Source organism: Nocardiopsis sp. NPDC006139 (assembly GCF_040614155.1).
Taxonomy (GTDB): domain Bacteria; phylum Actinomycetota; class Actinomycetes; order Streptosporangiales; family Streptosporangiaceae; genus Nocardiopsis; species Nocardiopsis changdeensis.
On the sequence record NZ_JBEXTT010000021.1, the window covers coordinates 56,118 to 109,767 of the forward strand.

The following is a 53,650-nucleotide window of genomic DNA, read 5'->3' on the forward strand; positions in this document are numbered from 1 at the left end:
AACAGGGCACGGTGGGAGAGACCAGGGGCACCGTGATCCGATGTTTCCCATCCGTAGATTTGGTGTGGGCTCGAGGCCCATGGGTTTTCGTGGCTTGCGAGGTGGGGTGATTGCTCGGTGGTTGCTCCGGTGCGGGGGGACGGGGTGGTTTCCGGTGGTGCCGGGTGGTCTTGCGTGGTGTCGGGGCGGCGGAGGAGTCATCGGGGCATAGCGGGGCGTGTCGGCACGGCAGGAGCGGACTTTTAATCCGTGGGTTCAGGGTTCGAGCCCCTGGGGGCTTACCCACAAAACCCCAGTTCAGAGCCTCGGTTTCGGTCCCCGATCCGGGGTTTTCCCGTCCCCGGCGCCCGCCGTTCGCTCCGAACACGCTCCGCTGTCTTCGCCGTGTCTCCCACCCCGCCGAGCGACCCGGAGCGACACCCCCGTCCGGTGCCTTCCGACCCGGGTGATCCGGGAGCTCTCGCCCCGCTCTTCCGGGAAGCCGTTGGTCGGCGCTGACTTCCAGCGGATACCTGGGCTTTGGCTTGTCACCGTAGGGCAGAGGTGTCGCATCCGGTTCGCTGAGATCAGCCCAGGAGACCGGGGCCGCCCTCCGGTCGGCTTCGACCTGGTCGTGGTCGAAGGTGTCCCGTGGCGGGCCGGTCAGCCGGTGAAGGGTTCCAGTGCGAAGCGCCCGACCGCCACGAAGGCGGCCAGGGCGAGGTAGCCCCCGTCCACCAGCGCGGCCTTGATCTCGCCGCGGCGGACCCGCAGGATCACGGCGCCGGCCATGACCAGTGCCAGGCCGCTGGCCGCCAGAGGCACCAGTATCGGCGCGATGCCGAGCAATGCGGGCAGGGTCAGGCCCGCGGCACCGATGACCTCGAGTGCTCCGATGGCCTTGAGGGTGCCGGGCTTGAAGTCGAGGACCCAGCGTGCGGCGTCGGTCATGGCGGCCATCTTCTCCCGTGGGACGAACAGCTTCCCGAAGCCGGAGAACAGGTAGACAGCGGTAAGCAGGCCGGTGATGATCCACAGTGCGATGTTCATGGGTGTCGTCCTTGGTCGATGTCCGGGGTGGCGGACCCGGGGGCGTCCCGGATCCGCCTGAGCACCTGGGGGAGGGTCCGCGTCAGCCGAACTGACCGGGCTGGTAGTCGCCGCCGGGCGTGCGGGTGATCACGTTCAGCCGGTTGAAGGCGTTGATCAGGCAGATCTGGGCGACCAGGGCCATGAGCTGGTCCTCGTCGAAGTGCTCGGCCGCGTTGGCCCACGCCTGGTCGGTGACGCCGCTGGTGTCGGCGAGGCGGGTGCCCTGCTCGGTGAGTTCCAGCGCCGCCCGCTCGGCCTCGGTGTAGACCGTCGTCTCCCGCCACGCCCCGACCAGGTTGATCCGCACGGTGCTCTCACCGGCGGCCGCGAGGTCCTTGGTGTGCATGTCGAGGCAGCCGCCGCAGCCGTTGATCTGACTGGCGCGGATGTTCACGAGCTCCCGCACGGTGTTCGGCAGCCCGGAGTCGGTGACGATCCTGCCCGCCGAGATGATGTGCTTCGCGACCTTGGCCCCGACCTCGTTGACCATGGGGTTGATCCGGGTTTCCATCGTGGTCCCCTTCGTCTTCGGATGCTTGCACCACTACGACGAAGCTCCCCGCCAAGACGTAACAGCCCCGGAGTCCGACGTGCGCTACTCGGGTCGCTCGGGCAGGCCCATGGCGTCGAGGCGCTTGCGGTCGCTCACGGTCAGGAGCTCGACGATCCGGCCGTCGACCACGGTGCACGCCACCACGCCGAGCACCTTGCCCTTCGCACCCCAGGCCACGAACCCGGGCTCGCCGTTGATCAGGACCGGGAGCGCCGAGGTCATCGACCGGATGCCCCGCAGAACCGGCTCGGCCACCTCGGCCGCCCCGACCGTGGTCATCACGCCCTGCGGGTGGTAGGTGCGCCAGGTCACCTTCGGGTCGAGCAGCCGCACGAGCCCTTCGAAGTCTCCGTTCCGTGCCGCGGCAAGAAAAGCGTCGACCACTGCGCGCTGCCGTCGCGGCTCCTCCTCCGGCAGCGACGCGCCCTGTACCTTCCGGCGGGCCCGGCTGGTGAGCATCTTGGTCGCGTCGGTGGACCGGCCGATGATCTCGCCGATCTCGGCGAAGGGCACCGCGAACATGTCGTGCAGGACGAACGCCAGCCGCTCGGTGGGGGTGAGGGTGTCGAGCACCACCAGCAGCGCCAGCCCGACCGATTCGGAGAGCATCGCGTCGTCCTCGGGTGCCGCCCCGTCGTCCACGGCCACCACCAGCTCGGGCAGCCGGTCCTCGTACGACAGCACGGCCCGGGTCCTGCGCGAACGCAGCACATCGAGGCAGACCCGGCCGACCACGGTGGTCAGCCAGCCGGCCAGGTTGTCGATGGCCGCCGAGTCCTGCCGCGACAGCCGGATCCACGCCTCCTGCACCGCGTCCTCGGCGTCGACTCGCGACCCGAGCATCCGGTGAGCGACCGCCACCAGGCGCTCGCGCTGGCCTTCGAAGGCTGCCGCCAGTACTTCGTTCGGACCTGATCCGGTCATGTCGTTACCTTCCGTTCGCGCATTCCGTCATGGTCATGACGAACCCGCAGGCGCCGAGGTAACCGTTCGGCGTGCAGCCCGATGGAAGCACAGCGGTGGTGACGAGTGATCAACAGGTGTCACCGCTGCCCCAGCCCTCGTCCGAGGTACCGGGGCCGGCTCTCGCGCAGCACGCTGAGCCGCCACCGCCGTCCGCTCGTGCGGGTGTTCGACGATGACCACCACGAAATATCCACCGCAGCCGATCTCACGGAGCCCCATCACCGCCACAGGCGGGTAACAGCCGACCCGTGCCGTCCTTGCGGAGACGAACCCCCGGCAGACGAAGGCGGCTGCCGGCACATCCGCTCCCACCATCTGCTTCCATGGCTGCTACTCGATGGGCGAAGACCTCTGTGGGGCGGTTGCTCGGTGGTTGCTCCGGTGCCGGGGCGGGGGCGCCGGTGGTGTCGGAGTTGCGGAGCAGCGGGGGAGTTATCTGGGCATAGTGGGGCGTGTCGGCGCGACAGGAGCGGACTTTTGATCCGTGAGTGAGGGGTCGAGTCCCTGGGGTCGTACCCCTTTCCACCTGGGCGTTCCTCTTCTGGGAGGGGCGCCTTTCGTTGTTTCCAGGGGCGGGGAGCCCGTGGGGAGTCCCGGAGTGCGGGGCTGCTTCGGGTTGGCCGGGACGGCGGCGTGGCCGGGGTCAGAAGCGGAAGGTCTCCACGAAGCCCGGGAGAAGGGCGGCGTCGCCCTCCACGCGCACGCTGCCGTCGGCCAGTGCCTGCTCCGGGGTCCTGGCGCCGGTCATCATGGCGTGGATCCCCTGTTCGGAGACCCTCTCGATGACGAGGTCCGGGGACGGGTGCGGCCCGATGGCGGCGGTCAGGACCCCTTCGGTGATCTGTAGGCGGATGGTGAAGTCGCCCATGCGGACCTCGTAGCCGACGGTGCCCTTCCCCGCGGCTTCCGGCCGGTAGGTGGTGCGGAAGGCCATGGCCACCGACTCGGCGGTGACGACCTCGCCGGCGCGGGGCCCGGTCATCGTGGAGGCGCCCCAGCGGCCGAGCGCGATCAGCGCCGGTTCGAGCTCGCGCCCGTAGTCGGTGAGCTCGTAGACGACGGCGCGCTCGGGGTGGGGCAGTGCGCGGCGGGTGACCACGTCCGCCTCCTCGAGCTGTTTGAGGCGCGCCGACAGGATGTTGGTCGGGATGGACGGCAGGCCTTTGCGCAGGTCGGTGTAGCGCTGGGGCCCCGACAGCAGGTTGCGGACGATCAGCAGCGTCCAGCGTTCGCCGACCGTCTCCAGCGCGCGGGCCAGGCCGCAGAACTGTCCGTAGCTACGAATCGCCATGCCTCACACTCTACATCGAACTTCGCTTGACAAAGCGTGCTTGCAAAAGACAAGCTTGCTTTCGTGCTCGACCGGACGGTCGGTCCACAGGGAGTTGTGAGGAGTTGGGCGCATGGCGGCGCGCAAGATCGCGGCAGGGCTGTTCGTCTCGTTGGACGGCGTGGTGGAGGCGCCCGAGACGTGGCACTTCCCCTACCTGAGCGCGGAGATGCAGGCGGCGGTGGGCGGGATGTACGCCGAGGCCGACACCCTGCTGCTGGGGAGGGCCACCTACGAGGCCTTCGCCGCCGTGTGGCCGCACCAGAGCGGGGAGATGGCCGAGGCGATCAACGGCATCCGCAAGCTGGTGGCCTCCACCACCCTCACCGAGGTCGACTGGGCGGGCGCGGAACTCATCGGGGGCGACGTGCTCACCGCGGTGAAGGAGCTCGCGGAGCGGCCCGGCGGCACGGTCACGGTGGCGGGGAGCATCAGCCTGGTGCGCGCCCTGCTCGGGGCCGACCTCCTGGACGAGCTGCGCCTGCTGGTCCACCCCCTGGTGGTCGGCACCGGACGGCGCCTCTTCCCCGAGGGCACCGACCCCGTGTCCTTGGACCTCATCCGGTCGGCCGTCCTGCCCAACGGCGTGCTCGACCTGACCTACCGTCCCGCCTGACCCGCCCCCCAGCCGAGAACCCAGAAGGAAGACACCGATGAACGACGTCCAGACCCAGGGCCGGACCGGCACCCTCCAGGTCCCCGGCGCGAGCCTGCACTACGAGGTCCAAGGGACCGGGCCGCTGCTGCTGATGATCCCCGGCGCGCCCGCCGACGCCGGAGCGCTGGCCGGGCTGGCGGCCTGCCTGGCCGACCGCTACACCGTCGTCACCTATGACCAGCGCGGCCTGTCGCGCAGCACCCTCACCGGACCGCCCGCCGACACGGACGTCACGGTCTTCGGCGAGGACGCCCACCGCCTGATCACCGATCTGGGCGACGGTCCGGCCTACGTGCTGGGCAACAGCGGCGGCGCGCTCACCGCCCTGGAGTTGGCCGCCCGCCACCCCGAACAGGTCCGCGCCCTGGTGGTGCACGAGCCGCCGCTCCCCGAGCTGCTGCCCGACCGCGACCACTGGCGGACGGTGTTCCGGCACGTGCACGAGACCTACCTCGCCCACGGCGCGGGTGCGGCGATGGGCGAGTTCATCACCACCGTGGACGGCCCCGACAGCGCACCTCCCGCGATGCCCGACCCCTCGCAGATGCCGCCCGAGGCGCTGGAGATGATGGGCCGCATCCAGGGGAACCTCGACCACTTCCTGTCCCACGTCCTGCTGCCGGTGCTGCGCTTCACCCCCGACGTCGCTGCGCTGCGCTCCGGCCCGGTCCCCGTCACCGTCGGCATCGGGAAGGCCTCGGGCGAGGGCGTCCCCGTCCTCTCCTCGCGGGTGCTGGCCGAACGGCTCGGCGTCGAGCCGCTCGGCTTCCCCGGCGACCACCAGGGTCTGGCGACCGATGCCCCCGCCTGCGCGGAGCTCGTCCACGCGGCCCTGGCCTGACCCTCACCGGGCGGGGGCCGGTCGCGGCGGTCCCCCGCCGGTCGACGCGGGCCGGCCCTCCCCGGCGGTCGTCGGGGGCCGGCCTCAGGCCTCGTCGCGGTCCGCCGCGGCGGCCCAGTCGCGGATGTGGGGGTCGGGGTGGGCCCGGGCGGTCGCGCGTGTGCTCTCCAGGAGTCCGTGCAGGCGGGGCGGGTACGCCGTGCGGGAGGCGGGCAGGTCCAGCAGGACGCGGTGGCGCATCCGCAGGTCGGCGGTCTCGGCGAACAGCCGCATCGAGACCTCCAGCCAGGAGTGCTTGATATCCCGCGTCTCGTCCAGGGCGGGATCTCGTACGCCGTCGGGCCCGTACGCGGGGGAACGGTCCGCGCGCAGGGGAACGTGGGCGCTGTACCAGGCCCGCACGGCGCCCGCCCGCTCGGTGTCCGTGCCGAACCGCAGGTGGTCGACCAGCGCCGCCATCACACGGCGGCGTCCGAAGGCGTAGACGGCCGGTTCCACGAACCAGCGGCAGAAGCTGGGGGCCGGGTCGTACACGGCCGCCGCCATCAGCGGGGCGAACAGCTCCTCGGGCAGGCCCGCCCGTTCGAGCAGGGGCTTGCGCACCCTGTGTGCGAGGCGGCGGGCGTGCCGGTGGTCGGGCTCGCCGGGGACGTCCTCGTCTTCGACGCCCAGCAGCCGGGCCACTTCCGCCGCGCAGGTCAGGAATGAGCGCGGTTCCGCGCCGGTCTCGTCGTCTTCGGCCATGACGGCATTCTGGACCGGCCGCGCCGGCGGGTACAGGGCGGTCGGCGGCCGTACCCGGAGACCCGCGGAGCCGGTCCGCGGCCGAAGGGCCCGGTCACAGGCCGATGGCCGACTTGGGGCCCATGTAGGAGCCCGCCCCGGGGAACCCGACCTCGACCAGCCGCACGAACCGCTCACTGAAGCCCAGCCCGGCCAGGTCGCCGGTTCCCACGAATGCCACGCCCCGAATGGGCCGGGTGTCCAGACCCTCGGCGACCTCCCCGAGCGTGCCCCCGACGCGCCGTACCTCGAAGGTCATGTGGACGACGTGCAGGTCCCTGCCGGGGACGATGTGGTCGCACACGTACAGGAGCCGGTCCACCTCGACCTCCAGACCGGTCTCCTCGCGCATCTCGCGGACCAGGGCGTCCCGTAGCGGCTCGCCCTCCTCGACCCGCCCTCCGGGCAGGCTCCAGCGGCGCGGGCCGTCGGTGTCCTGGTCCAGGACGAGCACCTTCCCATCCTCTACCAGGAGGCCCGTCACCCGTATGTCCATGCCCGGACCCTAGCCGGGGAAGGGACTCCGTGAGGGGGCGCCAGGAGACCCTGTACTCCCGGAACGGCGGCCGGGCCGGAGTATCCTGCTCCGCGCGTACCGCACCCGTCCGATCGTGCGGTGGGACTCCGGGGACTCCCGGGGCGCCGCGGTGTCGGGGGTCCGTGTGATCCCGGTCCGCCCACCGGAACCGCCTGGAGGAGAACGTGTCCCACTACCGGCTCATCGTGGCCCTGCCGGAGCCGCCCGACATCTCGGCGGGTACCGCCCTGGGCGACGCGCTCCTACGGGACCTGCCGCCCCTGCTGGGGGAACCCGACTACGCCGGGGGAGACGCGGACCCGGCCGGCCGCTGGTGGGACTGGTGGATGGTCGGGGGCCGGTTCGAGAACGGGTTCCTGTGCACCGACCCCGACCACTCCCTGGTCCTGCCCGCCGAGGACGGCGATCCCCGCATGGTGACGGCGGCCCCCGTGTCCCTGCTCGACCTCGACGCGCAGCGGGACGCGCGGGCCCGGGAGGCGGTCGACCGGTGGGACCGCGCCAACGGCATCCTCCGGCACCGCCCCGAGACCGAGACGCTCTCCGCGTTCGTCCTGCGGGGCAGGGAACGGGCCGAACGGGCGTGCCCCGGGTCGACGGCCGCGCACGTCCGGACGCCGGAGTGGAGGATCGCCGAGGCCGAGCGGTCGGCCGCCCTGAAGGCCTACCACGCCCAGGACGCCGTCCGGGAGCTCAGGGAGGCCGGGCTCACGCACTTCCTCGGCTGTGCGGTCGACCACTACTCCGCTCCCCGGGAGGAGTTCGTGGAGGAGGCGCGTTGGAGCGCGGTACCGGGGTGGGCCCTCATCGACACGGGCGGGGCCTGGCACGGCATGGAGCACCTGTCCGACGCCGGCGACGACGAGGCGCGGCGGGCCCTGCGTGAGCATCTGCGCCACATGAACACGCTCTTGGACGCCCTGCCCGGTGACGCCTACCTGGTCACGGTCGACCTCCACGCGTGACGGGCCGGGGGAGCGGCCATCCGCTCCGGGAGGGGCACGGCGGGACGGGCGCCGACCAGGGCCTGTCCCGAGACAGATCCAGGGGCGGGCCGGGGGATGGTAGGCCGGGGGAGGAGCCGGCGTTCCGGGGCGGACCGGGGGCCTCGCCCCCGGCGCCGCCGCCCTCCGCCGGGGTGGAGGGGGCGCACCGCCCGCTGCGGCACGGCGTCCTCCGCGTCCGCGGGCGCGCTAGCGTTGCCCGCTACGGGGCCGACGCCGAAAAGGCGACTCTGACGTTAGAGTAGAAATAAGGACGAGGAGCACAGCGATGCCCGAAGCGGGTCACATGCAGATCGGCGAGGTCGCCGAGCGGACGGGCCTGTCCCTGCGGACCATCCGCTACTACGGGGAGGTCGGCCTGGTCGAGCCCTCGGCCCGCTCCCGCGGCGGCTTCCGCCTCTACACCCAGGAGGACGTCGACCGGCTGAACCTCATCAAGCGGATGAAGCCGCTGGAGTTCAGCCTCGACGAGACCCGCGACCTGCTGGAGACCCTGGACCGGCTGAACGCGGCCGAGACGGAGCAGGGCGAGCGCGAGGCCCTGAGCGAGCGGCTCGACGCCTTCGAGGCCGCCATCACCGCCCGCTGCGAGGCGCTGCGCGGCCAGTTGGCCATGGCCGAGGAGTTCGCCGGGAGGCTGCGCGAGCAGCGGGAGCGGAGCGGCGCGGCCAGGTGAGGACGCGGCCGCGGGGCAACGGTGCCCGCTGCCGTCCGGGACGGGTGCCGGGGGCGCGGCGCTCGCCCGCGCCGTGCCGACGGCCCGGTGTGCCCGGCGGGGGTTCCCGCTGTGACGGTCGCCTCAGTCGCTCTACGTGACTCGAACCCTAACGTAAGGGTAAGTTTGGTCCAGGCCGTTCGCCGCGCCTGAACGCGGGACGGCCGACCGCTTCCCGACCTGCCTCAGGGGCACGGTCGGGTCTGCGGCGACGAGCCCTGCCCGGGGCGCCACGAGCGCCGGACCGGGCCGGGAACCCGAGCCTTCCGCGGCCGTGCGAGCCGCGGACGCACCGGCCCGCGCCGTCGCCGAACACCTGACCCGAACACCGCGGTCCTCGCTGTGGGCTGCCCGAAACCTGATGGGTTCCATGAATCCGCCCGTGAAGAAACCCCGGTCGCTGAAGTCCCGCATCCCGGCCGCCGCGCAGCTGCGCGCGGACGTGCTCGCCGGGCTCGTCGTCGCCCTGGCGCTGATCCCCGAGGCCATCGCGTTCTCCCTCATCGCGGGGGTCGACCCCCGCGTGGGCCTGTACGCGTCCTTCGTGATGGCGGTCTCGATCGCCTTCCTGGGCGGCCGCCCGGCGATGATCTCCGCCGCCACCGGCGCCATGGCCCTGGTCGCCGCGCCCCTGTCCATCGAGTACGGCGTCGACCACCTGATCGCCGCCACCCTGCTGGCCGGGCTGATCCAGATCGGCCTGGGCCTGGCCGGGGTCGCCAAGCTGATGCGGTTCGTGCCGCCCAGTGTGATGACCGGGTTCATCAACGCCCTGGCCATCCTCATCTTCCTGTCCCAGATGCCCTACCTGGCCGACTTCGACATCCCCGTCTACGTGATGGTCGCCGTCGGCCTGGGCATTATCTTCGGCCTGCCCTACCTGACCAAGGCCGTGCCCGCGCCGCTGGTCGCGATCGTCGTGCTCACCGTCGCCACGATCACCATGGGGATCTCCACCCGGACCGTGGGCGACGAGGGCGAGCTGCCCGACTCCCTCCCCGTCCCGCTGATCCCGGACGTGCCCCTCTCCCTGGACACCCTGGTCCTCATCGCGCCCTACTCCCTCACCCTGGCCCTGGTCGGGCTGATGGAGTCGCTGATGACCGCCAAGGTCGTCGACGACCGCACCGAGACCTCCTCGGACCACGGCCGGGAGGCCCGCGGCCAGGGCATGGCCAACATCCTCGTCGGCCTGTTCGGCGGCATGGCCGGCTGCGCGATGATCGGGCAGACCATGATCAACGTCTCCTCCGGCGCGCGCACCCGCGTCTCCACCTTCCTGGCGGGCGTGTTCCTGATGGTCCTGTGCGTGGGGCTGGGCGACATCGTCGGACTGATCCCCATGGCCGCACTGGTCGCGGTGATGATCTTCGTGTCCGCGGTGACCTTCGACTGGCACAGCATCGCCCCGGCCACGCTCAAGCGCATGCCCTGGAGCGAGACCCTGGTCATGGTCATCACGGTGGCCGTCGTCGTGGCCACCCACAACCTCGCGCTGGGTGTGATCGCCGGGGTCGTGGTGTCGATGGTGCTCTTCGCCGGCAAGGCCGCGATGCAGGCCGACGTCACCAGCGTCCTGGACCCCGACGGCGGCACCCGGGTGTACTCCGTCAGCGGCGAGGTGTTCTTCGCCTCCAGCGGCGAGCTGGTCAACCGGTTCGACTACACCGAGCAGGGCCTGGACAGGGTGGTGGTGGACATGTCCGCCGCCCATGTGTGGGACTCCTCCGCCGTCGCGGCCCTGGACCGCGTCCGCGAGCACTTCCGCGGGCACGGGGTCGAGGTCGAGGTCACCGGCCTCAACGAGTCCAGCAGCAGGCTGCACCGGGAGCTGTCGGGCACCCTGACCGGCGGGCACTGACACGCCGCGCGGACCGGGCGGGGGTCGTCGGGGTTCCGGCGGCCCCCGCCGTTCCGTGTCCTCGGGGCGGTGGTACGCCGGTGACCGCCGGGGCGGGGCCGCCTGCCGGCGGCGCGGGCGCGGCGGGGTCACGGCGTGAGCGAGCGCAGGGCCTCCAGGGTCTCGGACCATTCCCCGATGCAGCGGCTCAGCGCCTCGCGGTCGGTCGCCCCCACCGCCCTCTTCTGCTCGCGCACGTCGATCACCCGGTCCAGCCAGCACTGTTTCTCGTGCTCGTCACGGGCCCCGTCGTGCAGGGCGACGTAGCGTCCGGCGAGTTCGTCGCCCACGGCGAGGAACGTCCTCTGCAGCAGTACGAGGTCGGCACTGTGGCGATGGACCAACGGGGGGTCACGTCCCATCGTGTCGGGAGGGCTCCGGCGACGGTGGCGGCCGACCCCTCCGGCCGGAACGGGCGTGTCCCACCCGGGGGAGGAGGAAGGGCGACAGGGCACCAGAATACTACTCTTACGTAAGAGTAGGTAGGGGTTCCCGGGATGTGCGTACGTGACGTGCGGGCCGGAACGAGGCGGCCGGTGCGGAGGGCTGCTCGACGCGCGGTCCGGGGGCGGCCGACCCCTTGCGGGGGCAACGATCGGGGGGCGGTGCGGGTGCCCGTTCCAGGGAGTCGGCCCGTGCGTGGGCGGCGCCGACGGGCCGGTCCGCCCTGGAGCGGTTGCGCGGCCGCTACGCCGCCGCGTTCGGCGCCGCGGCACCGGTGCCGTCGGCCGCGCGGGGCCGGTCGGAGGCCGCCGGGGAGGGCCCGGTGCCCGGCGGCCGTATTCACGGAGACGGCCGTGCGGTCTCCGTGGAAGCGGAATGGCCGGAAGCCGTTCTTTTCGCCTTCGGTGTCCGGGATCCCGGAACTTTTGCCCGGTGTCCAGGATCACCCTGTTCTCGAGAGAACAGGAGGCGGAAGTGGAACCACTGGGCCCCGAGGATCCGCGGGAGATCAACGAGTACCGTCTACTCGCCCGGCTCGGTGAGGGAGGCATGGGCGCGGTCTACCTCTCCCGAACGCGGGGCGGCCAACCGGTCGCCGTCAAGGTCATCCGCGGGGCCCTGGGAAGGGACCCCGAATTCCGCAGACGTTTCGAGCAGGAGGTGTGGGCCGCGCGGAAAGTGCGCGGTTATCACCTGATCGCCGTTCTGGACCACGACGTTTCCGGGAAGACCCCCTGGCTGGCCTCGGAGTTCGTCGCCGGGACGTCCCTTTTCGAAACACTCCGCTCGCACGGGCCGCTGCCGCTACCGGACGTGTTCCACCTGGTGGGCTGCACTGCTCGGGCGCTCCAGGCGATCCACCTGGCCGGGGTCGTGCACCGGGACCTCAAACCCGGCAACATCATGCTGGCCTCGGACGGGCCCAAGGTCATCGACTTCGGCATCGCGAAGGCCGCCGACGCCACCCAGCTGAGCAGCGGGGTCATCGGCACTCCGCAGTACATGTCCCCCGAGCACGCCCGGGGCGAGCGGGTCGGGCCGGAGAGCGACTTCTTCTCCCTCGGACTGATCGCCGCCGTCGCCGCGACGGGCCGCCACCCCTACGGCGAGGGCGGCGGGATGACCGTCAGCACCCGCATCGCCAACACCGACATGCGCCCCCCGGACCTGAGCGGCTACCCCGTCGAACTCCTGCCCCTGCTCCAGCGCTGCCTGACCGCGGACCCCTCCGCGCGGGCCGGAGCGGAGGAGCTGGCGGCGCTGTGCCTCCACCGTTCGGGGCGCGACCCCGGGGACCACGCCGGGTGGCTGCCCGAGCCGGTGCTCCGCGAGGTCGAACGCCGGCAGGCGGAGGCGGAGGACCCGCCACCGCCGCTGGACGACCCCACCGTCGACACCGGCCCCCGGGCCTCCCGCCCCTCCGGGCCGGCCGATCCGACGGTGGGCCCGGCCGCCGACCCGGCCGTGGCCGGGCACGGGGCGGGGTCCCCCACCGGTCCCACCGCCCAGGTCCCCCCGAGCGGCGCACCGCCCGGCCCCCACGACACCTCGGGCTCCTACGGCACCGCCGGTCCCCGCGGTACCTCCGGCTCCCACCGTGCCCCCGGTCCCCATGGCACCACCGGCCCCCACGACACCTCGGGCTCCTACGGCACCACGGGCTCCCATGGCACCTCGGGCTCCTACGACGCCACCGGTTCCTATGGCACCACCGGTCCCCACGGCACCTCCGGAGCCCCCGGCACACCCGGGGCGCCCGGCACACCCGGAGCCCCCGGTGCTCCGGGGGCCCGCCCGGGGTACGGGGCGCCCCCGGCCTCCGGGAACACCGGTGCCTTCGCACCCCGCCCCGCCCCGGCAGCCCCGGCCGCGTCCCCGTCGGGTCGTGTCGCGGTCCCCCTGGCCGCCCTCGGCGCGGCCGTCGCCCTCCTCCTCGGCTTCCTGCTGGTCCGGCCCCTGCTGAACGGTCCGGGCGGTGGCACGGGGGAGGACCCCGGAGCGGTGGCCGCCTCCGGGGGGAACGAGGCGGACGACACCGGCTCCTCCGGGCCGACCGCGCCGGAGACCGGGCCGGAGCCGGGGTACGAAGTGCTCGTCGAGGCGCAGCCGCTGACCATCCGGCCCGGGACCGAGAACTCCGGGGTCGACCTCGATGTCCCGCAGGTCGACACCACCGACGTGGATCACGACCGCGACGAGATCGTCGTCCGTCCCGGGCTCAGCGGGGACCGGTGGGAGTTCAACACCACCTTCGGGGTCTCCGCCGACACCACCCCCGAGGGCTGCCTGGCGTCCTCGCGGACCAACGCCCTCCCCGAGCAGGTCGACGGCGAGGACTTCGCGGCGACCCTTGCGGAGGGCTCGGCGCTGTGCACCGTGACCGGCGAGGGTGGGCTCGCCATGTACGAGATCACCGACCTGGTCGACGTCGGCGACGGGTACTACGAGATGCCCGAGGTCCAGGGGACCTTCACCCTCTGGAGCATGCCGTGAACCTCGACGACATCGAGGCGCACCTCGCCCCCTCCCCGGACGGGGCCGACGCCCTCGTGGACCTGTCCAACGTGGTGCGCAACGACCGCTTCGGCGGACCGCACCCCCGCTCGCTCGACCGCCTGGGCATGGTGATCGAGGCGCTGGCCCGGCGCACCAGCGACCGGCGGGTGCGCGTCCACGCCCTGGCCGACCGCAGCCTGCGTCACATGCCCCGGGAGTACCCCTCCCCGCGGGAGCCGCGGCTGCTGGCGGACTGGATCGACCGCGGGGCGGTGGTCGAGCTCCCCGATGTGGACGGGCCGCTGCTGGAACTGGCCGAGGTGACCGGTCTGCCGGTGGTCTCCGACGACGGGTTCGCGGACTTCCGGGAACTGCACCCGTGGATCCAGGGGGACACCGAGCACTTCCTGGGCGTGCGCCCCCGGGCCGGGGGCGGTGTCTCGGTGAAGCGGCGGAACATGGGGGTGCGCAGCCCCGCCGAGATCTCCCGCAAGGTCGAGGAGTCCGACCTCAAGGCCCACCGGCTGCTCCAGGGGCGCGAGCGCGCCCCCATGGTCCACGTGCTCAAACGGTCCTGGCGCTGCCCCAGGCGCGACTGCTCCCTGTACGACCGGAACAGGGGCTCCCGGGTGCGGCTGCCGCTGATGCGCGGCCTGCGGCCGGTGTGCGAGGCGCACCGCGTGGAACTGGTCGACGACGGTCCCCGGCCGCCCATCGTCCAGCTGAAGCTGATGGTCGACGGCGCCTGCGTGCAGCGCTTCACCCTGGAGCAGGACACCGTCGTCACGGTGGGGCGCGCTCCCGGGGAGGGCGGCCTCGCCCTGTACGGGCACCTGCCGGGTGGCCTGCTGGCCCGGGTCAGCAGGTCGCACCTGGAGGCGACGGTGCGGGACGGCACCGTCCTGGTGCGCAATCTCAGCGGCAACGGGACCCGGGTCCGGCGGCACGGCTCCCCGGACTGGAGCCCGGTGAGCGACGTCCGCGCCACCGGGCTGGACATCAACGACGTGGTCGAGCTGGTCCCCTCGGTCACCCTGACCCGCAGCGCCCGGAAGTACCCGCCGGAGCTGGCCCGCGCCTGGCAGGCGGCCGCGGGGCGGGTGCCCCGGGACGTCCAGGAGGAGACGGTCATAGAGAAGGGGTAGGCAGGGGGCGGTGGCCGACCCCCGAGGCGGGCGGGTCGCCGCCGGAACCGGCCGGGGCCGGCCTACGGGCGGTCTTCGACCAGGCGTGCGCGGGTCTCCTCGCAGCGCACCCCGGAACAGGCCCGGGGCGCCGTCACCGCGGCGGCCCCGGGCCGGATCCTGCTCAGGGGGTGGGGTCGTACTGCTCGCCGGTCATCGGGTTGGTGGCCAGCCCCGTGGCCGGGTCGTAGTCGACGTCCATGCCCAGGTCCGGGTCGTGCAGCAGCCCGGTCTCGGGGTTGCGCGGCAGCCCGGAGGCGGGGTCGATCTCCCAGCCGGTCACCGGGTCGGTCTGCGGGGTCCCCTCCTGCCCGGCGACGCCCTCGGACGGGTCGGCGGAGGGCTCCGGGGAGGGCGCGGCGGGGGACTCCTCCGACGGCGGGGTCCCGGTCTCCTCCTGCTGCTCCTCCTGCCGGGGGGCCTGCTCCTCGGCGACGACCTCGCTGCGCCCCGCCTGGGACTCCGCGCCGCCCTGCGGGTCGAGCACACCCCAGCTCACCAGGGCCAGGATGACGATGCCCAGGCCCACGCGGTAGTAGACGAACGGCATGTAGCTGTGCGTGGAGATGAACTTCATCAGCCAGGCGATCACCACGAACCCGACCACGCCCGCGATGACCGTGCCCACGATCGTGGCGCCCCATCCGGCGTACTCGCTGTCGCCGATGTCGGTCAGCTTGTACAGGCCCGCGCCGAACACGGCGGGCAGGGCCAGCAGGAAGGCGTACTCGGCCGCGTCCTTGCGGTTGAAGCCCATCAGCATCCCACCGGTGATGGTGCCGCCGGAGCGGGAGACGCCGGGGATCAGGGCCAGGGCCTGGAAGAGGCCGAAGCCCAGGCCGCGCGGGATGTTGAGGTCCTCCAGCGTGCGGTGCTTGCGGGAGTAGTGGTCCGCCAGGCCCAGGAAGACGCCGAAGATGATGAGGTTGAGCGCGACCAGGCGCAGGTCCCGGAAGACGCTGTCGATCTGGTCCTCCAGCAGCAGCCCCAGCACCACGATCGGGATCGAGCCGAGGATGACGTACCAGCCCATGCGGGCGTTGACGTCGCCGCGCAGGCGGCGGTCGAACAGCGACCTGGTCCAGGTGGACAGGATCGCCCAGATCCGCTGGCGGAAGTAGATGACGACGGCCAGTTCGGTCCCGATCTGGCTGACGGCGGTGAAGGCGGCTCCGGGGTCGGGCCAGCCGAAGAAGGCGGACACCACGCGCAGGTGCCCGCTGGAGGAGATCGGGAGGAACTCGGTCAGGCCTTGGACCAGGCCTAGGACGATGGCTTCGAGAATGGACACGGCAGGGTCTGCTCCGGGTTGTCGCGGTGGCGTCGCCGGGTGGGAAACCAGGGGGCGGCCCGGGCACACCGGGACGTGTCCCCGGGGAAGGAACGGAAGCGGGAGCGGTTCCGGGGGATCGGGGCCGTTCGCGTCCGCGGCGGACCGGGTTCGGCGGGCGAGAACCCGGATCCCTGGTCAGAGGCAAGAATAGTGTGCTCCGGAAGGGTTATCGGACACGGGGCGTGGTGAGCACGGGCACTGTCCGTTTCACGGTGTCCGGCGGGCGGGCGGATCGGAACGCCGCCCGGGGCGGGAGGACCGGGCCGCCGGGTCCGGTCCCGGGGTGCCGGCCCGGACGAGGCCGTGCTCGTAGGCCGCGATGACGAGCTGGGCCCGGTCGCGCGCGTGCAGCTTGGCGAGCAGGTGCCCGATGTGGGTCTTGACGGTGCCGATGGAGATGGTCAGGGCCGCGGCGATGTCCTGGTTGGACAGGCCGCGCCCCACCAGGGTCAGCACCTCCGTCTCGCGCGCGGTGAGCACCCGCGGCCCCTGCCCGGCCGGGGGTGCGGGCCGGTCCACGTAGTGGGCGACGAGCCGGGTGAGGATGTCCGGGGCGAACAGCGACTCGCCCGCGTGGGTGCGCGCGACCGCCTCGACCAGCCGGGCCGGTTCGGCGTCCTTGAGCAGGAACCCGCTGGCCCCCGCGCCCAGCGCGGCGCGGACGTACTCGTCCAGCTCGAACATGCTGAGCACGAGGACACGGGTGGCGGCCAGGTCCGGGTGGCCGGTGATGCGCCGGGTCGCCTCGATGCCGTCGCCGCCCGGCATGCGGATGTCCATCAGCACGATGTCCGGGCGCAGCTCCACCGCCCGCTCGAACGCGCCCTCCCCCGTGTCGGCCTCGCCGACGACGCCGAGCCCGGGGGCACCGTCGATGATCAGCCGGAGGCTGTGGCGGATGAGCGGCTGATCGTCGGCGACCAGCACGCGGACCGGGCCGCCGTCCGCCCGCCCGCCGTCCGCCCGCCCGCCGTTCCCCGGGCCGCCGTTCCCCGGGCCGTCGGCCAGTGGTCCGCCGGTCATCGGGCCTCCCCGTCCGGAACGGTCGCGGTGAGCCGGAACCCGCCCCCGGTGCGCTCGGCGCGCACCGTGCCGCCGAGCAGGGCGACGCGTTCGCGCAGGCCGGTGATGCCCCGGCCGGTCCCCGGGTGGGGCCGCCAGTCGGGGGCGGGGCCGTCGTCCTCGACCGCGACCACGACCGCGCCGCCCCGGCGGAGCACGGTGACACGGGCGGGTACGGGCCCCGCGTGGCGGGCGGTGTTGGCCAGCCCCTCGCGGACCACCGCGCACACGGTGAGCTGCGCGCCCGCCGACACCTCCCCGGTCCCGCCCAGGTCCAGGACGGCGGCGACCCCGCCGCGGCGCGCCGACTCGACGATGGCGGGCAGGTCGCGCAGGGTCTCGGCCGGGCGCAGCCGGGCCGGCTCGGCCTCCTCGCCCGGGGTCCGCAGCACGGTGAGCATGCGGCGCAGCTCGGTCGTGGCCTCCCGGCCCGCCCGCTCGATGTCGGCCAGCGCCCGTACGCGCTCCGCCTCGCCCTCCGGGCCGGCCGCGGTGCGCGCCGCCGCGGCGCGGACGGTGATCAGCCCGAGCCCGTGGGAGGCCAGGTCGTGCAGGTCGCGGGCGATGCGCAGGCGCTCGGCCTGGGCGGCGCGCTCGGCCGCCCACAGGGTCAGCGCGTCCTCGTGGGCGCGCCGCCGCCGACGGGAGTGCAGCACGGCCCAGACGACGACCGACACGGCGGAGGCGGCGATGGCGCACACCCCGGCCAGCGCCAGGACGCGGGGCTCCGCGCCGGTGGAGGCCAGCGCGAGGGCGAGCAGGGCCAGGGCGGCGGACGCGACGACGCCGGCGCGGGAGCGCAGCACGGGGCGGTCCGCCACCGCCTCCTGTGTCCGTTCCATCCGGCCGAGTCTAGGTTCCGCGGCCGCCGCCGCACATCCGACCACGGTCGGAGCGACCCGGGGAGGAGCCGGGGCGCACAAGACCCGCCCCCGGTCCGATGGCGGGGTCCGGCGCGGCCGCTGGAATGGCGGGCATGATCACGATCGAACAGCTCACCAAGCGCCGGGGCCGACGCCCCGTCCTGGACGGGGTCGGGTTCGAGGCCCGCCCCGGCCGGGTGACGGCGTTCCTCGGGCCCAACGGCGCGGGCAAGTCCTCCACCCTCCGCATCCTGCTCGGCCTGGACCGCGCCGACGGGGGCACGGCCCTGGTCGGGGGCCGCCCCTACCGGAGCCTGCGTGATCCGCTGCGCACGGTCGGCTCGATGCTCGACGGCTCGGGCGCGCACCGCTCCCGCACGGCCCGGGCCCACCTGGCGTGGGTCGCGCGCAGCAACGGCATCCCCCGGCGCCGGGTCGGCGAGGTGCTGGAACAGGTCGGGCTGGCGGACTCCGGGCGGGTGCGGGTGGGCCGGTACTCCCTGGGCATGGGCCAGCGCCTGGGCCTGGCCACCGCGCTGTTGGGCGAGCCGGAGGCGCTGGTGCTGGACGAGCCGGTCAACGGCCTGGACCCGGAGGGCATCCGGTGGATGCGCGGCCTGCTGCGCGGCCATGCCGGGGCCGGGGGCACGGTGCTGCTGTCCAGCCACCTGATGGGGGAGGTCGCCGGGATCGCCGACGACCTCGTGGTCATCGCCGGGGGCCGGATCGCCGCGCGGGGGACGCTGGACGAGGTCACCGCCGGCCACCCGAGCCTGGAGGACGCCTTCTTCGCCCTCACGGGGGCCACGGGTGCGGGGGAGGCCGGGAGATGAGGTCCGCGGGCATCCTCGGCGCCGAGCTGCGCAAGGCCGCCTCCCTGCCCGCGACAGGGGTGGCCGTGCTGGTGGCGCTGCTGGGCTCGGCCCTGATCACGCTGCTCAACGCCCTCTCCGCCCGGTCCGGCGCGGAGGGCCTGACGTCGCCGTTCGAGGTCGGCTACGCGGCCGTTCCGCTGGGCACCGTCGGCGCGGTCGTGCTCGGTGTGGTCGTCGTCAGCAGCGAGTACACCTCGAACAGCCCCGACGCGGGCGGCGGCCGCCAGATCACCGCGACGCTGGCCGCGGTCCCCTCCCGGCTGCGCCTGCTCCTGGCCAAGGCCCTGACCGTGGTCCTGGCGGTCGCCGCGACCGCCGCGGTCACCATCCCCGCGAGCGTCGGCGTCGCCCGCCTCGTCATCGGCGGCGCCGCAGCCGAGACCGTCACCCCGGAGGAGATGCTGCACCGCTTCCTCGGGGCGACGCTCTACTGGGTGCTCACGGGGCTGATCGCCTTCGCGATCACGGTGCTGACCCGCAGCGGGGTCGTCCCGCTCATCGTCCTCATCGTGAACAGCTCCCTGGTCTCGTTCTCGCTGCTGCTCACGCGCCTGACACCGCTCGCGCACTGGCTGCCCGACATGGCGGGGCGCCGCCTCTTCGGCGGGCTGGGCACGGTCGAGGGCGGGCTGGACGCGGTGCCCGGGGCGCTCGTGATGGCGGCCTGGACGCTGGGGCTGCTGGCGGTGGCCGCCGCGGTGTTCTCCCGGCGGGACGCGTGAGCGCGGCCGTGCGCGGGGCGGCGCACCCGCGGGTACACGCTCCGGCGTCACCGGTGGCGCGCCTGTACGGGGTCACCGCCGCCGAGCTCGCCAAACTGGCCACCCTGCCCGCCGCCGTGGCGTCGGCCGTCGCCACGGTCCTGGTGGGGGCGGTGATCACCGCGGCCCTGGCGGCGTACGCCGCCGACCAGGGGAGCGCGGGCTCCCCGGTGGCCGCGGTGGTCCAGGCGGTCCCGTACGTGCAGGCGGGCCTGGTCCTGGTCGGGGTCTGGGCCGCCGCCCACGAGTACGCGGGGGCGCAGATCCGGACGTCCCTGGTGGCGGTCCCGGGCCGCGGGCTGCTGCTGGCGGGCAAGACCGCGGCGGCGCTGGCCGCGGTGACGCTCACCGCCGCGGCGACCGTCGGCGCGGGCACGGCGGCGGCCGCGGTGACCGGCCGCCTGCTCGGCGCGGGGCCCGTCTGGGAGAGCGCCGACCCGCGCACCGCCCTGGGCGCGGCGGCCCACCTGGCACTGCTGGGCCTGCTCTCCCACACCGTCGCGCTGCTGCTGCGGCACCTGGTCCCGGCGCTGGTCGGGATGCTGTCCCTGGTCCTGATCGCCTCCCCGCTGCTGGGCGGGCTCACCGAGCACGCCCGCTGGCTGCCGGACCGGGCGGGGGCGCTGCTGTTCGACCCGGCCGACACCGTGCTCACCGGGGCCACGGGCGCGCTCGTGCTGCTGGGGTGGATCGCGCTGGCCGGCTGCGCCGCCGCGGTCCGGTTCGCGCGCAGCGACCCCTGACCGCGGGGGCGGCGCTACCTCCGGTCGTCGCCGTCCCCGCGCCCATCCGCCGCCGGCGCCTCGTCGGGGCGGAGGGCGCCGAGGATGAGCGAGAGCCCGAACGCGAAGTCCTCGTCGGGGTCGTAGTCCTCGGCCAGGGCCTGGGCCGCGATGACCTCGGCCAGGTGCGGGTGGGACTCGGCCAGGGGGCCGTCCAGGATGCCGCCCGCGACCTCGGCCAGGCTCTCGCGGTCGGTGAAGGGCAGGCTCAGCTCCTGCATGACGAACCCGTACACGTAGCTGTCGATCAGGGACACCGCGCGCACGGCCAGGCCCACGGAGAAGCCCTGGGAGCGCAGGACGCCCAGGACGGTGTCGTGGTGGCGCAGCGTCGCGGGGCCGGGGTCGGTGCGGGAGTCCAGCAGGCCCACCGCCCAGGGGTGGCGGCGCAGCGCGGCGCGGGCGGAGGCGGCGCGGTCGCGCACGGCGGACCGCCAGTCCGAGGCCGGGGCGGGGAGGTCGATCTCGGCGAACACCGCGTCGACCATCCCGTCGAGGAGGGCCTCGCGGTTGGCCACGTGGTTGTAGAGCGACATCGCCTCGACGCCCAGCCGGCCGGCGACGGCCCGCATGGTGACCCCGGCCCCGCCCTTCTCGTCGGCCAGGGCGGTCGCGGCGGCGATGACGCGCTCCCGGCTCAGCCGGGGGTGCCTGGGGCGTCCGCGTTCGGCCAATGTGCCTCCTCGGGCCTTGCCAAAACTTACGGGGTAAGTCTAACGTTACTTACACCGTAAGTCAGTGCAGTGGTGCGAGGGGAGCAGGGCCATGCGGAAGGTGTGCGTCATCGGGGCCTCGGGCAAGCTCGGGCGGTACATGGTCGGGCACGCCCTGGACCGGGGGTACGAGGTCGTGGGCGTCTGCCGCGAGCGCAGCGTCCCCAAGCTCGCGGACTTCGCCGACCGGATCACCGTCGTCCCCGGGGACACGAACGACCGGGAGGTGGTCCGGCGGGCGGTCGCCGGATGCGACGGGGTGCTGACCGTGCTGGTGCCCTGGGGTGTCCGGCAGTACTCGTCGGGCACGGCGCAGGCGGTGCTCGACTTCGCCGAACCCGGCGCGCGGCTGGTCTTCTCCTGCGGCTGGCACGTCGCCCGGGACGGGCGGGACCGCTACACCCGGCGGTTCCGGGCGACCGTCCGCGTGGTCACCGTGCTGGCCCGCCTGCTGCGCGCCGTGGAGGTCGACGACCAGGTGGAGGCCGCCCGCCGGATCTTCGCCAGCGACCGGCGGTGGACCCTGGTCCGGGGGAGCGACCTGGAGGAGGGCGAGAGCCAGGGGCTGCCGGTGTGGAGCCGCCACGTGGGCGACCCGGTGCTCGCGAGCAACCTGACCCGGCGGGTGGACTTCGCCCTGTTCATGGTGGCGGCGCTCACCGACGACACGCTGGTCGGCGAGGCCCCGGCCATCGTGGGGCGGCTGACCCCCAGCGCCCTGGCGCACGCGGCCGACGGCGGCTCCCCGGCCGGGCACGGGGCCCCGTAGGCCCGGCGCCGGCGCACACGGAGACGACACCATGGCCGACCACGCACCCGCGCCCCGTTCCGGCGGACGCGCTCCCGCCCCCGACCTCGCCCGCGGGGTCATGCTCCTGCCCATCGCCCTGGCCAACGTGCCGTGGTTCCTCTACGGGGCGGCGACCTCCGGCGTCGGCGCCCACCGCACGGTCGCCACCGGGGCCGACGCCCTGTGGCAGACCGTCGCGATCGTCGCGGTCGACGGGCGGAGCTATCCGCTCTTCGCCTTCCTCTTCGGCTACGGCCTGTGGCAGCTCTACGCCCGCCGGCGGGGGAGGGCGCCGGACGGCGCCCCGGCGCTCCGCCTGCTCCGGTCGCGCCACCTCTGGATGATCGCCTTCGGCGCGGTCCACGCCGCGCTGCTCTGGTCCGGGGACGTCCTGGGCGCCTACGGCCTCGTCGGCCTGGTCGTGACCGGGCTGTTCCTGCGCCGCGCGAGCGGGACCCTCGTGGCGTGGGCCGCGGGGCTCGCCTGCCTGCTGGGCCTCGCCGCGGCGGCAGCCTTGGTGGCGGCCGCCGTCACGGCCCACGGACCGGGCCCGTCGCCGGGGGCGGTGCCGCAGCTCGCCGGGATCACGCCGTACGCCGCGTCGGTCCTGCCGCGGCTGGGGATGTGGGCCGTCGTGACCGTGGGGCAGGGGCTGCTCGGACTCGTGGTGCCGATCGCGGTCCTGGTCGCGATCGTCTGCGCCCGGCACCGGGTGCTGGAGGAGCCGGGGGCGCACCGGCCGCTGCTGGTGCGCACGGCGGTCCTCGGCATCGCGGTGGGGTGGGCCGGGGCCGTCCCGTCCGCCCTGGTCCACCACGGCGTGTGGGACCTCCCCGAGTGGGCGCCGGTCATGCTCAACGGGTTCACCGGGCTGTTCGCCGGACTCGGCTACGCGGCGCTGATCGCCCTCGTCGCGGCGCGGGTCACGGCCTCCCGCGAGCCCGGCCCGCTCGTGTCCGCGCTGACGGCCACGGGCCGCAGGTCCCTGTCCTGCTACCTGTTCCAGTCCGCGGTCTTCGCGCCCGTGCTGTGCGCCTGGGGGCTGGGGCTCGGCGGCGTCCTCACGCAGTGGCAGGCCGCCCTGCTGGCGGTCGCGACCTGGCTGGTGTCGGTGGCCCTGGCGGCGGCCCTGGAACGGGCGGGACGGCACGGCCCCGCCGAGAGGCTGCTGCGGACCCTCGCCCGTGGGCGCGCGCCCTCGGCCCCGGCGGAGCCGGCGGGGTCCGCGGGGCCGGGGTGAGGCCGCCGGTCACCCCCGGGATTCGAGGCGGCCCAGCGGGGACCCCTCCAGGGCCGCGCACTCCCGCTTCCAGGACTCGTGCTCGACGCCGAGCGCGTCGCGCAGGTAGGCCGTGGTCAGGCGCTGTAGCAGCGCCACCCGCTCCGGGGACTCGTCGGTCGTCTCCGCCGCGCCGTACCCCGACACCCCGCCCAGGGAGTGGTGCGCGCCGGACAGTGTCAGCAGGCTCTTGCGCCCCGGGCTCAGGTGGTAGGCGTCGGTCCACCAGTCCGGCCCCCGCACGGAGAGTTGTGAGTGGTCGTCGTCCCCGGCCACGACCAGGGCGGGGGCCGCCATCCCGGCGAAGTCCGGGTTCATGAACGGGAAGTGCTCGGCGGCGAACGGTGTGAGGTCGACCCCGCCGCGCCCGGCCGCCGCGAGCAGTACGCCCGCCCCGACCCGCGGGTCGGCCAGGTCCCCGCCGGGCACGCCGTCGGCGTCCAGCACCCGCGCGCCCAGCAGGGTCCCGGCCGTCTGGGCTCCCCAGGAGTGGCCCGCGACGGCGACGCGGCCGCGGTCCGACCGCCCGGCCAGGCCGGGGACGGCGGCCTCCAGGGCGTCGAGGCCGTCCAGGACCCGGACGAGGTCGTCCACGCGGATGCGCCAGATCTCGGGGGTGCGGGGGTCGTCGGGGGCGAGTCCCAGCCTCCGGGAGTCGAGGTGGGTGGGCCGGACCACGACGAACCCGTTCGCGGCCCAGTGGTCGGCCAGCGGCGCGTAGCCGTCCATGGACTCCCCGAACCCGTGCGAGAAGACGACGACCGGCAGGGGGCCGCCGCCCGTGGCGGGGGCGGAGACGCGGACGTGCAGGTCCGTGCCGCGCCCGGGGGCGGGGAGGACGACGGGTCCGACGGAGATGACCGGGGTGGGGCCGCTCATGGTGATTCCCTTCGGCGGGCACGGCGGAGAGGCCCCCGTCCGTGCCACAATGAACAAGCGGAACGTTGCTCCGGTTGAATATGCGGAACAGTGCTCCGTTTAACAAGGCCGTGCGGAGAAGGGGTGGAGAACAGTGGCGGACCGGGAACAGGGCGGCGGCGGAGCGCCGCGCAGGCGGGCCGACGCCCGGCGCAACGAGCAGGTCCTGCTGGACGCCGCGGCCGCCGTCTTCGTCGAGTCCGGCGTCGACGCCCCCGTGCGCGCGATCGCCGCCCGCGCGGGCGTCGGCATGGGCACCGTCTACCGCCACTTCCCGACCCGCGCCGACCTGGTCACCGCCGTCTACCGCCACCAGATCGAGGCCTGCGCCGAGGCCGGCCCCCGGCTGCTGGCCACCGCCGACACCCCCCACGACGCGCTGGTGGAGTGGGTGGGGCTCTTCGTGGGGTTCCTGGTCACCAAACACGGCCTCGCCGCCGCCATGCAGGGCGACAGCGCCGGGTTCCAGGCCCTGCACGCCTCCTTCCTGGACCGGCTCGTGCCCGTCTGCGAGGAGATCCTCCGCGCGGCGGCCGACGCCGGGCAGCTCACCGCCGGGATCGGCGCCTACGAGCTGATGCGCGCCATCGGCAACCTCTGCGCCGGCGCCGAGACCGACCCCGACTACGACGCCGAGCGCATGGTCGGGGTCCTCCTGGCAGGGCTCCGCGCCCCCCGCGGGGACTGACCGCCGCGGCGGACACGCCTCCCGGGCGGTCCGGGGCGCCCGGCGCGGGTATCAGGGTTCGACGGGGCCCGTCCGCACGGGGCGGGTCCCGGGAGCACGAAGGGGGCGCCATGGGGATCGAGCGCAGCGACCCGGGTACCGCGGGCATCACGCGTGTCCGGCGCGGGCGCGGCTTCCGCTACTACGGCCCCGGGGGCGAGCCGGTGACCGACGAGGCGCTGGTGCGGCGGATCAAGGGGCTCGTCGTGCCGCCCGGCTGGAACGACGTGTGGATCTGCCCCTCCCCGGACGGCCATATCCAGGCGTGCGGCACCGACGACGCCGGGCGGCGCCAGTACATCTACCACCCGGAATGGCGGCGCAGGCGCGAGGAGGCCAAGTACGACGACATGCTGGGCCTCGCCGAAGCGCTGCCCCGGATCAGGCGGACGGCGGACCGCCACCTGGACCTGCGCGGCCTGGTGCGCGAACGCGTCCTGGCCGCGGCGGTCCGGCTGGTCGACCTCGGACTCCTGCGGGCCGGAGGGGACGAGTACGCCGCCCGCAACGACTCCTACGGGGTGGCCACCCTGCTGCGCGAGCACGTGCACCGCACCCGCGGCACGGCCGTGTTCGAGTTCCCCGCCAAGGCGGGCCGGTGCCGGAGGTTCGAGTGCTCCGAACCCGGGGTGGTCCGCGTGGTCGCCTCGCTCCAGCGCGCCCGCTCCCCGGGCCAGGACCTCTTCGCCTACCGCGTGGAGGGCGGCTGGCACGACGTGGCCGACGGCGACCTCAACGCCTACCTGCGCGAGATCACCGGGGAGGACCACACCGTCAAGGAGTTCCGCACCTGGCACGCCACGGTCCTGGCCGCCGTCGGCGTCGCGGTGGCGCGCCCCGCCGGCGACGGAGGGGTGTCCGACGGGCTGCGGGCCCACGTGGTGCGCGAGGTGGCCCACCGCCTCGGCAACACCGAGGCGGTGGCCCGCGACTCCTACATCGACCCCAGGGTCTTCCGCCTGGGCGAGCGCGGCGTGACGGTCGCGGACGCGCTGCCCGAACTGGGGGAGGGGGTCCGCACCGGGGAGCTCGCCACCCAGGGGGGAGTGGAGGAGGCCGTGCTGCGCATGCTGCGCGAGCACGGGGACGGGTGAGGGGCCGCCGTCCCGCGGACGGCGGCCCCTCTCACCCCCCGGCTACGCGTCGGCGTCGGCGAGCGCGCCGCGGACGGCGTGCGGGAGCTTCTCCTCCAGGAAGCGCGCCATGGCCTCCTCCTCCCGGAGGATGCCGGTCAGCCTCTCGGCGATCCCCACCTCGCCGAGCTCCCGGGCGGCGACGATGAGCGCCTTGTAGCAGGCGATCTCGAAGTGCTCGGCCGCGTAGTCGGCCAGCGAGTTCTTGACCAGGGTGTCCTTCGCCGGCTTGTTCGCCATCCCCTGGACGGCGCCCATCATCTCGGCGAAGACGGACTTGACCTTGGAGACCTTCCCGCCCAGGGACTGCACACAGGACTCGACCGTCTCCGCCTGGCGGCGGGTCTCCTCCAGGTGGCGCTGGATCCGCGCGTGCACCTCGGGCTCGCCCTCGGCGTCCTTGAGGTGCCGCTCCAGGGTCTCCTCCAGAGACCGCTCCATCGCGTAGGCGTCGTTGAGCCAGTCGATCAGCCGTTCGCGGCTCGTCATCGCGTAACTCCCGTCCCGTCGTCGGTTCCGCTTCGTCTTCCAAGCCCCGCGACTACCCCGCGGCGGATCCGGCAAACGGCGTGCCGGTCGCGGCCCTGTCGGTGCCCCGGGAAGGGACCGAATACGATCGCCGTTCGCGGGTAGCGGCCACGGACATGCACGAGGACTTCTCAGAGGAAGAGCGGGGCCCACCATGTTCCGTCACACCAAGGACCTGCAGTTCGAGGCCAAGCCCGAAGCCCCGGACGCCCTGTACGCCATGAAGCTCCAGGAGCTGATCGGCGGCGCCTACGGAGAGATGACCGTCGCCGTGCAGTACCTGTTCCAGGGGTGGAACTGCCGCGTGGAGGGCAAGTACAAGGACCTGATCATGGATGTGGCGACCGAGGAGATCGGCCACGTCGAGATGCTCGCCACCATGGTCGCCCGCCTGCTGGAGGGCGCCCCGGCCGACACCGTCGCCAAGGCGGTCCAGGACCCGGCCGTCGCCGCCATCGTCGGCGGGATGAACCCCCAGCAGGCCATCGTCTCCGGCGGCGGCGCCGTTCCCGCTGACTCCGCCGGTACACCCTGGAACGGCAAGTACATCGTCGCCAGCGGCAACCTGCTCGCCGACTTCCGCGCCAACGTCGCGGCCGAGTCCCAGGGCAGGCTCCAGACCGCCCGCCTGTACAACATGACCGACGACCCCGGGGTCAAGGCGATGCTCCAGTTCAACCTGGCCCGGGACACCGTCCACCAGAACATGTGGCTGGCGGCCATCGAGGAGCTCAAGGAGGACGGCCTCGAAGGCGACATCGCGCCCGACGCCCTCCTCGACGTGGAGGACCAGGAGCACGCCAACACCATCTGGGGACTGTCCGACGGCACGGCCGCGGCCGAGGGCCGCTGGTCCTCACGGCCCGCCCCCGACGGCGACCACGAGCTGCGCTACCTGGACCGGCCCGATCCCCTCGGCGGTCCGGCCTCCGCGCCCCCGCCCGATCCGAAGCTGTACGCGACCTTCGCCGAGCCGGGGGGAGAGGGCTCCGAGAAGGGCGCGTCCGGCGCGACCGGGCGCGAGGGACTGACGGACAAGATCAAGAAGGCCCTGGAGTGAACCCCTCGGCGGGCACCGGGACGAGGAGGCCGACGGGCCCGGGGAGGAGCACGGGGGAGGGGCGGAGTGGCGTCCGGTGACCTGTGCCGCCCGGGAGCGCCGCCCCCGGCGACGGCACCGCCCCTGCCCGGGCCCGCGCTGTTGAGACAGGGATGGCGGGGGACGGTGTTCCTGCACTGGCCCGTCGAGGCCGGGCGCGTGGCGCACCTGTTCCCGCCGGGGACCCGGCCGGACGTGCTCGACGGTGCCACGTACGTCGGCCTGGTCGCCTTCCGCGCCGAGTTCACCAGGGTCCTCGGAGTGGTGCCGGTCGGGGCGTTCTCCGAGGTGAACGTACGCCTCTACTCCATCGACGGGCGCGGGCGGCGGGGCGTGGTGTTCCTGTCCATGGACGCCGACTCCCTGCACAGCGTCGTCGCGGCCAGGGCCCTGCCGGGGGTCCCCTACATGTGGTCCGACATCGGCCTGCGGCAGGACGGCCCCGGCCGGTCCGCCCCACACCGTTGGAGCGCTTCGTCACCGCGCGCTGGGGGCTGCACACGCGCCGCGCGGGCCTCACCCACTGGGTGAGGGTCTTCCACGAGCCCTGGACCCTCCACCGTGCCCGAACGCTCTCGTACGAGGGGGACCTGACGGCGAGGGCCGGGGTCGGACTCCTCCCCGGAACCCCCCTGGTCTCGGCGCTGTGGTCCCCCGGGGCCGAGGCCGCGGTGACCCCGTCCCTCATCCCCGTGCGCTGACGGTGAGCACACCCTTCTGCGGTGCCCTCCCCGTCGGAAAAGACCGGTCAAAGGACCGGCCGGACGCGTGGGGCGCGGCCGAACGGGTAGTCGCCCGCCCATGAGACTCGGTGAACGCATCCGCAGGATCGAACGCGAGGACCGCCTGGACCCGGCGGTCTCCCGCCTGGCGGGGATCGCCGAACGCCTCCCCGCCGGGAAGGCGCGCGACCTCCTGCACGGGGTACCGCTCGGGCACCCCGTCCACCCCATCGCGGTGCACCTGCCGATCGGCACCTGGACCGCGGCGGTCCTGCTCGACGTGCTGCCGGGCGGGAACCGGCGCGCGTCCCGCGTGCTGATCGGGACGGGCATCCTCGCCGCCCTGCCCGCCGCGGTGGCGGGGCTGGCCGACTGGTCGCAGCTGCACGAGCGGCAGCGGCGCGTGGGCGCGGTGCACGCGGCCGCCAACGGAGCAGCCACTCTGCTCTTCGGGATGTCCCTGCTGTCCCGGCTGCGCGGACGCGAGGGCTGGGGCGTGGCCCTGGGCCTGGCCGGGGCGGGCGCGGTGGGCCTGGGCGGCCTGCTCGGCGGACACCTCTCCTACTACCGGGCGAGCGGCGCCAACAGCGCCGACGCCCTGATCGACCTGGTGCCCGACGGCTGGAGCGACCTGGGGCCGCTGGACGGCTTCCCGGAGGGGAGCCCGGGCCGGGCGGACGCCGACGGCGTCCCCGTCGTGGTGGTACGGGAGGGGGAGTCGGTGTCCGCCCTGCTGGGCACCTGCCCCCACATGGGGGCGCCCCTGGCGGAGGGGGACCTGGTCGACGGGTGCATCCGCTGCCCGTGGCACGGGAGCGAGTTCCGGGTGGAGGACGGGAGCGTCGTCCACGGGCCCGCCACCGCCGCACCGGAGGTCCTGGAGACGTCCGTGGTGGAGGGCCGGCTGATGGTCCGCTCCCCCGCGGCCCGCTACTAGGCCGTGCTCTTCGGACCTCCGCCGCGCTTCGGCCCGCCCGTCGAGTGGCGGAAGGTCCTCAACGGACGGCCTACGGCCACCGGCCTTCCTCGAGGGCCGCTCCTCCGGGACCTCCGGAACCCCGCCGGGCGCCTCACGAACCCCCCCCGGCTGCACCGGACAGCGTTCCCGAAGGCCCCTGGGCGGCCGGGGTCAGCCGTCCGACCGTTCGGCGCCGACCTCGTAGAGGGGCTCGGTGCCCGCGGGCACCAGCGGGACGGAGGAGGCCACCACCGTGTCCGGGTACACGTCGACCCGGGTGAAGGCCGACCCGGCCAGCCCGCGGGTGACGTTCTCCGGGCCGAGCGCGTCGCCCGTGTAGGCGAGCGCCCCCGAGATCCACGCCGGGATCCCGGCGAAGGCCCCGGCTGCCGGGTGGTGCGCGTGCCCGGACAGCACCATGCGCACGTCGCCGCCGCGCAGGACGTCGGCGAGCTTCTCGGGGGAGCGCAGCCCCAGCGGGTCCATCAGGGGCAGCGGCGAGGGGATCGGGGAGTGGTGCAGGCCCAGGATCGTGCCCTCGGGCGCCGGGGAGGCCAGCTCCTCGCGCAGCCACTCCAGCTGCTCCTCCCCGAGCTCACCGTGGTGGTGGCCGGGCACCGTGCTGTCCAGGACGATGATCCGCAGGCCGCCGATCCGGTGGACGTAGTACAGGGGCGCGTCGGAGCCGGGTTCGTCCAGCAGGCCCGCGCGCAGCGCACCGCGCTCGTCGTGGTTGCCCATCATGTACAGGGCCGGAACGCCCAGGCGCTCCGCCACGGGCTCGACCGCCTCGCGCAGGATCCCGTAGGAGCGCGGGTCGCCCTCGTCGGCGAGGTCGCCGGACAGCAGCAGGGCGGCGAGGGGGATCCCCGCCTCCTCGACGGACCGCAGCGCCGCCGCCAGGTGGCCGACCGTGTCCTGGGTGCCGTGCAGGGGCTCGCCCGCGCCGACGATGTGGACGTCGCTGAGCTGGATGATGGTGTGGACGGGAGAGGGCATGGGGCCACCGCCGTGGATGCTCGTTCCGTGAGACCGGCCGTTCCCGGCGTCTCGTTGCACACCTCAGCGTCGGCGACCCCGGTGAACGCCGGATGACGGCGGCCCGGCGGCGGGCGAATGCCCGTCGACCCCCGCGTGGCCGTTTCCCCGACACCGACGAAAGTCGGCCGGACCCCCGACGAAGATCACCGGCCCGGGCCCTTGGCGCCGCCGAAGGCGACATCCGGAAGCGTTCCGCCGGCGGATGTGCCGGCGCGGGCCGGAAACCTAGCATCGGAGGTGTTCCGGCGCGGTCGTGCCGGGCGGAAGGGAAGGGACATGGACATGCTCACCCTGGCACAGGCGCTCCCCGGCGAGACGGCTCTTGCCGCGTTCGGACTCACCGCCGCACTGCTGGTGGCGGCGGCCGCGGTCGTGTTCGTCGTCGCCGCGGTGATCAGCATCATCGCCTCCCGGACCGACGGCGGCATGAAGGTCGTATGGCTGGTCCTCGTGGTCGTCGCCCCCTTCATCGGATCCGCGCTGTGGTTCCTCGTGGGCCGCAGGCGCGTCCCCGCCTGACCGCCCTACAAGGAACGGCCCGGACACGCCCCGCGGGGCGTGTCCGGGCCGTTCGGCTTCGCAGGTCAGCCGCGGACCGCGGCGCTGTCCGCCGGCTCCCGCTCGGAGCCCGGCTCCTCACCGCCCTCACCGGCGTGCAGGTGGCGGGTCTCCAGGGCGGCGCCCTCCACGTCGATGTCGGGCAGCAGCCGGTCGAGCCACCTGGGCAGCCACCAGGCGGCGTCGCCGGCCAGGTGCATGAGCGCGGGCACCAGCAGCATCCGCACCACGAACGCGTCGATGAGCACGCCGAAGGCCAGGGCGAACCCGATCGAGCTGATCATCACCGAGTGCGAGAACACGAACCCGCCGAACACCGAGATCATGATGATCGCCGCGGCCGTCACCACCGAGCGCCCGGCCCGGAAGCCCTGCACCACGGCGGTGCGGGAGGGCGCGCCGTGCACGTACGCCTCGCGCATGCCCGTCCCGATGAACAGCATGTAGTCCATCGCCAGGCCGAACAGGATCCCGGCCAGGATCGTCGGCAGGAAGTTCAGCACCGGCCCGCTGTTCTCCAGCCCGATGAGGCCGCCCAGCCACCCCCACTGGTAGACGGCCACCACGCCGCCGAGCGAGGCGAAGAACGACAGGATGAACCCGAGCGTGGCCACGACCGGCACGAACACCGACCGGAACACCAGCAGCAGGATCACCAGGGACATGCCCACGACCACCGCCAGGTAGGTCGGCAGCGCGTCGTTGAGGGTCTCGGAGATGTCGATGTTGCCGCTGGCCACGCCCGCGACGCCGAGCGTCCCGGTGCCCTTGATCGGCTCCAGCTCGCGCAGGTCGTGGACGAGCTGCTCGGTGGACTCGCTGGTGGGGCCCTCGACCGGGACCACCTGGAAGGCGGCGTACGTGAAGTCGTCGGAGAACGCGATGGGCGCCAGGGCCGCCACGTCGTCGAAGGCGTAGATCTTCTCGGCGACCGTGACCTGGTCCAGTTCGGCGTTCAGCTCGGCGGTCTCCCGGTCCGGGCCGCCGGTCAGCCGGGCGATCACCAGCAGGGTGCCGTTGGCGCCCTCGCCGAACTCCTCCTCCACGATCGTGTAGGCCCGGTACTGGGTGGAGTCGGTGGACTCGGAGGAGCCGTCGGGCATGCCCAGCCGCAGGTCGAGGGCGGGCAGGGCGACCACCACGAGGGCGGCCACGGCGACGGCGGCCCGCAGCAGCGCCCGGCCGGTCGACATCGGCCGCACCGTCTCCGCCGCGGTCGCCCCGCCGGACGCCCGCTCGGCGAGGCGGGCGCGCTCACGGCGGGACAGGATGCGCTCGCCGCGCAGCGACAGCAGCGCCGGGACCAGGGTGACCGCGACGACCACCGCGACGGCGATGGCCAGGGCGCCCATGGTGCCCATGAGCCCCAGGAACCCGATGCCGGTCAGGTTCAGGCCCAGCAGGGCGATGAGCACGGTCGTCCCGGCGAAGACCACGGCGTTGCCCGCGGTCCCGTTGGCCAGGCCGATGGACTCCCCGACCTCCACGCCCTGCTTGAGCTGGCGGCGGTGGCGGTTGATGATGAACAGCGCGTAGTCGATGCCCACGGCCAGGCCCAGCATCAGGCCCAGGATCGGGGTCACCGACGCCATCTCCAGCACCCCCGACAGCGACATCGCGATCAGGGTGGCGATGCCGACGCCGACCAGGGCGGTCAGCAGCGGCAGGCCCGCGCCCACCAGGGTGCCCAGCATGACCACCAGGACCACGGCGGCCACGACCAGGCCGACCACCTCGGCCGGGCCGAACAGGGCGGGCAGGCTCTGGGCCAGGTCGCTGTTGAAGTCCACCGTGGTGCCGGGGACCGGGTGGTCCTCGAAGACCGCCATCACGGCGTCGCGGGTCTCCTGGGAGACGTCCATCTGCTCCGCGGTGAACGAGACCATGACCTGGGCGGTGTCGCCGTCCTCGGAGACCAGGCCGACGCCGGAGGACATCTCCATGAGGGCCTCGCCGCCCTCGATCCTCTCCATGCCGGCGTCGATCTCGGCCTGCTGGCCGTCGAAGAACTCCTCCGACTGCTCCAGCATCCCGGCGGCCTCGGCCGCCTCGCGGCCCGCGTCGAGCTCGGCCTGGCCGGCCTCGATCTCCTCGCGGCCCTCCTCGAGCTCCCGGACCCCTTCGGCGCGCTCGGCCTCGGTGGCGAACGGGTCGACCGCGTCCGCGACCCCGGGGACCTCCGCGGCCTGTTCGGCGCGGTCGGCGATCGCCTCGCGCTGCTCCTCGGTGAACTCCGATCCGTCCTCGGTCCGGTAGATGACGGCCCCCGAGCCGCCGGCCAGGTCCGAGAACTCCGCGGAGCGGAGCCGGTTCACCTCGTCGGTGGGCGTCCCGGGGATGGAGAAGCCGCCCTCCAGCTCACCGGAGAAGAGGAAGAACGCGGCGCCGGACGCCATGAGCAGTGCCAGCCAGACGGCGATGACGGTGCGTGCGCGGTGTGCGCACGCCCGTCCGAGTCTGTAGAGGAGTTCAGCCATTGAGTGTGCCTTCACAGAAAAGGGGCCGATGGGGAGCGCGGACGCGCTCAGGCCGTGCCGTAGCCGTCGCGGGTGACGGTGAGGATGCGCTCCAGCAGCTCGGACCAGACCCGGCGGGAGCCGTCGTCGACGACCCCTCCGGTGATCCGCTGCCAGTGCTCCACGACGACGGAGCCGCCGCCGATGATCGCGCCGCACATGAGGTCGACCGTGAGCGGGTCGGCCTGCGGGTGGCGGCGCATCACGATCGCCGACAACCGCGTGCCCACGTCGGTCATCGCCCGCTCGAACAGGGCGGCCCGGCCGGCCGAGGGCGTGCCGTCGCCCTGTTCGACGAAGTGCTTGAGGCGGGTGATGGGGGTGAGCAGGTCGGTGCCGCGGATGGCGTCGGCCAGGGAGTCGAAGATGTTCGCGTCACCGCCGTCGGGTGCCGCGTCGAGGTTGGCGCCGATGCCGTCGACGATCTCCTCCAGCATCCGGCCGAACACCTCCAGCAGGATGTCGTCCAGCGAGCGGAAGTGGTTGAACACCGTCCGCCGGGAGACGTCGGCGCGCTCGGCGAGCTGGTCGACGGTGAAGCCGGTGTCCCCCCGCTCGGCCGCCAGCGCGGCCGCGGCGTCGATGATGGCCCGGCGGTGGCGGGACTTCAGTGCCTCGCGCCGGTCGGTAGCGGGTGGAATGGGCCGATCGTTCACTGTTCCACGCTAAACACCGCAATGCACTGAGTGCAACGACGCACTGAGTGCACCCTGTCACATCCGCCCCGATGTCGGTGCCGGGCCCTAGCCTGCGGTGCGGACGGAGAACGGGCCGGAGGAGGGTGTGATGGGGGCCAAGACGGGCCTGCTGGTGTACGCGGACGGCGACACCGCGGAACTGCTGCGGCGGGTGCGGCCGGACGCCGCCGACCGCGAACGCACGGACGCCCTGGTGCGGCGCCTGCACCCGGGTGCCGAGGTCGCCGCGGACGGCGGGTACAACCTGGCCGAGGGCTCCTATCCGCCCGAGGGCACGGTGAACGCGGGGGTCTGGCCCGGGCTGGACGTCATCTGCGGCAGGGCGTTCATGTGCGACCGGCCCTCGGAGCTGCCCGCGCACCTGGTAGCGGCGAGCGCCGGGCGGCGGCTCGTCCTGCACGCCATGCACAGCGTGGTCGACTGGCTGGCCTTCGCCGTCTGGGAGGACGGCCGCCTGTTGCGCTCCTTCAGCGTGTCGCCGGACGGCGGGGTCATGGAGGACATCGGCGAGCCGCTGCCGTTCGAGGCCCCCTACCGGTCCGGCGACCGCCCGGCCGACGTCGTCCCCTGGCCGGGGGAGGAGGAGCCGTACCCGCTGCCCTTCCACCCGCTGGAGTTGGGGGAGGACGCGCTGCGGGCCCTGTGCGGGTTCGTCAAGGAGGGCATGCCCGAGCCGGACGACGCCGACGCCTTCGCCATCCGCCTGCACCGTTACCGGGTGCGGTTCCCCGCCGACCCCGACACCGCGGAGCGGCAGGCCGAGGTCCACCGAGCCGTGCACCCCCTGGGACGGCCGCGCTTCTACCGCACGGGTCCGGACGGCTCCCTGGTCGAATTCGACGGCCCCTGAGGGGGAACGCTTTTTCCGAAGCCCTTCACGGGTCGATGTATTCCAACGGAAAAGCGTGCCGGAGACACGCATCGCGGATCACGATGGATCCCATGAAAAGAATGCATTGGACGCCCGGGATTCGCGTGCCGACCATGAATACATGACGAATCCCCTTTCCGTCTCCGGACAGAATGCGGCCGGCCGCGAACGCCGCCGCGCCACCTCCTCCGCCCTCCCGGTCATGGCCGTGGCCGCGGGCCTGTCCGTGGCGGGCAACTACTTCGCCCAGCCCCTCCTGGGCCTGCTCGGCTCGGAGCTGGGCATGTCGACGACCACCGCGGGCCTCACCGTCGCCGCGGCCCAGGTCGGCTACGCGGTCGGCCTGGGCCTGCTGGTCCCCCTCGGCGACCGCTACGCGCGGCGCGGCCTGGCCGCGACCCTGCTCGCGGCCACCGGGCTCCTCCTGGCCCTGGCGGGCGCGGCGCCCACCGGGTGGCTGCTCCTCGCCGCCACCGCCCTGGCCGCCGTCACCTCCGTCGGCGCCCAGGTCCTCGTCCCCTTCGCCGCCGAACTGGCCCCGCCGCACCGCCGGGCCCGCGACATCGGCGTCGTCATGGCCGGTGTCCTCGCCGGCGGCCTGATCGGACGGGCCGCCTCCGGCCTGGTGGCCGAACTCGCCGGGTGGCGGACGGTCTACTGGGTCACCGCCGTCCTGCTCCTGGCCGTCGCCGCCGTCGTGTGGCGGGTCCTGCCCGGCGGCGGGGGCGACCGCGGCGAGGCCACGCGCCCGCTGCGCCTGTGGCGTTCCACCGCGGCCCTGCTGGTCGACCTGCCCGCGCTGCGCCGGCCCATCGCGACCGCCGCGCTGGCCATGGCCTCCTTCACCGTCCACCTGACCGTCGTGACCCTGCTCCTGGTCGACGCCCCCTACGGCTGGACGCCCGCGGCCATCGGGCTGGTCGGCCTCATCGGCGTGATCGGCCCCCTGGCCATGCCGCTGGCCGGACGCCTGGTCGACCGCGGCCACCCGCGCGCCGTGCTGGTCACCGGGCTGGTGCTGGCGGCCACGGGGTGGGCCGTGATGCTCCCCGCCCAGAACGGCGGCATCGCCTGGCTGCTCGTGGGCCTGGTCCTGCTCAACGCGGGCCAGACGGCGGTGCTCAACGCCTCCCAGACCACCGCCTACGAGCTGCGGCCGCAGGCGCGCAGCCGGATCAACGCCGTCTTCATGACCCTGTTCTTCGCCGGGGGAGCCGTCGGCGGGGCGCTCGTCCCCGTGGTCTGGGTGAACGCCCGCTGGACCGGGGCCTGCCTGCTGGGGGCCGGCCTGGTCGCCCTGGGCCTGCTCGTCGCCCTCGCCCCACGGCGCCGGGGCTGAACCCCCGCCGTCCCGGGCCCCACCGCCCCCGTCCCGGGCCCCACGGCCGCCGCGTGGCCCGGCCCCGCGGCGGCCGTACGCTACCGCCATGGAACTCCAGCAGATGCGCTACGTGGTCGCCATCGCCGAGACCAACAGCTTCACCCGGGCCGCCGAACGCTGCCTGGTCGCCCAGTCCGCGCTCAGTCACCAGGTCGCGCGGCTGGAGCGGGAGCTGGGGGCCAGGCTCTTCGAGCGCACCAGCCGCCGGGTGCGGCTGACCGCGGCCGGGGCGGCCTTCCTCCCCGAGGCCCGCCGCTGCCTGGAGGCCGCCGAACGCGCGGCGGCGGAGGTCGCCGCCGCCGTCGGCGAGGTGCGGGGACCACTGGAGGTGGGCCTTATCCCCACCGTCGCCGCGGTCGACGTCCCCCGCGCCCTGCGCGACTTCCGCCGCAGGTACCCGCAGGTGCGCATCGGCCTGCGGGTGGGCGCCAGCGACGACCTCGTCGAACAGGTCAAGGCGGGCGAGATCGAGGTGGCCTTCCTGGGGCTGCCCACCACCGCCCGGCCCCAGGGCGTCAACGTCCGCGAGCTGGGCCGGGACCGGCACGTCGCCGTGGTCGCCCCCGACCACCCGCTGGCCGAGGGGACGGAGGTGAGCCTGGAACGGCTGGTCGACGAGGTGTTCGTCGACATGCCCGCGGGGACGGCCGGGCGCGTCCAGTCCGACCAGGCCTTCGAGGCCGCGGGCCTGGACCGCGACGTCGCGTTCGAGGTGAGCTCGGCCGAGTACATGGCCAGGCTGGTCGGGGAGGGGCTGGGGGTGGCGCTGCTGCCCGCCGCCTATGTGCCGCAGCTGACGGGGGTGACCACCCTGGAGGTCACCGACGCGACGGGGCGCGTGGAGTACGTCGTCTGGGCGCGGACCGGGACCACGCCCGCGGCCCGCGCCTTCCTCGACATCATCGACACCGCCGGCGCGGCCGCGGACTGAATCCGCCGTCCGGGCCCGCCTTCCGGTTTCGCCGTCCGGGCCCGCCGCCCGGACCCGTCAGGCGGGTCCGCCGCCCGGTCCTGCCGTCCGGTCGCGCCGCTCGGGCTCGTCAGACGGGTCCTCCGGCCGGTCCCACCTTCCGGTTCCGTCAGCGCACCCGCACCCGCACCCGGGCCCACGGCCCGCATCCACAGCCCGCGTCCGCGGCCCGCACCGGTGTCAGCGGGTGCGCAGCCACGCCTCCAGGGTCAGCAGCCCCGGGTGCCGGGCCCGCAGCGCGGCGAGGTCGGCCCGGAACCCCTTGCCGTTGATCCACGCGTACATCTTGGCGACCTCCGGGCTCCGCTCCCGCAACCCGGCGTCGGACAGCCGCTCGAAGCGCGTCGGAACGCCGTCGGCCGCGGCGAACACCTCGGCGATCCGCCGCACCGGGAGCTCGTCCCCGGCGATGTCGATCCGGCGGCCGGTGAACTCGGCGGGCGCCCCGAACACCGCCGCGGCGATCCGCCCGATGTCGGCGAGCGCGATCAGCTGGAGCGGGGTGTCCGTGTCCAGGGCGACCGGCACGACCCGCTCCCCGGCCCCCGCCGACTCTCCGCCCCCGTGGTCCGGCCGCGGCAGCGCGTACCGCCAGTTCTCCATGAAGTACACCGGGCGCAGCACCGTGGCCGGGACCCCCGCGGATTCCACGTACGCCTCGATCTCCGCCTTGCTCTCGAAGTGCGCCACCCCCGACCCCTGCCCGGCGGCCGCGGCCGAGGTGTAGACCAGGTGGGCGGCTCCCGCCGCGGCCGCCGCGTCGGCGACGTTCCGGCCCCTCCGCACCTCCGTGGCCGGGTCGGGGGCGGCCAGGTCGCAGGGCTGGACGCTGAAGACCCCGTGCACGCCCCGGGCCGCCGCGCGCAGCGACCCCGGATCGTCCAGGTCGCCGGCGACCGGTTCCGCACCCAGCGCGGCCAGGGCCCGGGCCGCGGGGGCCTCCGGGGAGCGGACCAGGGCGCGCACGCCCCATCCGCGGTCGAGCAGGGCGCGGGCGACGGCGCCGCCCTGGCCGCCGGTCGCGCCCGTAACCAGAACGGTCCTCTTCTCCTGCACGCCGATTCCCTTTCTCCTTTTGTTGAATTTCCGGGACCAGCATCCCGGGGAACCTCCGGGCGCGTCCAATATCCTTTTTTCATTCCAGCGATCGAAAAAGCGGATGGACGGCGGCGGGATCCCCGGAACCGGGTCCGGTTCGGTAGCGTGGGCTCCCGCCGCACCCCCAGGAGGACCCATGTCCACCCCGCCCGCGCCGGTCCGCAACTGGGCCGGGAACCTCACCTACGCCAGCCCCCGCATCCACCGGCCCGCCGACCCCGAAGCCCTGCGCGCCCTGGTCCGCGACGCCCCCCGGATCCGGGCGCTGGGCAGCGGCCACTCCTTCAACCGGGTCGCCGACTCCGACCACGACCTGGTGCGCCTGGACGGCCTGCCCCGGGAGATCGACGTGGACCCGGGGACCGCCACCGTCACCGTCTCCGCCGGGACCCGCTACGCCGAACTCGCCGCGGAGCTGCACCGGCAGGGGTTCGCCCTGGCCAACCTGGCCTCGCTGCCGCACATCTCGGTGGCGGGGTCCTGCGCCACCGGCACCCACGGGTCCGGGGACCGGCTGCGCTGCCTGGCCGCCGCGGTGCGCGGGCTCGAACTCCTGGGGCCCGGCGGGGAGACCGTGCGGCTGGGCCGGGAGACCGACCCGGAGGTGTTCCCGGGCGCGGTGGTGGCCCTGGGGGCGCTGGGCGTCGTCACCCGGCTCACCCTGGAGGTCGAACCGGCCTTCGAGGTGTCCCAGAGGGTCCGCCTCGACGTGCCGCTCGCGGAGGCCGCCGCCGACTTCGACGCGGTGTTCGGCGCCGCGTACAGCGTCAGCCTGTTCACCGACTGGAGCGGGGACACCGGCCGGGTCTGGCTCAAGCACCGCGTGGGCGAGCCGGAGGGCGCCTGGGCGGGAGGGCGGTCCGCGGACACCCCGCAGCACCCGGTCCCGGGGATGCCCGCCGGGCCGGCCACCGAGCAGCTGGGCGCGGTCGGCCCCTGGTCCGAGCGGCTGCCGCACTTCCGGTCCGGGTTCGCGCCGAGCGCGGGGGAGGAGCTGCAGTCCGAGTTCTACCTGCCGCGGGCGGCGGCCGCCGAGGGCTTCGCCGCCCTGCGCGGCCTGGGGGAGCTGATCGCCCCGGTTCTGCACGTCTCCGAGGTGCGCACGGTGCGCGCCGACGACCTGTGGCTCAGCCCGGCGTACGGCCGCGACTCGGTGGCGTTCCACTTCACCTGGCGGCGGATGCCGGAGGCGGTGGCCCCGGTGCTGGCGGCGGTGGAGGAGCGCCTGGCGCCCCTGGGGGCGCGGCCGCACTGGGGCAAGCTCAGCACCCTGCCCCCGGCGGACGTCGCCGCCTCCTACGAACGGGCCGCGGACTTCGCCGGGCTGCTGGAGCGGTTCGACCCGGAGGGGAAGTTCCGCAACGCCTTCACGGACGCGTACTTCCCCCGGGCCTGAGGCTCCGGTCCCACCCGGACCCGAGGACCCCGTCCCGAGGCCCCGCTCGAATACGGGGCGCGGTGACCCCCGCACCGAGCCCTCCCCGGTCCTGAGGCCCCGATCACACCCGGGACCCTCCCGCCCCGCCCCGGGGCTCAGCCGTCGATACGCACGCGGCGGGACCCGCCGTCGGACAGGAACGCCGACAGCTCCTCGGCCTGTTCGGCGACGGCGTCCCGTTCCGCCGCGGTGAGCGGGCGCAGCGGGGCGACGGACACGGTGTCGTCCCTGCTCGTCCAGGTCGCGGTGACCCGGCCGTCCACCAGCACCACGCGCTCGCCGGCCACCGACAGGCCGCGGTGCTCGTCGTCGATGATCCGGCCGCGGTACTGGTAGCCCAGGACGGCGTTGTCGAACGCGGGGAGGAACCGCACCGGCGCGGGGGTGCCGGGGTCGGGCAGCGGGGCGCCGGGCAGGTCCAGCAGCTCGCGGCCGTTCGCGTCTCGGAAGGACACCAGCTCGTCGCGGACCGCGGCCACCGCGGCGGGCAGCCCGGCCACACCGCACCACGCGCGCAGGTCGCTGGAGGTGGCGGGCCCGTAGGCGGCGAGGTAGCGCCGCACGAGCTCCCGGCCGACCGGGTCGGTGCCGCCGGGGTCGTGGGGGGCGGGCTCGCGGCCGGTCCAGTCCGACAGGAGCGCGACCCGCACTCCCCCCTTGGTGCGCCACAGTCCGCGCGGCGGGGTCTGTACGACCGGGATCAGCGCGGAGACCAGCATCTCGCCCAGCGCCCGCCGGTGCCCGCCGGGCCAGCGGTCGATGACCGCGTCGACGAGTTCGGCCGTGGTGCGGGGCTCGCCGTCGGCCAGCACCGCCCGGCCGGCGGCCTCCAGCTCGTCCAGGTCCACGCCGTCGAGTTCCCGGCGGTAGACCCCGGTGACCTTCTGGCGCAGCATGGTGTCGAACCGGGAGCGCCAGGCCAGCACGTCCTCCGCGACCATCAGGTGGATGGTGCGGCGCATGAGGGGGAGCCGCACCACGCGGCGTCCGGCCAGCAGGTCCGACAGCGCCGGCGCCTCGAACCCCCGCAGCCGGGACCACAGGCCGACGAACGGCTCCTGCGGCTCCTGGGCCTGGAGCCCGCACAGGTGGGACACCATGTCCAGGGCCGACCGGTCGGAGGGTTCGAGCAGGCCCTGCCGGGCGAGCGAGGCGCGGTTGAGCGCCCGGTCGTCCAGAACGGTCATGGCGTGTACCTCCGTGCGTCCCTCCCGGCCCGCGCCGGGACGCCGCGTCCCCCGCGGCCTGGGACCACCCTCGCAGGCGAAGAGGTCAGGTCCGGTCCTCTACTCCCGTGCGGTGTCCCACCAGTCGAGGACGCGCAGGGCGTGGAAGGTGAGCCCCCTGGACGGCTCGCCCGGCGGGGCGTCCACCTCGAACCACACCCGGCCCTCGTACCGCTGCCGCTGGTGCCAGGTGCCGTCGGCGTCGCGGGCGGCGCGGATCAGCCCGACCGCCTCGGCCAGCCGCGGGTCGGGCGCGGTGCCGTCGTGCAGGGACGCCGCGCGGAAGTGGTCGACGGCCCTGAGCACGCTGTAGTGCCAGCGGAACGGGTAGGCGAGGTGCGTCGCCCACGGGTGCGGCTCGCCCGTGGACAGCCGCCGGAACAGGGCGCGTTCGAGCAGGTACTCCTGCGCCGCGTGCCGGGCCTCGCGCAGGGCGGCGGTACCGCCCGTGCGGACCTCGTGGTCGAGGATGTCCCGCACGGAGTTCAGCGTGGAGTGGAACGAGGAGCGGGTCGCCCCCTCCACCCACATGCAGTTCCAGCCGCCGTCGGCGAGCCGGTGCCGGGGGAACCAGTCGGCGATCGCCGACACGTCGGCGCCCAGCCAGGCGCCGTTGGCCAGGGTGTAGGCGTTGATGCAGGCGTCGACCTCGCCGCTCCAGTACGGAAGGTCCTCGTACTCCCAGCGGGCGTTGCGCGCCAGCAGGCCCGCGGTGTCCGGCCGCAGCGCGCCGGGCTCCACGCCCCATTCGCGCAGGGCGTTGAGCGACCAGGTGGTGGCCGTCCAGGGCTGGCCGGGTTCGTCCCGGGAGGCGTCCGCGGGGAAGTAGGCGCCGCCCGCCCACAGGCCGTCGGGGTCCTGGCGGGCGAGCAGCGCCGCGCCGAAGCCCTCGTGCGGGACCCGGGCGCGGGTGGCCCGCCACACCTCCTCCGGGGCGCGCGCGAGGTCGCGCTCCACGCGCCAGCGCAGGCTCGGGTCGGAGTCGAGCAGCCAGTCCAGGACAGGGGTCTCCACCATGGGGGGAGGCTACTCCGGGGCGGCGACGAAACGGCTCAGGGGCGCAGGAGGTGGTCCCCGGCGAGCACGATCGCCTCGCGGTGGGTGCGGCCCGGGTGGTCCACGGCGATGAAGTGGCGGCCGATCGCCAGCGCGAACGCCAGGGTGCAGCGCGCCTCGACCTCGTCCGGGTCGTCGATGAACCCCGCGAACATGGTGCGCAGGAAGTCCATCCGCACGTTGTCGACCCGGCGCAGCCGCTCGGCGACCGCCGGGTCCTGGCGGGCCCACTCCCGGACGGCGAGGTCGATCCGGTGCAGCTCGTCGGTGAAGGTCAGCAGCCCGGCGCGGCGGATCTTCTCCGCGGGGCTCCCGCCCTCGGCCTCGACGCGGGCCAGGACGTCGTCGGTGCAGCGGCGCTCCCACTCGTCGAGGAGTTCGGCGAGCAGGGCGGGCCGGCCGTCGAAGTACCCGTAGAACCCGCCCTTGGTCACGCCGAGCCCGGCGGCCAGGGTCTCGACCCGGACCGCGTCCGGGCCGCCCCGGGCGAGGGCGTCGAGTCCTGCTTCGATCCAGCGGCCGCGCGGGGTGCGGGCGGTGGGCGGCACCTTCTCACCACCCCCGGGATGTCGTGCTCATGATGTGTACGCTACCGTACAAAAGAGATATACGGCTGCGTATAGAACGGGGGGCCGCCATGGCCCGGCGTACGATCTCCGACCACACCGCACACCCCTGGCGCATCCACGACCTGGCCCCGGACTTCGAGGTCGAGGACGTGTGGGCGTTCCGCACCCCCGGAGCGGGCCCCGGCGACTTCCGCGTTGCGGTGGAGGCGATCCGCTCGTCCGGCGGGATCGGCCGGATGCCCCCGGCGGTGCGGTTCCTGTTCGCCGTCCGGTGGCGGCTCGGCGGGCTCCTGGGCTGGGACGACCCGGGGTCGGGCGTGGGCGGGCGGGTCCCCTCGCTGCGCGACCGCCTCCCCGACGACCTGCTCGCCGCGCCTCGGGGGGAGGACCGGGACGACATGCCCCTGAAGGCGGTCTACGAGACCGACACCGAGGCCGTCCGCGAGCTGGCGAACCGGACCGTGCACACCCTGATGCACCTGGGCTGGGCGCGCGGGGCCGACGGCGACCACGAGCTGCTGATGGCCGTCCTCGTCAAACCCAACGGCCGGTTCGGGCGGCTGTACATGGCGGCCATCGCGCCCTTCCGGCACTTCATCGTCTACCCGGCGCTGACCCGCGGCTGGGAGCGGGCCTGGGCCGAGCGGAACGGAGGGCCGGCATGACCGGGCGGGCGGAACAGGACACGGCGGAGCGAACGGAGCAGGGCATGGACACGGCACCGAAGGCGAAACGGAACGCGCGGACCGGCAGGGGGCCGCTGCTCTGGGGGAGCGGCATCATGATCGTGCTGGGCGTCGGGCACCTGGCCCTGCTGGCGTTCGTCGACGGCGCCGTCATCGCGGCCTGGGCGGAGCGGGGCCTGTGGGCGGCCGTCCCGCTCGACCTCGGGGGCGGCGCGGAACCGACGGCGGCGCAGCTGCAGAACTCGCTCACCTTCTGGGCCGGCCCGGGGAGCTTCTCCGTCCCCCTGGTCCTGTTGGGGGCCTTGATCCGGCACCTGGTCGGACGCGGGGTGCCCGTCCCCTCGTGGGTGGGCTGGGGGACCGCGGCGTGGTGCGTCGCCGGCGGCGTCCTGCTCGTGCCGTCGCCCTACTTCCTGGGCGCCGCGGCGGGCCTGCTCGTCGTCCTCGGGGCGCGGCGGGACCGGCTCCGGGAGTCCGCGGCCGCCGCGTGACCGGCCCCGGACCGGCCGCGCCGGCCGCACCGGCCGCCCCGACCCTACGGACCGCACCGGCCGCACGGGTCGCCCCGACCCCACGGTCCGCGCGGGCCGCGGTCGGTCCGGGCCGTTCGGGAACCCGCCGCGGGTACGGCCTCGTTGACTCTTGCGAGGGAGCCGGGTTCCGGGCCGCGAGGCGGCCTCCGCCGCTCTCCGGGAAGGACGCGTCATGGTCTTCAGGTACCTCCTCTCGGTACTCGGGACCGGATGTCCCAAGGTGGACACCGTGCTGGACGACCCGCACCGGCGGCCCGGCGAGCTGCTCCAGGGGCGCCTGGAGCTGACCGGGGGCGAGCTGGACTGGGAGGTCGCCGAGGTGGCGCACGTCCTCGTCGCCCGCTTCGGCGACGGCGAGGAGTCGGAGTTCGCCCGGGTGCCCCTCATGGGCGCAATGACCCTGGACGCGGAGCGGCGGCTGGTCGTGCCGTTCGCCTACCGGGTCCCCTGGGCCGCGCCGCCGACCCGCCTGGACGGGACCGACCTGGCCGGGGTCGAGCTGGGCCTGCGCACCGACGTCGTCATAGACGACGCCCTCGACGAGGGCGACCTGGACCCGGTGTACGTCCACCCGCTGCCGCTGCACGAGCGCCTGCTGGAGGGGATGGAGCGCGCCGGGTTCGAGCGGCGCGGCGGGCACGCGGCCCGGGGCGGCCTGCCCGGCGACCCCGGGAGGGCGCGCTTCCACCGGGCGCTGCGCTACACCGACGGCACCGTAGACCTGGACCTGCTGCTGTCCACCGCCGAGGAGGGCGTGGCGGTGGCGTTCGCGGCCGACGGGATGCTGGCGGAGTACGCGGCGGGCCGGGCCGAGCCCCGGTGGTTCCACGCCCGCCACGAGGACGCCGACCGCGAGGACTGGCGGCGCCGCGTGGGCGAGTGGATCGGGTACACCCTGGACCGCGACGGCGACGGCGAGGCGTACGCGCGCAAGGGCGGCGCGGAGGGGTGAGCCCGCGGGCGCCCTCCGGCCCGCCGACGCCCTCCGCCGACCCACCGGTCCCCGCGCCCTGTCGGAGCCCTCCGGCAGGATCGGGGCCATGACCGAGGACACCTTCTGGCTGCTGGTCGACGAGGGCCGCGCCGCCGCCCCCGGCCCGGACCCCGGCGGCGACCACCTGGCCGACCACCTCGTCGGGCTGCTGTCGCGCGGCCCGGTGTTCATGATCACCGGCTTCGCCGAGCGGCTCTCCGAGGCCCTGTACCGGCTGGACCGCCGCGAGTACGGGGAGGACCTGTCCTCCGACGCGTTCCTGTACACCCGCGCGGCGGTCGTCGCCGACGGCCGCGCGGCCTACGAGGAGGTGCTGGCCGACCCGGTGCTCTTCGCCCCCTACGCCGAGGAGCTGATCTGGGCCGAACCGCTGCTCTACGTCCCGGACCGCGCCTACAAGGATTTCACCGGCGAGGAGTGGCAGCGCGAGACCCGGTACTCCTACGAGTCCTACTCCAACCGCGGGGGCTGGACCGGCGGGGCCTGAGCCCGGAACTCCGCGGGGCCGGTGACCAGGGCGACCACCGTGGTCCCCGGGCGCAGGCGGCCGCGGGCGGCCAGGTCGTAGATCCCGGCGAGCATCTTGGCCACGTAGACCCGCTCCGGCTCCAGCCCGTGCCGGTCCCGGAAGTCGTCGATGAACGCCCGCAGCCCGTCCGGGCACCGGGCGTACCCGCCGAAGTGGTAGCCGGTCTCGACCTCCCAGTTCCCGCCGGACACCCCCGCCTCCCGCTGGAGCCGCCGCACCTCGTCGGCGAGGAAGCCCCCGCCCTTCAGCACCGCGAACCCCAGAGCCCGCCGCCCCGGGCCCAGCCCGGCGGCGACCCCGGCGAGGGTGCCCCCGGTGCCGCAGGCGCAGCACAGCACGTCGAAGTCGGTGTCGATCTCCGCGGCGACGGGCACGCACCCCAGCACCGCCTCGGCGTTGCTGCCGCCCTCGGGCAGCAGGTGGAAGTCACCGAACCGCTCGCGCAGCCCCGCGATCACCCCGGGCGTGTGCTTGTTCCGGTAGGTCGCCCGGTCCAGGTGGACCAGCCGCATCCCCTGGGCCGCCGCGTACTCCAGCACGGGGTTGAGCGGCCGGTGCTCCTCCCCGCGGATCACTCCGACGGTCGCGAACCCGCAGGCCCGGCCGGCGGCGGCCACCGCCCGGATGTGGTTGGAGTAGGCGCCGCCGAAGGTCAGCAGGGTCGCGGCCCCGGCCTCGTGCGCCCGCACCAGGTTGCGGTGGAGCTTGCGCCACTTGTTGCCGGGCACCTCGGGGTGGATGAGGTCCTCCCGTTTGATCAGCAGCCGCACCCCGCGCAGCCGGGGGTCGCGGACCTCCTCCAGCGGGGAGGGCAGTCGGGCCGTCAGGTGGCCGCACCCGGTGGACTCCATCCCGCCAGCGTAGGGACCCCGGCGCGGGCGGCGGGACCCGGTCCCGGGGCTCCCTATCCTGGTGGCCATGGCAGAAAACGCCGGCCGGACGCCGTTGAGCGGGGAACTCGCCCAGCGGGTGGTCGATCTCATCGCACCGACGATCAGCCACAACATCAACGTGATGGACGAGCACGGCACGATCATCGCCTGCCTGGACCCCGAACGCCTCGGCACCCTGCACCGTGGCGCCCAGCGGGTCATCGCCGAGGGCCGGCCCGTCCTCATCACCTCGCCCGAACCCGGCACCTCCGACCGGCCCGGCGCCAACGAGCCGCTGGTCATCGACGGCGAGCTGCGCGGCGCCGTGGGCATCACCGGCGACCCCCGGGAGGTCGCCCCGCTCGCCCGTGTGGTGGCGCTGACCGTGCAGCTGCTCATCGCGCAGGAGGACGAGCAGGACGCCGCCACCCGCCGCCACACCGAGGCCCGCGACCTCATCGCCGCCCTGGCCTCGGGCACCGCCTCCGCGGAGTCGGCGCGGGCCCGGTTGGCCGCCGCGGGGCTGGCCCCGCCCTGGTCGCTGGCGCTGTGGACGGCCGGGGCGCCCCGGCCGGACGCGGCCGCGGCCCCGCCGCCGCTGGCCGACACCGCGGTGGCCCGGCTCAACACCGATCTCGGCCACCGGTCGGCCGTGCTGCACGGCGCCCTGTGGCTGGTGGGCTCGGGGGCGGCGCCCGACCTCCCCCTGCCCGCCGGCGTCCGGCACACCGCCACCGAGCCCACCGACGACGTCGAGGCGCTGCTGGCCCACGCCGAGGAGTCGCGGGCGCTGTGCCGCTACGCCGGGCTCATCCCGGTCCTGGGGGACACCGAGCCGTGGTCGCGCGACATCGCCGTGGCCGTGGCCCACCTGCCCCGGCGCAGCCTGGAGCACCTGGCCGGGCGCGCGTCGGTGCTGAGCGAGGCGCAGCGGCGCACCCTGCTGGCGGTGGCGACGACCACCTCCATGCAGGCGGCGGCGGACTCGGTGTACGTCCACCGCAACACGCTGCTCCAGCGGGTGGAGCGGATCCGCGCGACCACGGGGGCGGACATCCGCCGCGCCGACCACCTGGCCGCGTTGCAGATGGCTCTCTACGCGCGTGAAGCCTTGTGCGTTTCGCACACAGACTGAACAAGAAGTCACAGGAAGTCTGGGCGAGACGACGTCGAATCGCACGGGGTTTCTTCTTAGGCTCTCCGACATGTCCAACGCGTTGCACGTACATGACCAGGACTTTCCCGTCCGTGTCGCCATCGTCCCGGACTCCTTCAAGGGCAGCGCCCGGGCCGTGGACGTGGCGGCGGCCATGGAGAGGGGCGTCCGCGACGCCTTCGGCGCGGCGGGCATCGAGGCGACCGTCCACACCCTCCCGTTCGCGGACGGGGGAGAGGGGACCCTCGACGCGCTCCTGGGCGCCTGGGGCGCCGAGGCGCTCACGGTGGACACCACCGACGCCCTCGGCCGACCGGTGCGGGCCCGCTACGGCCTGTCCCCGGACGGCCGGACCGGGGTCATCGAGGCGGCCGAGGCCAACGGCCTGCCGCTGGTCTCCGACGTGCCCCTGCGCCCGCTGACCGCCACCACCCGGGGTATCGGCCCCCTGGTCACGGCTCTGCTGGACGCCGGGGTCGAGGAGATCCTCCTGTGCATCGGGGGATCGGCCACCACCGACGGCGGCACCGGCCTGCTCCGCGCGCTCGGCGCGCGCCTGCTGGACCGGGACGGGCGGGAACTCCCCGACGGGGGCGGGAGCCTCACCGAACTGGACCGGTTGGACACCTCCGGGCTCGATCCGCGCGCCCGGGCCGTACGCTGGCGCATCGCCTGCGACGTCACCAACCCCCTCGTCGGCGACCGGGGGGCCGCCGCGGTCTTCGGGCCGCAGAAGGGCGCCGGCCCCGACGACGTGCGCGTTCTGGACGCCGGGCTGGACCGCCTGGCCGAGGTCCTCGCGCAGGCCACCGGCGAGGACGTCCGCGACCGCCCGGGCCTGGGGGCCGCGGGCGGCCTGCCCGCCCCGCTCACGGCGCTGCTGGGCGCCGAGGTCGTCCCCGGGTCCCGCATGGTCGCCGACGTCCTGGACGCCGAACGCCTCATGGCCGCCGCCGACCTCGTCCTGACGGGGGAGGGCCGGTTCGACGGCCAGTCCCTGGGCGGCAAGGTCGTCGACGCGGTCCGCCGACTCGCCCCGGCGGGACGCCCCGTCGTGGTCATCGCCGGAGACGTCTCGGTCACCCCCGAGGAACTCCGGCGGTCGGGCGTCACCGCCGCCTTCTCCACCGCCCGGGGCCCCCGCACCCTGGAACGGATGAGCGAGGAGGTCCTCGCCGACATCGAGTGGACGACCTCCAACTGCTGCCGGCTCCTCGCCCACCACTTCGCATCCCGCACGCCTAAGGAACACCGACCGTGACCTCGTTGCTCATCCTGCTCGTCCTGGTGGCGGCCATCGTGCTCGTCACCGCGCGCTGGAAGGTCAGCCCCTTCCTCGCGCTCATCGGCGCCGCCCTCATCGGGGCCTTCGCCTACCGCATCCCGATGGGCGAGGTCGTCACCACCGTGACGACCGCCTTCGGCAACACCCTGGGCAACATCGGCCTGGTGATCCTGTTCGGCACCATGATCGGCGTGATCCTGGAGCGCTCCGGCGCCGCGATCGCGATGGCCGAGGCGCTGATCAAGGTGCTCGGCACCCGCTTCCCGAACCTGACGATGTCCCTGATCGGCTACATCGTCTCCATCCCGGTGTTCTGCGACTCCGGCTACGTCATCCTCAACTCGCTGCGCAAGGCCGTGACCCTGCGCACCGGCGTGTCCACCCTGGCCACCTCGATCGCGCTGATGACCGGCCTGTACGCCACGCACACCATGGTCCCGCCGACCCCGGGCCCGCTGGCCGCCGCCGAGAACCTCGGCGTCTCCGACAACCTGGGCATGATCATCGCCCTGGGCCTGCCGGTGGCCGCCGTCGCCGCCGTCGCCGGCCTGGTCTTCGCGAGCACGTTCTCCCGCAAGGAGTTCACGCCGCTGCCCGCGGAGAACGACGACGACCTCACCCGGCAGTCCTACGAGGAGCTGCGCGAGAGCTACGGCCGGCTGCCCGGCGCCTTCGTCTCGTTCCTGCCGATCGTGGTGCCGCTGGCTCTGATCTGCACCTCCTCGATCGTCAAGCTGCCGAGCCGCCCGCTCGGCGAGGGGGTCGCCTTCGACGTCCTCGGCTTCCTGGGCACCCCGGTCATCGCCCTCATCATCGGCCTGGCCGTCGCCGTGCTGCTGCTGCGCGGGCACGGCAAGCTGGAGCGCTTCAACGACCACGTCCAGGAGTCGATCCGTGTCTCGGCCCCGATCCTGCTCATCACCGGCGCCGGCGCCGCCTTCGGCGGCGTGCTGGCCGCCTCGCCGCTGACCGGGTTCCTGTCGGACAACCTCAGCGGCCTGGGCCTGGGGCTGGCGGTGCCGTTCATCATCGCCGCCGCGCTCAAGACCGCGCAGGGCTCGTCCACGGTGTCGATCGTCAGCACCTCGGCCCTGATCGCGCCGATGCTGGGCTCCCTCGGCCTCGACTCCCCGGAGGGGATGGTCCTGAGCGTGCTGGCGACCGGTGCCGGAGCGATGGTCGTCTCGCACGCCAACGACTCCTACTTCTGGGTCGTCTCCCAGTTGAGCCGGATCCCGGTGGCGACCGCCTACCGGACCCTCAGCGTGGCGACCGCCATCGAGGGCACCGCGGCCTTCGCGACCATCTGGGTGATCGGGCTCTTCCTGCTCTGACCCCGCGTCCGTGAGCTTCGGGCCCCCGCCGTACGGCGGGGGCCCGAAGCGTTCTCCGGAGCCGTCCGGGGCTCCCTCACACGCCCGCCCGCAGGGGCGCGAGGGGGCAGTACTCCCCGAGCAGGCGGCAGACCGCGCCCAGTGCGGCCACGGCGGCCGCCGTGACGGCGAGGACGCCGCCGAACGGCGCGGGCAGCTCCATGGCCAGCACGAGGACGCCCATCACCAGGACGAAGACCCCGAAGCCCCGGCGCAGCGCGGCTTCGGGCACCCGGGAGGCCAGGCGCGTGCCGACCAGCGACCCCGCCACGGCCGCGGCGGTGACGGCGGCGACCAGCGCCCAGTCCGGGCTCACCGAGGCCAGGTAGCCGGTGAGCCCCGCGAAGGACTTCATGGCGATCACGAGCAGGGAGGTCCCCACCGCGACCGGCATGGGCAGGCCGCCGAGCAGTGCCAGGGCGGGCACCACGAGGAAGCCGCCCCCGGCGCCCACCAGCCCGGTCACGGCGCCGACGGCCAGGCCGTCGGCGAGGATGCGCCACAGCGGAGGCTCTCCGCGCCGCTCCCCGCCCCCGGCGGGGGACCCTCTGCCCCGCAGCATGGCGGCGGCGGTGGCGACCATCATGAGCGCGAAGGCCACCATCAGGACGGTGCCGGGTACGTGCCCGCCCGCCAGGCCGCCGAGGAAGGCGCCCCCCATGCCCGCGGCGCCGAAGAGCAGCCCCGTACGCCAGCGGACGTTGCCGCGGCGGGCGTGGGCGAACGCGCCGACCAGCGAGGTGGCGCCGACCACGACCAGCGAGACCGCGATGGCCTCCTTGGGCGGCAGGCCCGCGACGTAGGCCAGCAGCGGGACCATCAGGATGGACCCCCCGCCGCCGAGCAGCCCGAGCGTGAGGCCCACCACCGCGGTGAGGCCGACGACGAGGATCATCGGGAACTCCACACTTCACTCCTTCCGTGGCCGGGACCGGGGCCGCCGGGGCGGCCCCGCCCGGACGGGGCCGCGATGGTCAGGCCGCCGTTCCGGCCGCCGCGGCGCCTCCGCGCGCCCAGTCCGCCCAGCCCGCGTAGCTCCCGTCGAGTTCGACCACGTCGTATCCGGCGCGGCGCAGGGCCGAGGCCGCCACGGAGTTGCGCACGCCCGCCTGGCAGTAGGTCACGATGGTGCCCTCGTCCGGCAGTTCGTCCAGGTGCCACAGGACCCGTCCGGCGCTGAGCCGCCGCGAGCCCGGGATGTGCCCGGCGGCGTGCTCGGCCCGGTCGCGCACGTCCAGGAGGAGCGCCGCCCCCGCGTCCTCCAGGTCCGCCGGGGCGACGACCGCGGGCACCGCCGCTGGCAGTCCCTCCAGGGTGGTGGTGTAGCCGCCGACGCGGTCGATGCCGACCCGCAGCAGGTGGTCGCGCACGTCCCGGGCGGTGTCCGCGTCGGGCACCAGGAGGACCAGCGGCAGGTCCTCGGCCTCGGGGTCGTACGCCCAGGCGCCGTAGGTGGCGGCCTTGGCCGGACCGGGGATGTTGAGCGCCCCGGCGACGGTGCCCCGGTGCACCTCGGTGTGGGGCCGGGTGTCCACGAGGACCGCTCCGCCCGCGCTCAGGGCCGCGGCGATCTCCCCGTTGTCCAGCTCCCGCGGCGGGTCGAGCGGGCCGAGGACCCTCGGGCCCCGCCTGTTCTGCCGCTTCATCCGGGCGAAGTAGGCGTGCGCGTCGGGCTGCCCGTCGAGGAGCTCCGCGACGAACCCCTCCTCGTCACCGTCGCGGAGGTAGGGCGCCCACCAGGCGTTGAGGCGCTCGTACCCGACGGTGGTGGACGGCAGGGCGCCCAGGGCCTTGCCACAGGCGCTGCCGGAGCCGTGCCCGGGGTGGACCTGGACGTGGTCGGGCAGTGCCAGGAAGACGTCGCGCAGGCTCGCGTACAGCAGCCGCGCGCCCTCGAACCGGGTGTCCTCCCCGCCCGCGGCCTCGTCCAGCAGGTCGGGTCGGCCCAGGTCCCCGGCGAAGACGAAGTCGCCGGAGAGCAGGTAGCCGGGGTCGTCGCTGAACGCCCCGTCGGTGACCAGGAACGACAGGTGCTCCGGCGTGTGTCCGGGCGTGTGGCGGGCCCTGACCGTGATGTTGCCGACGGTGACGGCGTCCCCGTCGCGGAGGCGCTCGGCCTCGAAGCCGTACTGCCAGTCCGGGCCGCCCTCCCCGGAGACGTGGACGGTGGCGCCGGTCGCCGCCGCGAGTTCGCGGGTGCCGGAGAGGTAGTCGGCGTGGATGTGGGTCTCGGTGACGGCGACGATCCTCATACCGTGGGACCGGGCGAGGTCGAGGTACACGCCGATGTCGCGGCGGGCGTCGACCACGACCGCCTCCCCCGTCGCCTGGCAGCCGATGAGGTAGCCCGCCTGGGCCAGGTCTTCGTCGTAGATGCGTTCCAGCAGCATGGTTCCTCCTGGGTGTGGTGCGGTTCGCTCCCCGGGTACTCCGGGGGGTATGCGGTGGAGCCGGTGCGGCCCCGGTGGTCCGGAAGCGCTCCGGGTGGAAGGGGCGGGCCGTCAGCCGCGGGCGCCGAGCCGCGCGAGCGAGTCCTCGATGTCGATCCGGTTGCGGGGCCGGTTGTAGGGCAGCCGGGCCAGGGCCATGCCCATGGCGCAGGTGTCGGTGACGGCGGCGAAGGCCAGGCCGGCCCCGACGAACCCGGCGACCGCCACCGCGGGCGGCCACAGCAGGGAGGCGAGCACGGAGGCCAGCACGGCACCCCCGGCGACCAGGCGGACCTGGCGCTCCAGGGACCAGCGGGCCCGTCCGCGCACGACCGGCGCGCCCTGGGCCTCCCACGCGTTCATGCCGCCCTCCATGACGACGGTGTCCGCCAGTCCGGCGGCGGCCAGCCTGTCCTGGCACTGCCGGGCCCGGTGCCCGGACTGGCAGACGAGGACCAGGCGGCCGCCGGCGTCGGTGACGATGCGCTCCAGGTGCGCGTCCACGCGCTGGAGCGGCAGGTTGATCGCGCCGGGGATGTGCGAGCCCTCGTACTCGGCGGGGGTGCGCACGTCCACGAGCAGGGTGTCGGGGTCGGTCTCGACCAGGCTGCGGACGCTGTGCACGGCGATGGTGCGGTCGGTCATGTGTCTCCTCGTGGTCGGTGTCCGGGGAGGCCGGGTACGCCCGGGGGTATCCGGGAGGCGGATGTCTCCCCGGGGCGCGCTGGAACGGGGCCGTTCCCCGGTCCGCGGCGCACGGGCTGAAAAGTACCCCGGGGGGTATGCGGAGGGCGCACGTGTGCGCCGACCGGGAACCCCCGGGGGTATGCGGAGGGTGTGCCCGTGCCCCGGTTCGGGGACGCGGGCACGCCGGACCGGCGGACCCGCCCGCGTGGGCGGGTCCGTCAGGCCAGGGCCAGGAAGAGCTTCTCCAGCTCGGCCTCGCTCATGGGCGGCTCCTCGCCGCGCTCGCGGGCCGCGTTGCAGTGCCGCAGGCCCGTGGCCACGATCTTGAAGCCGGCCCGGTCCAGGGCACGGGAGACCGCGGCCAGCTGTTGCAGCGTCTCGGTGCAGTCCTCGCCGTTCTCGATCATCGTGATCACGGCGTTGAGCTGGCCCTGGGCCCGCCGCAGGCGGGTCAGGGCGTCTCCGAGCATCTCCGGTTTGAGGTCCATGCTCATCCCCTCTCGCCGCCCAACATACCCCCGGGTGTATGTCGCGTCCAGTCCGGAGGGAGGCGGGTGACCCGTTCCACGGCCTCCGGGGACGCCGGTCACCGGTGCTCCCCGGGACGGCCGACGGTCGCGCTCACCGCGTTGGCCGCCACCACCGCGGCGATGGCCGC

Annotated in this window: 55 protein-coding genes, 1 tRNA gene and 1 pseudogene (2 of these 57 only partly in view); 31 read left to right on the plus strand and 26 right to left on the minus strand. The window is 74.4% G+C overall.

Features of this window, described 5'->3' with window-relative positions; all coding sequences use genetic code 11:
• Together ABZ249_RS24590 and ABZ249_RS24595 are read left to right on the plus strand one after the other, a co-directional pair.
• On the plus strand, positions 1-36 hold the 3' portion of the coding sequence (locus ABZ249_RS24590) for a hypothetical protein (protein ID WP_355267150.1). 828 nt of this gene lie to the left of the window's left edge; only the last 36 of its 864 coding nucleotides appear in the window; its start codon lies off the left edge, out of view; its stop codon occupies positions 34-36.
• Positions 37-213: 177 nt separating this feature from the next.
• Positions 214-281: transfer RNA gene (locus ABZ249_RS24595), tRNA-Ser, on the plus strand.
• Between the two features lie 361 nt (positions 282-642).
• Here the strand turns inward: ABZ249_RS24595 and ABZ249_RS24600 are convergent.
• From ABZ249_RS24600 to ABZ249_RS24615, 4 genes are all read right to left on the minus strand, one after another.
• A complete protein-coding gene (locus ABZ249_RS24600; RefSeq protein ID WP_355267153.1) occupies positions 643-1,029 on the minus strand; it encodes a DoxX family protein in 387 nt (128 codons plus the stop codon).
• An 82-nt stretch (positions 1,030-1,111) separates the two neighbouring features.
• The gene (locus ABZ249_RS24605) at positions 1,112-1,582 is read right to left on the minus strand and encodes a carboxymuconolactone decarboxylase family protein (RefSeq protein WP_355267156.1); all 471 of its coding nucleotides are present in this window, start codon (positions 1,580-1,582) and stop codon (positions 1,112-1,114) included.
• 84 nt (positions 1,583-1,666) lie between these two features.
• Positions 1,667-2,548 carry a sigma-70 family RNA polymerase sigma factor gene (locus ABZ249_RS24610; protein WP_355267159.1) on the minus strand — a complete coding sequence of 294 codons (882 nt, stop codon included), beginning with the start codon at positions 2,546-2,548 and terminating at the stop codon, positions 1,667-1,669.
• A 685-nt stretch (positions 2,549-3,233) separates the two neighbouring features.
• Positions 3,234-3,881, minus strand: a complete 648-nt coding sequence (locus ABZ249_RS24615) for a helix-turn-helix domain-containing protein (RefSeq protein WP_355267162.1) — start codon at positions 3,879-3,881, stop codon at positions 3,234-3,236.
• Positions 3,882-3,993: 112 nt separating this feature from the next.
• Here ABZ249_RS24615 and ABZ249_RS24620 point away from each other — a divergent pair, with 112 nt between their 5' ends.
• Entirely contained in the window at positions 3,994-4,536 is a 543-nt protein-coding gene (locus ABZ249_RS24620; protein WP_355267165.1) for a dihydrofolate reductase family protein, read from the plus strand.
• Between the two features lie 37 nt (positions 4,537-4,573).
• Positions 4,574-5,419 carry an alpha/beta hydrolase gene (locus tag ABZ249_RS24625; RefSeq protein WP_355267168.1) on the plus strand — a complete coding sequence of 282 codons (846 nt, stop codon included), beginning with the start codon at positions 4,574-4,576 and terminating at the stop codon, positions 5,417-5,419.
• Between the two features lie 84 nt (positions 5,420-5,503).
• Here ABZ249_RS24625 and ABZ249_RS24630 read toward each other — a convergent pair whose 3' ends face one another.
• Together ABZ249_RS24630 and ABZ249_RS24635 are read right to left on the minus strand one after the other, a co-directional pair.
• Positions 5,504-6,163 (minus strand): hypothetical protein, encoded by a 660-nt coding sequence (locus ABZ249_RS24630; protein WP_355267171.1) that lies wholly within the window; start codon positions 6,161-6,163, stop codon positions 5,504-5,506.
• A 94-nt stretch (positions 6,164-6,257) separates the two neighbouring features.
• Positions 6,258-6,698: an NUDIX hydrolase gene (locus tag ABZ249_RS24635; RefSeq protein WP_355267174.1), complete on the minus strand. Its 441-nt coding sequence runs from the start codon at positions 6,696-6,698 to the stop codon at positions 6,258-6,260.
• A gap of 206 nt (positions 6,699-6,904) precedes the next feature.
• On the opposite strand from ABZ249_RS24635, the gene ABZ249_RS24640 reads away from it, so the two are divergent.
• The 3 genes from ABZ249_RS24640 to ABZ249_RS24650 all read left to right on the plus strand — a co-directional run bounded on the left by ABZ249_RS24640 (position 6,905) and on the right by ABZ249_RS24650 (position 10,320).
• Positions 6,905-7,705 carry a hypothetical protein gene (locus ABZ249_RS24640; protein WP_355267177.1) on the plus strand — a complete coding sequence of 267 codons (801 nt, stop codon included), beginning with the start codon at positions 6,905-6,907 and terminating at the stop codon, positions 7,703-7,705.
• Between the two features lie 307 nt (positions 7,706-8,012).
• The gene (locus ABZ249_RS24645; protein ID WP_355267180.1) at positions 8,013-8,420 is read left to right on the plus strand and encodes a MerR family transcriptional regulator; all 408 of its coding nucleotides are present in this window, start codon (positions 8,013-8,015) and stop codon (positions 8,418-8,420) included.
• 400 nt (positions 8,421-8,820) lie between these two features.
• Positions 8,821-10,320, plus strand: coding sequence for a SulP family inorganic anion transporter (locus ABZ249_RS24650; protein WP_355267183.1), 1,500 nt, complete (start codon positions 8,821-8,823; stop codon positions 10,318-10,320).
• Between the two features lie 128 nt (positions 10,321-10,448).
• On the opposite strand, the gene ABZ249_RS24655 is transcribed toward ABZ249_RS24650, so the two are convergent.
• Positions 10,449-10,703, minus strand: coding sequence for a hypothetical protein (locus tag ABZ249_RS24655; protein ID WP_355267186.1), 255 nt, complete (start codon positions 10,701-10,703; stop codon positions 10,449-10,451).
• 574 nt (positions 10,704-11,277) lie between these two features.
• Between ABZ249_RS24655 and ABZ249_RS24660 the strand changes: the two genes are divergently transcribed.
• Entirely contained in the window at positions 11,278-13,296 is a 2,019-nt protein-coding gene (locus ABZ249_RS24660) for a protein kinase (protein WP_355267189.1), read from the plus strand.
• The gene (locus ABZ249_RS24665) at positions 13,293-14,444 is read left to right on the plus strand and encodes a hypothetical protein (RefSeq protein WP_355267192.1); all 1,152 of its coding nucleotides are present in this window, start codon (positions 13,293-13,295) and stop codon (positions 14,442-14,444) included. Before ABZ249_RS24660 ends, ABZ249_RS24665 begins: the two co-directional genes overlap by 4 nt.
• A 163-nt stretch (positions 14,445-14,607) precedes the next feature.
• Here ABZ249_RS24665 and ABZ249_RS24670 read toward each other — a convergent pair whose 3' ends face one another.
• The 3 genes from ABZ249_RS24670 to ABZ249_RS24680 form a co-directional block, all read right to left on the minus strand.
• Positions 14,608-15,774, minus strand: a complete 1,167-nt coding sequence (locus ABZ249_RS24670) for an undecaprenyl-diphosphate phosphatase (protein ID WP_355267195.1) — start codon at positions 15,772-15,774, stop codon at positions 14,608-14,610.
• Between the two features lie 249 nt (positions 15,775-16,023).
• Positions 16,024-16,839, minus strand: coding sequence for a response regulator transcription factor (locus tag ABZ249_RS24675; RefSeq protein ID WP_355267198.1), 816 nt, complete (start codon positions 16,837-16,839; stop codon positions 16,024-16,026).
• Entirely contained in the window at positions 16,836-17,720 is an 885-nt protein-coding gene (locus tag ABZ249_RS24680) for a histidine kinase (protein WP_355267201.1), read from the minus strand. Before ABZ249_RS24680 ends, ABZ249_RS24675 begins: the two co-directional genes overlap by 4 nt.
• Positions 17,721-17,854: 134 nt before the next feature.
• On the opposite strand from ABZ249_RS24680, the gene ABZ249_RS24685 reads away from it, so the two are divergent.
• Genes ABZ249_RS24685 through ABZ249_RS24695 form a run of 3 tightly spaced genes read left to right on the plus strand, consistent with a single transcriptional unit; the run spans position 17,855 to position 20,120 of the window.
• Positions 17,855-18,574 carry an ATP-binding cassette domain-containing protein gene (locus tag ABZ249_RS24685; RefSeq protein WP_355267204.1) on the plus strand — a complete coding sequence of 240 codons (720 nt, stop codon included), beginning with the start codon at positions 17,855-17,857 and terminating at the stop codon, positions 18,572-18,574.
• Entirely contained in the window at positions 18,571-19,338 is a 768-nt protein-coding gene (locus ABZ249_RS24690) for an ABC transporter permease (protein ID WP_355267207.1), read from the plus strand. The genes ABZ249_RS24685 and ABZ249_RS24690 overlap by 4 nt, the downstream gene beginning before the upstream one ends.
• A gap of 53 nt (positions 19,339-19,391) precedes the next feature.
• Complete coding sequence (locus tag ABZ249_RS24695; protein WP_355267210.1) at positions 19,392-20,120, plus strand: ABC transporter permease; 729 nt, start codon at positions 19,392-19,394, stop codon at positions 20,118-20,120.
• Positions 20,121-20,134: 14 nt separating this feature from the next.
• On the opposite strand, the gene ABZ249_RS24700 is transcribed toward ABZ249_RS24695, so the two are convergent.
• A complete protein-coding gene (locus tag ABZ249_RS24700; protein ID WP_355267213.1) occupies positions 20,135-20,833 on the minus strand; it encodes a TetR/AcrR family transcriptional regulator in 699 nt (232 codons plus the stop codon).
• A 91-nt stretch (positions 20,834-20,924) separates the two neighbouring features.
• On the opposite strand from ABZ249_RS24700, the gene ABZ249_RS24705 reads away from it, so the two are divergent.
• The gene (locus tag ABZ249_RS24705; protein ID WP_220563660.1) at positions 20,925-21,641 is read left to right on the plus strand and encodes an NAD(P)H-binding protein; all 717 of its coding nucleotides are present in this window, start codon (positions 20,925-20,927) and stop codon (positions 21,639-21,641) included.
• Positions 21,642-21,672: 31 nt separating this feature from the next.
• Positions 21,673-22,902 carry a DUF418 domain-containing protein gene (locus ABZ249_RS24710; RefSeq protein ID WP_355267216.1) on the plus strand — a complete coding sequence of 410 codons (1,230 nt, stop codon included), beginning with the start codon at positions 21,673-21,675 and terminating at the stop codon, positions 22,900-22,902.
• A 9-nt stretch (positions 22,903-22,911) separates the two neighbouring features.
• On the opposite strand, the gene ABZ249_RS24715 is transcribed toward ABZ249_RS24710, so the two are convergent.
• Positions 22,912-23,820 carry an alpha/beta hydrolase gene (locus ABZ249_RS24715; protein WP_355267219.1) on the minus strand — a complete coding sequence of 303 codons (909 nt, stop codon included), beginning with the start codon at positions 23,818-23,820 and terminating at the stop codon, positions 22,912-22,914.
• 133 nt (positions 23,821-23,953) lie between these two features.
• On the opposite strand from ABZ249_RS24715, the gene ABZ249_RS24720 reads away from it, so the two are divergent.
• Both ABZ249_RS24720 and ABZ249_RS24725 read left to right on the plus strand, forming a co-directional pair.
• Positions 23,954-24,547: a helix-turn-helix domain-containing protein gene (locus ABZ249_RS24720; RefSeq protein ID WP_355267222.1), complete on the plus strand. Its 594-nt coding sequence runs from the start codon at positions 23,954-23,956 to the stop codon at positions 24,545-24,547.
• Positions 24,548-24,657: 110 nt separating this feature from the next.
• Complete coding sequence (locus ABZ249_RS24725) at positions 24,658-25,680, plus strand: DNA topoisomerase IB (RefSeq protein ID WP_355267225.1); 1,023 nt, start codon at positions 24,658-24,660, stop codon at positions 25,678-25,680.
• 42 nt (positions 25,681-25,722) lie between these two features.
• Here the strand turns inward: ABZ249_RS24725 and ABZ249_RS24730 are convergent, their stop codons facing one another.
• Positions 25,723-26,208: a ferritin-like domain-containing protein gene (locus ABZ249_RS24730; RefSeq protein WP_355267228.1), complete on the minus strand. Its 486-nt coding sequence runs from the start codon at positions 26,206-26,208 to the stop codon at positions 25,723-25,725.
• Between the two features lie 193 nt (positions 26,209-26,401).
• Between ABZ249_RS24730 and ABZ249_RS24735 the strand changes: the two genes are divergently transcribed.
• The 3 genes and pseudogenes from ABZ249_RS24735 (at position 26,402) to ABZ249_RS24745 (ending at position 29,005) form a co-directional block, all read left to right on the plus strand.
• A complete protein-coding gene (locus ABZ249_RS24735; RefSeq protein WP_355267231.1) occupies positions 26,402-27,307 on the plus strand; it encodes a manganese catalase family protein in 906 nt (301 codons plus the stop codon).
• A 198-nt stretch (positions 27,308-27,505) separates the two neighbouring features.
• Positions 27,506-28,047: pseudogene (locus ABZ249_RS24740) on the plus strand (DUF2071 domain-containing protein).
• Between the two features lie 100 nt (positions 28,048-28,147).
• Complete coding sequence (locus tag ABZ249_RS24745; RefSeq protein ID WP_355267234.1) at positions 28,148-29,005, plus strand: Rieske 2Fe-2S domain-containing protein; 858 nt, start codon at positions 28,148-28,150, stop codon at positions 29,003-29,005.
• 192 nt (positions 29,006-29,197) lie between these two features.
• Here the strand turns inward: ABZ249_RS24745 and ABZ249_RS24750 are convergent, their stop codons facing one another.
• A complete protein-coding gene (locus ABZ249_RS24750) occupies positions 29,198-30,025 on the minus strand; it encodes a metallophosphoesterase (protein WP_355267237.1) in 828 nt (275 codons plus the stop codon).
• 318 nt (positions 30,026-30,343) lie between these two features.
• On the opposite strand from ABZ249_RS24750, the gene ABZ249_RS24755 reads away from it, so the two are divergent.
• Positions 30,344-30,586: a PLDc N-terminal domain-containing protein gene (locus ABZ249_RS24755; protein ID WP_355267240.1), complete on the plus strand. Its 243-nt coding sequence runs from the start codon at positions 30,344-30,346 to the stop codon at positions 30,584-30,586.
• Between the two features lie 65 nt (positions 30,587-30,651).
• Here ABZ249_RS24755 and ABZ249_RS24760 read toward each other — a convergent pair whose 3' ends face one another.
• Both ABZ249_RS24760 and ABZ249_RS24765 read right to left on the minus strand, forming a co-directional pair.
• Positions 30,652-33,102, minus strand: a complete 2,451-nt coding sequence (locus ABZ249_RS24760) for an MMPL family transporter (protein ID WP_355267243.1) — start codon at positions 33,100-33,102, stop codon at positions 30,652-30,654.
• Between the two features lie 47 nt (positions 33,103-33,149).
• The gene (locus ABZ249_RS24765) at positions 33,150-33,797 is read right to left on the minus strand and encodes a TetR/AcrR family transcriptional regulator (RefSeq protein ID WP_355267245.1); all 648 of its coding nucleotides are present in this window, start codon (positions 33,795-33,797) and stop codon (positions 33,150-33,152) included.
• A 130-nt stretch (positions 33,798-33,927) separates the two neighbouring features.
• Between ABZ249_RS24765 and ABZ249_RS24770 the strand changes: the two genes are divergently transcribed.
• The 3 genes from ABZ249_RS24770 to ABZ249_RS24780 all read left to right on the plus strand — a co-directional run bounded on the left by ABZ249_RS24770 (position 33,928) and on the right by ABZ249_RS24780 (position 37,022).
• Positions 33,928-34,689: a hypothetical protein gene (locus tag ABZ249_RS24770; protein WP_355267248.1), complete on the plus strand. Its 762-nt coding sequence runs from the start codon at positions 33,928-33,930 to the stop codon at positions 34,687-34,689.
• A 142-nt stretch (positions 34,690-34,831) separates the two neighbouring features.
• Positions 34,832-36,049: an MFS transporter gene (locus ABZ249_RS24775; RefSeq protein ID WP_355267251.1), complete on the plus strand. Its 1,218-nt coding sequence runs from the start codon at positions 34,832-34,834 to the stop codon at positions 36,047-36,049.
• An 88-nt stretch (positions 36,050-36,137) separates the two neighbouring features.
• Entirely contained in the window at positions 36,138-37,022 is an 885-nt protein-coding gene (locus ABZ249_RS24780; protein WP_355267254.1) for a LysR family transcriptional regulator, read from the plus strand.
• 219 nt (positions 37,023-37,241) lie between these two features.
• On the opposite strand, the gene ABZ249_RS24785 is transcribed toward ABZ249_RS24780, so the two are convergent.
• Complete coding sequence (locus ABZ249_RS24785) at positions 37,242-38,117, minus strand: NmrA family NAD(P)-binding protein (RefSeq protein WP_355267257.1); 876 nt, start codon at positions 38,115-38,117, stop codon at positions 37,242-37,244.
• Between the two features lie 178 nt (positions 38,118-38,295).
• Between ABZ249_RS24785 and ABZ249_RS24790 the strand changes: the two genes are divergently transcribed.
• Positions 38,296-39,555: an FAD-binding protein gene (locus ABZ249_RS24790; RefSeq protein ID WP_355267263.1), complete on the plus strand. Its 1,260-nt coding sequence runs from the start codon at positions 38,296-38,298 to the stop codon at positions 39,553-39,555.
• Between the two features lie 137 nt (positions 39,556-39,692).
• Here ABZ249_RS24790 and ABZ249_RS24795 read toward each other — a convergent pair whose 3' ends face one another.
• The 3 genes from ABZ249_RS24795 to ABZ249_RS24805 all read right to left on the minus strand — a co-directional run bounded on the left by ABZ249_RS24795 (position 39,693) and on the right by ABZ249_RS24805 (position 42,427).
• Positions 39,693-40,784, minus strand: coding sequence for a winged helix DNA-binding domain-containing protein (locus ABZ249_RS24795; protein WP_355267266.1), 1,092 nt, complete (start codon positions 40,782-40,784; stop codon positions 39,693-39,695).
• Between the two features lie 99 nt (positions 40,785-40,883).
• Positions 40,884-41,840, minus strand: coding sequence for a squalene cyclase (locus ABZ249_RS24800; protein ID WP_355267269.1), 957 nt, complete (start codon positions 41,838-41,840; stop codon positions 40,884-40,886).
• A gap of 35 nt (positions 41,841-41,875) precedes the next feature.
• On the minus strand, positions 41,876-42,427 hold the full coding sequence (locus tag ABZ249_RS24805) for a TetR/AcrR family transcriptional regulator (protein WP_355267272.1): 552 nt from the start codon (positions 42,425-42,427) through the stop codon (positions 41,876-41,878).
• Positions 42,428-42,516: 89 nt separating this feature from the next.
• Between ABZ249_RS24805 and ABZ249_RS24810 the strand changes: the two genes are divergently transcribed.
• The 4 genes from ABZ249_RS24810 (at position 42,517) to ABZ249_RS24825 (ending at position 45,148) form a co-directional block, all read left to right on the plus strand.
• A complete protein-coding gene (locus ABZ249_RS24810; protein WP_355267275.1) occupies positions 42,517-43,113 on the plus strand; it encodes a DUF2867 domain-containing protein in 597 nt (198 codons plus the stop codon).
• Between the two features lie 44 nt (positions 43,114-43,157).
• Positions 43,158-43,625 carry a DUF6463 family protein gene (locus tag ABZ249_RS24815; RefSeq protein WP_355267278.1) on the plus strand — a complete coding sequence of 156 codons (468 nt, stop codon included), beginning with the start codon at positions 43,158-43,160 and terminating at the stop codon, positions 43,623-43,625.
• 214 nt (positions 43,626-43,839) lie between these two features.
• A complete protein-coding gene (locus ABZ249_RS24820; RefSeq protein ID WP_355267281.1) occupies positions 43,840-44,619 on the plus strand; it encodes a sporulation protein in 780 nt (259 codons plus the stop codon).
• Positions 44,620-44,707: 88 nt separating this feature from the next.
• On the plus strand, positions 44,708-45,148 hold the full coding sequence (locus ABZ249_RS24825; protein WP_355267284.1) for a DUF4240 domain-containing protein: 441 nt from the start codon (positions 44,708-44,710) through the stop codon (positions 45,146-45,148).
• Here the strand turns inward: ABZ249_RS24825 and ABZ249_RS24830 are convergent.
• Positions 45,112-46,041: a pyridoxal-phosphate dependent enzyme gene (locus ABZ249_RS24830; RefSeq protein ID WP_355267287.1), complete on the minus strand. Its 930-nt coding sequence runs from the start codon at positions 46,039-46,041 to the stop codon at positions 45,112-45,114. The two genes, ABZ249_RS24825 and ABZ249_RS24830, sit on opposite strands and share 37 nt — an antisense overlap.
• Positions 46,042-46,108: 67 nt before the next feature.
• Between ABZ249_RS24830 and ABZ249_RS24835 the strand changes: the two genes are divergently transcribed.
• The 3 genes from ABZ249_RS24835 to ABZ249_RS24845 all read left to right on the plus strand — a co-directional run bounded on the left by ABZ249_RS24835 (position 46,109) and on the right by ABZ249_RS24845 (position 49,837).
• A complete protein-coding gene (locus ABZ249_RS24835) occupies positions 46,109-47,197 on the plus strand; it encodes a sugar diacid recognition domain-containing protein (protein ID WP_355267290.1) in 1,089 nt (362 codons plus the stop codon).
• Positions 47,198-47,267: 70 nt separating this feature from the next.
• Positions 47,268-48,479: a glycerate kinase gene (locus ABZ249_RS24840; protein WP_355267292.1), complete on the plus strand. Its 1,212-nt coding sequence runs from the start codon at positions 47,268-47,270 to the stop codon at positions 48,477-48,479.
• Positions 48,476-49,837 carry a GntP family permease gene (locus tag ABZ249_RS24845; protein ID WP_355267295.1) on the plus strand — a complete coding sequence of 454 codons (1,362 nt, stop codon included), beginning with the start codon at positions 48,476-48,478 and terminating at the stop codon, positions 49,835-49,837. Before ABZ249_RS24840 ends, ABZ249_RS24845 begins: the two co-directional genes overlap by 4 nt.
• Before the next feature lie 76 nt (positions 49,838-49,913).
• On the opposite strand, the gene ABZ249_RS24850 is transcribed toward ABZ249_RS24845, so the two are convergent.
• The 5 genes from ABZ249_RS24850 to ABZ249_RS24870 all read right to left on the minus strand — a co-directional run.
• Positions 49,914-50,783 (minus strand): sulfite exporter TauE/SafE family protein, encoded by an 870-nt coding sequence (locus tag ABZ249_RS24850; protein WP_355267298.1) that lies wholly within the window; start codon positions 50,781-50,783, stop codon positions 49,914-49,916.
• A 67-nt stretch (positions 50,784-50,850) separates the two neighbouring features.
• Positions 50,851-52,266 (minus strand): MBL fold metallo-hydrolase, encoded by a 1,416-nt coding sequence (locus ABZ249_RS24855; RefSeq protein WP_355267301.1) that lies wholly within the window; start codon positions 52,264-52,266, stop codon positions 50,851-50,853.
• 111 nt (positions 52,267-52,377) lie between these two features.
• Positions 52,378-52,950, minus strand: a complete 573-nt coding sequence (locus ABZ249_RS24860; protein ID WP_355267304.1) for a rhodanese-like domain-containing protein — start codon at positions 52,948-52,950, stop codon at positions 52,378-52,380.
• A gap of 260 nt (positions 52,951-53,210) precedes the next feature.
• The gene (locus tag ABZ249_RS24865) at positions 53,211-53,480 is read right to left on the minus strand and encodes a metal-sensitive transcriptional regulator (RefSeq protein ID WP_220563631.1); all 270 of its coding nucleotides are present in this window, start codon (positions 53,478-53,480) and stop codon (positions 53,211-53,213) included.
• A gap of 98 nt (positions 53,481-53,578) precedes the next feature.
• On the minus strand, positions 53,579-53,650 hold the end of the coding sequence (locus tag ABZ249_RS24870) for an EamA family transporter (RefSeq protein ID WP_355267307.1). 819 nt of this gene lie beyond the right edge of the window; the window shows 72 of its 891 coding nt (coding positions 820-891); the start codon falls outside the window, past its right edge; it ends in the stop codon at positions 53,579-53,581.

What these genes read in the sequence shown, in the direction of transcription:
- ABZ249_RS24860 (WP_355267304.1), bottom strand. Translation starts at nt 52,950, where the DNA reads ATGACCGACCGCACCATCGCCGTGCACAGCGTCCGCAGCCTGGTCGAG.
- ABZ249_RS24755 (WP_355267240.1), top strand. Translation starts at nt 30,344, where the DNA reads ATGGACATGCTCACCCTGGCACAGGCGCTCCCCGGCGAGACGGCTCTT.
- ABZ249_RS24830 (WP_355267287.1), bottom strand. Translation starts at nt 46,041, where the DNA reads ATGGAGTCCACCGGGTGCGGCCACCTGACGGCCCGACTGCCCTCCCCG.
- ABZ249_RS24825 (WP_355267284.1), top strand. Translation starts at nt 44,708, where the DNA reads ATGACCGAGGACACCTTCTGGCTGCTGGTCGACGAGGGCCGCGCCGCC.
- ABZ249_RS24735 (WP_355267231.1), top strand. Translation starts at nt 26,402, where the DNA reads ATGTTCCGTCACACCAAGGACCTGCAGTTCGAGGCCAAGCCCGAAGCC.
- ABZ249_RS24815 (WP_355267278.1), top strand. Translation starts at nt 43,158, where the DNA reads ATGGACACGGCACCGAAGGCGAAACGGAACGCGCGGACCGGCAGGGGG.
- ABZ249_RS24810 (WP_355267275.1), top strand. Translation starts at nt 42,517, where the DNA reads ATGGCCCGGCGTACGATCTCCGACCACACCGCACACCCCTGGCGCATC.
- ABZ249_RS24725 (WP_355267225.1), top strand. Translation starts at nt 24,658, where the DNA reads ATGGGGATCGAGCGCAGCGACCCGGGTACCGCGGGCATCACGCGTGTC.
- ABZ249_RS24680 (WP_355267201.1), bottom strand. Translation starts at nt 17,720, where the DNA reads ATGGAACGGACACAGGAGGCGGTGGCGGACCGCCCCGTGCTGCGCTCC.
- ABZ249_RS24690 (WP_355267207.1), top strand. Translation starts at nt 18,571, where the DNA reads ATGAGGTCCGCGGGCATCCTCGGCGCCGAGCTGCGCAAGGCCGCCTCC.
- ABZ249_RS24715 (WP_355267219.1), bottom strand. Translation starts at nt 23,820, where the DNA reads ATGAGCGGCCCCACCCCGGTCATCTCCGTCGGACCCGTCGTCCTCCCC.
- ABZ249_RS24630 (WP_355267171.1), bottom strand. Translation starts at nt 6,163, where the DNA reads ATGGCCGAAGACGACGAGACCGGCGCGGAACCGCGCTCATTCCTGACC.
- ABZ249_RS24775 (WP_355267251.1), top strand. Translation starts at nt 34,832, where the DNA reads ATGACGAATCCCCTTTCCGTCTCCGGACAGAATGCGGCCGGCCGCGAA.
- ABZ249_RS24770 (WP_355267248.1), top strand. Translation starts at nt 33,928, where the DNA reads ATGGGGGCCAAGACGGGCCTGCTGGTGTACGCGGACGGCGACACCGCG.
- ABZ249_RS24710 (WP_355267216.1), top strand. Translation starts at nt 21,673, where the DNA reads ATGGCCGACCACGCACCCGCGCCCCGTTCCGGCGGACGCGCTCCCGCC.
- ABZ249_RS24625 (WP_355267168.1), top strand. Translation starts at nt 4,574, where the DNA reads ATGAACGACGTCCAGACCCAGGGCCGGACCGGCACCCTCCAGGTCCCC.
- ABZ249_RS24790 (WP_355267263.1), top strand. Translation starts at nt 38,296, where the DNA reads ATGTCCACCCCGCCCGCGCCGGTCCGCAACTGGGCCGGGAACCTCACC.
- ABZ249_RS24745 (WP_355267234.1), top strand. Translation starts at nt 28,148, where the DNA reads ATGAGACTCGGTGAACGCATCCGCAGGATCGAACGCGAGGACCGCCTG.
- ABZ249_RS24615 (WP_355267162.1), bottom strand. Translation starts at nt 3,881, where the DNA reads ATGGCGATTCGTAGCTACGGACAGTTCTGCGGCCTGGCCCGCGCGCTG.
- ABZ249_RS24605 (WP_355267156.1), bottom strand. Translation starts at nt 1,582, where the DNA reads ATGGAAACCCGGATCAACCCCATGGTCAACGAGGTCGGGGCCAAGGTC.
- ABZ249_RS24685 (WP_355267204.1), top strand. Translation starts at nt 17,855, where the DNA reads ATGATCACGATCGAACAGCTCACCAAGCGCCGGGGCCGACGCCCCGTC.
- ABZ249_RS24610 (WP_355267159.1), bottom strand. Translation starts at nt 2,548, where the DNA reads ATGACCGGATCAGGTCCGAACGAAGTACTGGCGGCAGCCTTCGAAGGC.
- ABZ249_RS24620 (WP_355267165.1), top strand. Translation starts at nt 3,994, where the DNA reads ATGGCGGCGCGCAAGATCGCGGCAGGGCTGTTCGTCTCGTTGGACGGC.
- ABZ249_RS24795 (WP_355267266.1), bottom strand. Translation starts at nt 40,784, where the DNA reads ATGACCGTTCTGGACGACCGGGCGCTCAACCGCGCCTCGCTCGCCCGG.
- ABZ249_RS24635 (WP_355267174.1), bottom strand. Translation starts at nt 6,698, where the DNA reads ATGGACATACGGGTGACGGGCCTCCTGGTAGAGGATGGGAAGGTGCTC.
- ABZ249_RS24865 (WP_220563631.1), bottom strand. Translation starts at nt 53,480, where the DNA reads ATGGACCTCAAACCGGAGATGCTCGGAGACGCCCTGACCCGCCTGCGG.
- ABZ249_RS24840 (WP_355267292.1), top strand. Translation starts at nt 47,268, where the DNA reads ATGTCCAACGCGTTGCACGTACATGACCAGGACTTTCCCGTCCGTGTC.
- ABZ249_RS24750 (WP_355267237.1), bottom strand. Translation starts at nt 30,025, where the DNA reads ATGCCCTCTCCCGTCCACACCATCATCCAGCTCAGCGACGTCCACATC.
- ABZ249_RS24650 (WP_355267183.1), top strand. Translation starts at nt 8,821, where the DNA reads ATGGGTTCCATGAATCCGCCCGTGAAGAAACCCCGGTCGCTGAAGTCC.
- ABZ249_RS24820 (WP_355267281.1), top strand. Translation starts at nt 43,840, where the DNA reads ATGGTCTTCAGGTACCTCCTCTCGGTACTCGGGACCGGATGTCCCAAG.
- ABZ249_RS24645 (WP_355267180.1), top strand. Translation starts at nt 8,013, where the DNA reads ATGCCCGAAGCGGGTCACATGCAGATCGGCGAGGTCGCCGAGCGGACG.
- ABZ249_RS24600 (WP_355267153.1), bottom strand. Translation starts at nt 1,029, where the DNA reads ATGAACATCGCACTGTGGATCATCACCGGCCTGCTTACCGCTGTCTAC.
- ABZ249_RS24780 (WP_355267254.1), top strand. Translation starts at nt 36,138, where the DNA reads ATGGAACTCCAGCAGATGCGCTACGTGGTCGCCATCGCCGAGACCAAC.
- ABZ249_RS24675 (WP_355267198.1), bottom strand. Translation starts at nt 16,839, where the DNA reads ATGACCGGCGGACCACTGGCCGACGGCCCGGGGAACGGCGGCCCGGGG.
- ABZ249_RS24760 (WP_355267243.1), bottom strand. Translation starts at nt 33,102, where the DNA reads ATGGCTGAACTCCTCTACAGACTCGGACGGGCGTGCGCACACCGCGCA.
- ABZ249_RS24705 (WP_220563660.1), top strand. Translation starts at nt 20,925, where the DNA reads ATGCGGAAGGTGTGCGTCATCGGGGCCTCGGGCAAGCTCGGGCGGTAC.
- ABZ249_RS24800 (WP_355267269.1), bottom strand. Translation starts at nt 41,840, where the DNA reads ATGGTGGAGACCCCTGTCCTGGACTGGCTGCTCGACTCCGACCCGAGC.
- ABZ249_RS24730 (WP_355267228.1), bottom strand. Translation starts at nt 26,208, where the DNA reads ATGACGAGCCGCGAACGGCTGATCGACTGGCTCAACGACGCCTACGCG.
- ABZ249_RS24855 (WP_355267301.1), bottom strand. Translation starts at nt 52,266, where the DNA reads ATGCTGCTGGAACGCATCTACGACGAAGACCTGGCCCAGGCGGGCTAC.
- ABZ249_RS24835 (WP_355267290.1), top strand. Translation starts at nt 46,109, where the DNA reads ATGGCAGAAAACGCCGGCCGGACGCCGTTGAGCGGGGAACTCGCCCAG.